Raw genomic sequence first — 57,194 nt, forward strand, 5'->3', positions numbered from 1 at the left:
TGGCCAACGGGGCGCTACTGAACGATGACGGGCACGGGTTCGCGATCGTCACCGACACCGACGTCGTGGTGGCGCACGACATGAACGCCGAACGCTTGATCGCCGAGTTCGCCCGGACCCGGGCGGCGCACCCGGACGGGCCCGCGTTGTTCCACAGCAGGCTGGGCACGCACGGCACGATCGGGACGGCGAACTGCCACCCGTTCCCGCTCGGTGGCGACCGGCGCACCGTGCTCGCCCACAACGGCATCCTCCCAGCCACCGTCCGCCCAGGACGACACGATCGGCGCTGTGACACCCGGATCGCGGCGGAGGACTTCCTCCCGCGCCGCCCGTTCGGGTCGTGGGACTCACGCCGGGGCCGGGACCGGCTGACCCGGTGGCTGACCCCACGCAACAAACTGGTCGTGCTCACCGTCGATCCCCGCTACCGCAAAGACGCCTACATCTTCAACGAGGACCAAGGGATCTGGGACGACGGGATCTGGTACTCCAACGACGCCTTCCTCTACACCTATCCCGAACCCGCGTGGACACTGTGGGCCGATACGGACCCGTGCCTGACCAGGTGCGGGACCTGCTGCGCGGCGGGCACCATCGACCCGGTCACCCGGATGTGCACGGCCTGCGGCACCTGCGACGACTGCGGAGAGCACTACGGGTCCTGTGTCTGCTGGGTCCCAGCCGACCTCACCGAGTTCGGGCACCGCTCATGAGCGGCGCCACGCGGACGTTGGTCCGACCGTCCGAGCACCCCTGGTTCCGCGCGCACCCGGTGGGGCACGAGAACATCCTGTGGCACTGGGAGCAGGCCACCAGGCGGGAACGCGTCCACGGCATCCGCTGGTACGCCGACGCCCACCGGATCGCCGGGGGCATCGCCCGGGGGGATGTCGCGCTCGGTGCGGGCATGATCGCCTTGTACTCGCCCCAGCAACAGTGGCTGACCAACCTGCTCACCGCCGCCCGCGTGATCCACACAGGACACGGCATCGGCGGACCGGCCTGCGGAACCCTCGCCACCTCCACCCAGCGCCAAACCGCCGACCGGTTGCTCGCGGGCGAACACCACACCCGAGTCCTGACCGGCCCGAAAGTCCGCGCGTTCGCCCACCTCATCGAACACGGCGGAGATCCCGACCCCGCCACACCGCTGGTCGTGGTCGACCGTCATGCCCTCTCGGTGGCCTGCGGGCAAGGGCTGTCCGCCGCCGCGTACAACACCTCCCCGCTGCGCGGCCGAACCCGGGTCGACGGGACGGTCGGCCAGCGGCATTACGACCATGTGGCCGCGCTCTACCAGCACGCCGCGCGCCTGATCACCCACACCGAGAACACCCCGGTCGCGGCCCACCAGGTGCAGGCGGTGACCTGGCTGGTCCGCCAACGCCTCAACCACACCACCACCAACACCGCCTCCCGCCAAGGGCAAGCCGCGGCCCGCGCCAACGCCGAACGCGACTGGGCACGGTTCCGCGAACAACACCTACCGCACATCACCGGCGGCGAACCCATCACCGGACACCTGCCATGACCCCACAACCCGACAACCCAACCGACAACAACCCGGCAGGCGAGTCCCCGGTGAGGTTCTACCGACTGCCCGCCCACTTGCTGGAAGCAGGCATGAGCACCGCCGACGGACAACACATCCTCACCGTCACCCAATTCCCCGACGGCACGGTCATCGCAGAGGTCCACACCCCACGCCCCGACCATCCGGACATCGACGCGCGCAACCGAGGCGAGACCGACCCGCGCGTCTACCAGCCAGACGAACCAGTCGAGCTAGGAGTCTTCGCAGACACCACAGTGGACGGCTCCCACCAGGCCGGCGGCGAATCACGGGGCCGCTGATCACAGACGGTTGGATCTCGGAAGCGTCCGCGAACCAGGTACGACGAGCTCCGCACTGTCGCGCTTCCACAGCGCGACATTCGATGTCCGCGTTCGACCCCCGCGCGACCGGTCGCGGTCGATGCCTTGCCGCATGGCATTGGTTCACAGATCTCCATCCTTTACCCCGTGGAAGGGGGGACTAACGCATGAGTTCGTTCGAGTTGCACCGCGCGCACATCGCCGGACTGGCCAACGCGGGCCTGCACACCGGGCTGATCAGCAGTCCGGCGGACATGATTCCGGTCGCTCGGATGCTCCTGCGCCAGCACCACCGCAGCACCGGCGCCACCGGTCCTTCCTGGGCAGGCGCGGTGGAGGTGGCCCAGCAGGTGTTCCACCCAGTCGCGATCCTGCGACTGCTCGACTGCTACGACCACCGCTCCCGACGCAGCGCGGACTGGCACACCACCGAAGCCCGCTCCTGGTCCCGTTCTCTGCGCGCCCGAGTGCTGGCCCGTCTCCCGGCCGAAACAGTGGCCACGATCCGGTACGGGAACACACACCTGCCCGCCTACGCGCTGCTTCCCGCCTACACCGACACCCCCTCGGGCATCACCTCCCTGCACCAGATCCCCACCACCAAGACGGAACCCACCCCCGGGCTGTCCTTGCCCGGCACCGGCTCACGCTGGGCCGAACTACCCGACCACCTCACACCACCACCCGCGAGTGGGGACCACGAGCGCTGATCCCTACCGAGCAACCGACCACTACGGACGGAAACACCATGACCCCTCAGTCCTTCCCCCACCACCCCCACCCAGCCCACACAACGGTCGGTGACGGGTGGGCCTTCGACGTCGATCTCCGCGCGGTAGTCCGGGTGTCGCGATCCGCCGCCACGTCCGAGACCGACGCCCGACGACTCGTGCGCGGTCTCCAAGCCGTCACCATCAACACCACCATTGACGGCGTCACGATCACCGAGATCTCCACCCTTCCCGGAGAGCGACTGTTTGAACTGGACGGACACGAAACCCCCGCACCCCACCACCCAGGCGCGGGCGCGTAGAGGATCGCGCTGCTCGACGCGACCATGCCGACAGCTTCCGCCAAGGAACCCTCCACGCCTCTTCAGCAACGACGACCACGACCTGGTCCACCTCACCGACCCACGAGGCCACCGGCTGCCGCACCGGTCCCACCACCACGGCGGCCTGCTCCAAGCGGCCGACTACGCCCGCCCACCTACGCGCGCGGCGGGTTCACTATGCGCCGTGGGTAAGCGGCAGGTCATGGGCGACCGCCGCACCTGGCAGGTCCTGGCCAAGAACACCGTTTCCGTCGATCTGGGCGGCGACACCCGAGCCTGGTCACGCGGCGGCAACGTCGGCTGACCATCGTCGGCTCCACCTCGCCGCCGTCGGTCGCCACACGGGCACCGCAAGAAACGCCCGGTGAGTTCCTGTCTCTCTCCACTGGATCGTGAGGAAGTTTGATCATGAATAACGATCGAGACGACAAGCACGACAGCGTGATCCGCGCGGCTGCCGAGTCCGTGAACGCGTGGCGCGCAGCCGTGGACGGAGCCTCGGGCGATGCCGAAGAAACCGCGGGCAACTCGATGGCCGATGTGATCGGCGCGTTGATCGACGCGCTGCGCGAGCACGACGACCGGTTCGTCACCGCAGACGGGGTGCGGATCGTGGACGGGCTACGGGTGTGGGACTACGACCTGGAGCCCGGCACCGTCGACCTCGCCGTCACCCGACCCGAACGCGCCCACTGGGATGGCTGGTTCCGTGTGCGCCGCGACAAGGGCGGGCACTCCCTCATGAACGGTGACCGTCTCAACGTGCGTGATCCCGTCACTGGCGCACCACCGCCTCCCATGCCCTGACATCACGAATCATGCGAGCCGATCAAGATCGTATGCCCGAAGGCCACCGGCACAACCAATCATGCCCCGGGCACGGCAATCGCGAACGTCGCCGGAAGGAATCCATCATGGGGCGATCACGCATTTACGGGCTGCTGCTCGACGCCGAGGAGGCATTCGGCATCCGCCAACTCGTCGCCCGCGTGGTCTATCACGACGATCAGGGCGAACTGCTCAACCCGCGCGACGACGGGACACCCGACGAGATCGCGCTGGCGGACTTCATGGTCTCCGCGTACGTCGACCGCGGCAACACGCACGCGTGGGGATTTCAGCATGGATACGCACCACATCGTGTCGAGTTGCGACGCGCGGAGGCGATGGTCCGAACACTGCGCAAGATCGACAAAGGACTGGCGGCCGTGACCGCCGAACAGGGCTACGCGAACGACTTCGCCACCTACGTCCTGCGCATCGCGGCCATAGTGCGGATACGCGCTTTCCATGTTCGCAACGACGAGCGACGACGCAGCCTCACCGGCGAGAAGTTCAGAAAAGTGCAACCGATCGACGTGCAGAACTGGGTTCGTGACCAAGAGGCGACTTACGCCAAACCCGCGTGACCCCAGGCCACGCTTCCCCACATCCAGTGTCATGTCGACCGCCGCAGCACCGTGCGGTGCGGGGCACGACATCGGAGGCTGGCGGAACACGCGACTCGGCCATACGCGGCGCCTCACCTGCCGCGGCCGAGCTGATCCGGCGGCTCTACGAAGCCTGCGAGGACAGCGAGTTCATCACCGACCAACACAACTGTCCGACAGCGTCGACGGAGACACGAGATGAGCGACAAGACGAACCCACACCACATGGCGGAGCCGGTCACATCGGTCCTGACACCCGATGACACCTGGTGCATGTGGATCGACTCCTACGGCATGCGCCGTTACTGGGCGACTCCCGTCAAGGAAACGGTCACGGCACGTGACGGTACCGACATCAGCCCCGACGAGGTCCTGACCTGGTCGGTCGACTTGATCGAGGACGAGACCGGCGAACAATTCACCGTAAACCACAACCTGATGCTCGCGACCATGCAGCGGATCGTGCACGAGCGCGACACCATCCCGCTCGCCCGCTCGATCGTCGACCAAATCGCCGCCGTGCTCAACGCCCAGGACCACGAGAGCGCCACCGACGAACTCTGCCAACTCGACGCCGTCGGCAACGACGCGATCGTCCAGATCGCCACGCTCGGCCAAGTCGTCTACGGCTGACCGCGGGCCGCCCAGCACACCCGCGCGGTCGTGGTCCTGGCCATTGGACATCTCCATGATCGCGGACCAGACCATGTGATGTGACAAGGTCACCCCGCTGGTCAAGCGGGAACAGCGAGTTACCACCGTCGCCCAGGTGGTCACCGGGACCGCCGCCTGCGCTTGCGAACCAACCAGGCGATGGTCATCAAAGCCATTGTCCACCGTGTGGCAGAGATGCCCTGCATCGCGGGCTTGCCGTTGTGGGTCTTAGTGAGTTGATTGTCCTCACGCTGGACGGTATTGAGACGGTGGTCGAGTATCTGGTATAGAGCTGTTTCGATGTTGGCCATCTGCTGCTGAGATGGATTTCTCCTGCTCAGCACCACCTGGAACAATACGAACGTCACGGCGGCGCCTACCAGGCCCGCGCCGACATTGGCGAAAGCGCTGGACAGGAACGCGGGTGTGGTCTGGTTGTCGATCCGGGCGAAGACGAATCCGATGATCCCGGCGACAATCCCGGCTCCGAACGTCACGGCCAGCAGCAGGGCGTTGGTCTCGGTCTCCTTCCTTGCGGCGATGGTGTGTCCTCGTTGCCAACTGGCGGCGGCGAACAGAAGCACAAAGACGAGTACGGCCAAGGCGTTCACGCCGACTTCGAGCCCTTCGCTCACCGAGATCGGTCTATCCTTGACAAATCTTGAATGCACATACCGTGCACCTGTGCCGTATTCCACTTCGGCCCATTTATTCGATCCGTCGATCTCCTCGCCGTCGACAATGCCGCGTAGCACCACTTGACGGTTACGGGTGAACGTCTCGCTCGATTCGCAACTGGTGGACGGGCAGGTCCGGACGTTCGCGGTCCCGGATAGGTAACCGACTGACCTCCCGTCGACAGAGGTGATCGAATCGGAGAACCCCTCGTAAATGGCCAGCGCGGAGATGACAGAGCCGATGACGAGCGCGATGCCCAGCGTCTTCCACGCCCGTGCCTTGAGGTTGGACACGAGCACTCCTCTCACTTGATCGGCAAGACCAGACCCGATGCTCCCATCGACCGCCGCGGCCAGAGGTCGTGGCGCCTTTCAGTCGGCATACACGGTGGCGGTGGAGTAGCACCCCGACTCGGTCGCGTGCTCCTTCCTCCTGCCGACCCGGGGGCGGTCATGGCGGCAACATCGCAGTACCGCCACTCCGCACGCGGGAGTCGACGCCTGGTGCCGCCTCGCTGACCGCACGGTCCTCGTGCGCGCCGCGCAACTACGTCCGGCGTTGGCGGCCGAGTACGCCGACCTGGTGCCGAGACCGGCACGGGTTTCGCAACGACTTGTCCACGACCTAGGACTCACCGCCGCCAAGCAGGTCCACAACCGCTTCACCGCTCCGGCGGGCACCCTGATGCATCTGTTCACGGATTGGAACACCCTTATGGATTCGCAAAAGCAACCACCCCGGCGGGTGGTGTCCGTTCCGGCGCCGCCGGATGAGCACGCACAGAAGATCGCCGACGAGGTGGCCCAGGCGTGGCACCGGGCCCACGGCTCCGAACGCATCGACGTTCCGCTGCCGGTGATTGCGGTGTTGGCGTTCATCGCCCCTGGCGGCGAGGAGGGTCTTGTGTTCGCCGAGGACCACCTGCTGGGCATCGACGCCGAGGAGTTCGCCGCGTTCGCCCGCACCCAGTGGGCGATCTTCGTGCGCCACCGGCCGGACCTGGTCAACGCCGCGTGGTCGTTGATCGGGCCCTGGCACGGCGCGAACCCGATCAGCGGTCCTGTGCTGGAGGCGGCCAAGGACGTCGCCGACGCCGCGGTCCGCGCCGGGCAGCTCCGCCTGACCGGCAACGGTCGCCGACGCGAGGTCGACATGTTCGGGATCGTGCTGATGACTTTGCGCTCGGACAAGGCCAGGACCGCACGCGGCCAGATCTACACCCCAGGCCCGCTCACCGACCTGATCGCCCGCATGGCGGGTGTTCCGAAGGAGGGCGAGTCGGTCCACGACCCGGCCGCGGGCACCGGTGGGTTCTTCCGCTCGATGGCCGAGGCGATGCGCGACCAAGGCCGCAACCCCGCGACGGCGAGCTGGTGGGCGGTCGACATCGACGATCTCGCCATCGCGGTCCTCGCCGTCAACGCCACCCTCTGGGAACTCGGCCCGACCGTGATCCTCGGGGTGGCCGATCCCCTCGCCAACCCCGACTGGGCAGACCGCGCGCTCGCCCAACGCAACGAGGCCGTCCGGATCTCCCGAACCACGCGGGCCGCCCAGCGGGCACTTCGCCTGCTCACCGCCCTGGACGTCCTGAACACCACACCCGACGACACCGACGGCATCAGGGCGGCCGAGGCGCCCGACGCCCAAAACCGGCAGCCCTGAACTCAGGCACCCGGCCCACCACGCCAGGCACCCGAACCGGGGGGCCACAGCCCGACTCGCAGAACGGAACATCACCCATGTCCACCCCGCACACCGCCATCTCCGACGAACTCCGCGCCCGGATGTTCCTGCTCCGCGCCACCGAACCACCCGCCGTCGCCGTGCACGCCTTCGTCGCCGCGCACGGCCCGATCGAGGCGGTCGCCCGCATCCGAGCCAGGGAAGCACCGCCCGGCGTCCTCGCCGAGATCCTCCGCCCCGACCCGCCCATAGACGCCGACCTGGACGCGATCGAGGCAGGCACGGCGACCTTGCTCACCCCGGAGTCCCCTGACTGGCCGACCGGGCTGCTCGGCGACATGTCCGGCCATGGCATCGGCGCCCCGCTCGGGCTCTGGGTCCGCGGAACCCCCAGCCTCCGCGAGACCACCACCGCGACCGTGACCATCATCGGCTCCCGCGCGGCCACTCCCTACGGCGAACACGTCGCCACCGAGCTCGCCTACGACCTCGCCCGCGCGGGCGTGACCATCATCAGCGGCGGCAACTACGGAATCGACGGCAGCGCACACCGAGGCGCGTTGGTCGCCCACGGAACCACCATCGCCGTCCTGGCCCACGGCACCGACCTCGTCTACCCGGCCGGCCAGTCCAACCTGTTCACCACAATCCTTGACACCGCCGGCCTCATGATCAGCGAGTACCCGTCCGGCACCACACCGACCCGTGCCCGCATGCTCGCCTGCGGACGGCTCCTCGCTGCCCTCGGCGCAGCCACCGTCGTGGTCGAGCGCAGCCCCCGGAACAACACCAACATCGTCGTCCACACCGCCAAAACACTGGGCAGGAGCGTCTACGGCATCCCCGGCCCCGTCACCTCCCCTCAGTCCGTCGGCGTGATCGAACTACTGCGCACCGGACAAGCCACCGCCATCAGCGACGCCACCCAAATCAACCACCAACGCGGAATCCAGTGAACCGCCTTCCCGACCTTGCCGTGCGCCACTCGCAACACCACGCGAAGCTAGCTCTACCAAGTCCTGAAAAGCTCACCTAAAATTGATGCCGGTCCATGGCCATATCCGCACATATAGATCTATGGAAGGCCATGTTTTTGGTGATCAGAAGTTATCCCCAACTTCAACATCGGCAGGGTTCCATTGTCCGCTTGTGATCGCTGTGCATTTCGCGACAAGGGAATCGAGAACGGTCTCAATCTTGTGGAAGTTGTACGCTACTTCGGTCATAGCCTCGGCCTTAAGCTTGAGGAATAGTCTCATATAGGTCCATTTATGTTCCAGCACCCCCTGGCGGATATCTGAGTTTCCCTTGGGGCTGACCCAGAGCACCTTCGCCGGAGGATAGCCACCGAAGTCAAGATCGAGGTAGCACTCAATTGACGCGGCGCGTTGATTGATGTCCGAGTCGTGGATTCCTTCGGGGCCTTGAGTCAAAAACGAGCGGAACTCCTCTAGTTCAGGCAGCATCATCCCGCACATGTTCGCTGGCAGTTCGAGATGGGACAGGCGCTGGTGCGCGTCAAGCCCTGCTGCGTCATTGTCGAACACGAAAAGAACCTTGTTGTGAACATCAATGTTCGCGAGCCCTTTTGCAAACTTCACCAGGTCTCCGGTGCCGGGGAAGGGGTGCTTCTTGCTCGGATCGATGAAGCGGAAGAAATCTTTGATATCTGGCCGTAGCAGCTTGAGCGCGTGCTCCAGGATACGGGCGTCCGAGCTACCCTCGGTCGCGATCAGGAATGTGTCGGTCCGCCGGGCACCAGGCTTGAAGTCCCGCTCTGTTGCCCATCCGGCTTGCACCAACGGTCCATATTGCCAGACGACAGGTGTATCTTGGTTCGCTTCGATCTCCGCCAAGAGTCGCAAGACGGAATAGGGGTGAAGGAAACTTACCAACACGCGGAAGAAGTCGCGCTCCGAGTAAGCGTGGATTTCGTCGGATCGATATGCGGGGACTCGCTCCAACTTTATTCCATTAAAGCGACCTTGTATCTGAGCTTCGCTCGCGTCGCCCGCGTCCGAGGCAACGGTGTCGTCGAGACTGTCGAGCGGGTTCGTGGCGGCAAACGCGACGAACTCAACAAAGTTCATCGGATCGGGAATTGGCTCTTCGTCACCGACTTGAAGGTGATGCCTCTCTTTCTGCCAGTTTTGCGCGACGGCCTCATATTCACGCCGGACGCGCTCTATTGTGAAGCCGAGGAGTTCGAGACGAAGCCGAGGAGTTCGAGACGGGGAACGACGTGTTTGAGCGGTCGTGTGAACGCCATCTCGGAGGGTGTGGGGTCCTCGTCCTCCTCCTCGTACCAGTTGTAGTTGAGTTGGTCGCTCTTGATCGCCTTTCGGTCTTGTTCCTGGAAGATCGATCCGTGATCGGTTCCGCGGTGGTTCTTGCTGTATGTGACCGACATGCCGGCCACGTCGAGCGTAATTTCTGTACCCAAGCTTCGCCTCCACCGTAACCTTGGCGCCCGTCGATGCCGTCATGTCGCACCTCACACTACCTATTTGATCTTGAGCCGCGAGGGCTTGAGGACCTCATCACCCCGCCTCCCTCCGAACCGTCCACGCCGTGATACTCCCCTGACCTGGCGGAATCACCGGCATCGTTGATGCCCACCGGTAGCTTCGACTTGTAGTCTTGCCGATCGTGCCAGTGGCTTGTGGATAATTTGAGCGTCGGGGGATGGATGTCGCGTCGAGCAGGTGGTCGGGCCCCGAAGAGCAAGAGCGCGCCCAGACAGGGCGCCAGCAAGCAGGGCCTCGGCCGGGCCGGCGATGTGGTGGAGTCCGATGAGCAGGTGTGGGCCGACAGTCGCGCTGGAGGCAACGCCAGTCGCGGGTTTCACTACCAGCATATGGTGGGCGCGTGGCTGTGCGGTCGCATGCTCACCGGCGGCCTCGTCGTTGACCGGGTCGTGCCTGAGGGTTTCGAGGACATGTCCTGCGAAGCCTTGGTCCCGATTCAGGTGCAGGTGAAGTCTCGACAGGAACGCGTCGGCGACTTCCGCCTCACCACCGTGGCGGCTTTCGTGATGAAGATGGTGCGCACGAGGATGAAGCGCCGCGCGTTGTCGGAGCTAATGGTCTTGGTTCTGGAGCGCCCCGTCGTGGGTGCCGAGACGGGTGCCTGGGACGAGACTCTTGCCGATCTGGCGGTGGACAACCCCGTGCGCACCGCAGTGGCGGCCGCTTTGAGCGATGCTGGCCATTCCGGTGACGAGGTCGGCAGCATCCTCGCTGCGGTTAGCGTCGTCGTGCTGCCCTGGCACGAGGCAGCCGAGCAGACCGCAGACATGGTTTTGACCAGGGTAGACGTGCCCCGGGCTGCGGCGGGCCCCATGGTGTCGGCGCTGCGGGACTCAGTCGCGACGTGCGCCGACGCCAACACCTCGCGCAACTACACCGAGCGGTCTGGCCTGACTCGCACCAGTGTGGAACGCATCGTCACCGAGATTGGCGCACTGGTGGATGTCGCTGCGCTGGAAGAAGCGCTGACGTCAGGGGCCTGCGAGCCGGTCGATTTCGGCACTCCCCTGCATACCGTGCGGTTCTACGAGGGCGTCGATGTCCAACCCGGCCACATCGTCGCCGGGTTGCCCACGCCGCGGCCGACCGTAACCGGCACGGTGGTGGGCGCGATCGAGGAAAATGGCGTTGCTCTCGTCAGTGGGCCGTCTGGCGTCGGCAAGTCCACTGTCATGTGGGCAACGGCCTATGTGACCCGGCATGTGCTCTGGTACCGCGTCCGCCGTCTCGATAACGCCGATGTCGAGCCGCTCGCCCGGCTGGTGCTGGCCGCTAAACCCACTGCCAGAACACCGGTGGGGCTGGTCGTTGACGCGGTCGGGCAATCCGGCGCACGCGCCTGGGACGCCCTGGTTCTGCGGTTGGAGGGCGTAGCCGGGGTCAAGCTGCTTGGCTCGGCGCGCAACGAGGAGTTACTTCCGCTCCGGACGCTGCCACGCTCGGTACTGATCCCCGTGGGTCTCGACGAGGAGGTCGCCCGACAGATCCACGAAGGCTTGCTGCAACGGGGAGCAACAGCGCTACCGCACTGGCAGGACGCCTACGACAAGGCTGGCGGCCTCACCCTTGAGTTCACCTACCTACTGACCCGAGGACAGCGTCTGTCCGACGTCGTCGCCGACCAGGTCCGGGCACGCATTCACGACAACCGGTCGGCGGAGCTGGCAATTGTCGCCGCCGTGGCCACAGCACACCAATGGGGTGCCATGGTGAGTCTGCGTGCGGTCCAGCGGATCGTGGGAGCCGACGATGGGCGATTTCGCCAAGCCCTCGCCCGCCTCGCCAACGAACACCTCGTCCATCAACAAGGCACGGTCCTGACCGGCATGCACCAACTCCGGTCGAGGGCGCTGTCGACTGCGGTCCACGACCAACCGCCCCCGACCCTCGCCGACACAGTGCGATCGCTGCTGCCCGCCCTCGACGACGCTGCCTTGGCGCCCTTCATCGTCGGAGCCCTCTCCGCGCACCCCGACCTCGACGACATCGTCGTCGATCACCTCATCGACCGCCTCCCCTCCTCCACCTCCCCGACGACGTGGGCGCGGGCAATACACACCCTGCGCATCATCGACTTCACAAGAACCGCCCAAACCTGGGCAGAGATCACCCGACGCCACGTCGCCCCAGCCTTCTACCAGGTCCTTCTGACGTTCGTCATCGCCGGCATCGAGCCGCTACGCAACACCCGCCCCGAGATCGTCGCCGCCATGGCCGAAATCGCGGAACTTCCTCCCCGCCAATCTGCCCTGCGAGACAGGGTGCTCGCCGGGCTCGACGACCAGACGGTGGCAGCCGCGATCGCGGCCAGCGCGTGCAAAGACGACGTAGTCCACCTGCTCGCCGCCCTCGTCGACACCCGCGCGGTCGACTGGGACACGGTCGCCGAGTCCCTGAGGTCAGCTCCAGGGCTCACCCAGGTCCTGCACGGCATTCCGATCCACGACGTCGCCGAAGTCCTCGCTACAGCCAAGACCACATCTGCGGCGGTCGCCGCCGCCCTCACTGACGCGGCTGGAGGACACGACCGGCTGGTCCACGACATCTACCGGGAAACCCCCTGGCTCATCGGACTGGGCCAATCGGACCAAGACGGCGCGGTCACCGTCAGCGCCCGTCTCCTGGCAGCAAGCCGCGAACTCCACGGCGACATCGGCAAGGCGGCCACCGCTCTCGGAGAGTTGCTCGCGTTCTGCTTCGTCGACTCCCAGCTCGTCGAAGTCTCCGCGGTCGGCCCTGGCGGCGCAGCTCTGCCCGAGGAAGAGATCCCTGCCGCACGGCGCATGGCCTCAGACCACTTCCACCCCCCTGCGGCGAAGTCGTGGAATCTCGTCACCATGCGGATCGCCCTACAGGCCGCAGGAACCTCCGAGCCCACCCTGCGTGTGCAACAAGTCCACGACCTGCTTCCGGACCTACGCAGCTACCTTGACCGCATCACTCGGATGCTCCTGACAGGCATCAGGATTCCCGAGGTTGTGCCTCAACGTGCGCGCCTGGCCGAGCAAGCTGATCACCTCATGGTGGCGTTCTTCTCCGACGATGCTGTCGCATTCGGTCCCGGCCAATCGGCGCCGAACGAGTCAGACGCTGTCCATTCCCTGGTCTCAGGGATCGTTCACAACTTGACCAGTCGACTCTTGGAGAGGCCGCCGTCATGGCGCTCACTCGCCTCCCATGTCGGCGACAACCTTCGACGGTACGTCGCGACGATCCGAGAAACCGAGCGCTGGTACCTCATCGGCGTCGAGGCGCCCCTGGAACTCGACAAGATTGACACTATGCTTGTCGACCTCTACGCCGTGCTCGCCGAGTTCGCCTGGGGCGACGGCCCAGCTGCTGCCAGGACACAAGGCCGCGGAAAGCCTGTCAACCCGCTGCACGCCGTCGCCGATGTTGCCAGACGGACAGCGGGGCAGCGTGCCCTGGCACGTAAGCGGTGCTTTCAAGCAGCGCTTCGTCGGCGCGACGTCCAGGCCTCGTTCGTCGACTGCTCACCAGAGGACATGAAAGGTTCCGATTGGCCGCCGACCCGCACAATGCTTGTCATCGACGTGCAAACCATTACCGACTGGACGCACGCCTGCAACACCATCGTCCAGTTGCTCCAAGAAGAAGAGATCAAGGCTACCGACCTTGGGCCTGAGCCTCTCGTCATTGCACGACTCGGAGACCAACATATTCCACTCACGATGCACAAGGTGCTCACCACAACATTGGCACCTCACTTCGACGATCCCGCCCACGATTGGGGGAAAGCCCTGGGGCAGCCCTTCGCGACGCCGCTGCCCGATCTCTTCATACGCCTCGTCAAGTCGATACATGCGGTATCAGTCTTGAGAACGCTTCACGCATGTCGCCCCGAAGAGCACGGCAACGAGACTGACATCCGGAGCCATGTTGAACTCCTAAGACGCACTCTCGTCGAACTGCGCTCATTCCCCGGCGATCGTGTTACTGTCGCAATCACAGAAAGCATTCAACCATTGCTTGTAGAGCTACAGTCTGAACTCGACGACTCGTCGGCCTCGCTCGCCTCGCAGACGCTCGCAGTCAAGATGGCAGATCCCACTAGCGAAATCAGCAACGAAGTCAATGGGCTTGAATTGCTCGCTCTCGCCTGGTCGATCTCGCCCGCAAATGCTGGCCAATGGTTGTCAACGGTCTATTCGGAGTAGTACCTATTGTAGGTGCGCCACTTAGAACGCGGATCTGCCGTTGGCTGCTTTTCCCGGAAGTGCGCTCTGATGCCACGAAGCGCGCATTGGTTCTGGCCCGGTCGGTGGGTTGGTGTACCTGGCGCGGAATTGCGGCAATGGTTAATTTGCTGGTCGTGTGGCACCTGCATATCCATCGTCTTTCCAGTGTAGCGACCCTATGCGAACGGTCTGGTTGAATGTTGGCGCGTGGATGATTTGGTTGGCCCCGATGTAGATGCCGACATGGTAGATTTTGGTGGCCGGGTCGCCGTAGAAGACGAGGTCGCCGGGCAGCAGTTGAGTGTCGGATGGAACCCGCGGCCCTGCTGGAACTGTGTGTGCGCGGTCCGTGGGAGCGCTATTCCAGCCGCAGCATACGCTGATTTGGTCAGTCCCGAGCAGTCAAATCCACCTTCCTCGGGGCCGTCGCCACCCCACACGTAGGGAAGACCGAGTTGTCCTTCGGCGTAGTTGATCGCGCGTAGTGCGGCAGTGCTAACGGTTGTGTCGCCGCCGGGTCCTTGGGTGCTGCGGTATTGTTCGGCTTGGGTGAGGACTTTCGAGACGTACCAGTCGGCGTGGTTGTAGGCGAAGATCGCGGCTCGGATGTCGCGGTTGTCGCGGGCTCCTGAGTCGCAGAGGTATGCGGCGGCTGTGTGGATGGCGTCGTGGGAGTTGTATCGGGATGGTGGTGTCGCACCTCCGGGTGGAATCGGGTGTCGTGCTGTGACGCTGTCGAAGGTGGTTTGCAGGAATTGCATGGGCCCGCCTGCTCCGGCGTAGTTTTCGCCGCTGGTGACACCGGGGGCGTTGAGGCGGCCGTGGTCGGATTCTATTTTTCCGATCGCGGCGAGCACGGTCCAGTCGAGTCCGGGGCAGGTGGTGGCCGCTGCCCGATACAGGGCGAGGTAGTTCTCGGGGATGTCGGTGAGGGCGTTGGTGCTGGGCGGGCTGTCGCTGCTGCCGAACAGCATCTGCGCGGCGCCGTCCGCGGCGCCTCCGATGAGGCTGACGAGCCCGAGGCAGGCGGTCAGCCCGATGGCGGCGGCTTTGATCACCGTGGGTTCCTTCTGTTGTCGAGCGGGTAGTTCGGCTGGTCGGGAGGCATCGGTGGTGGCGGGGGGAGAAGGCCGGTCGGTGTCCGCGTGGCGGGGTCGATGCCGGGGTGGGTGGGTGTGACGGTCGCGTTCGGCCAGACGCGGGTGAGGTCGACCAGGCCGACGCGGACTGGCGTGGGCGGGGTGAGCGGCAGCCACCGGTCGGCGCTGGGGTCGAGGGCTCGGTCTGGTGCGACGGTGTTGGTGGCGGTGGTGGCGACCGGGACGAGGTGGGGTTGGTCGAGTGCGTGGAGCGCGCGGGTGAGTGCGGTGCGGGCGCCGGTTTCGCGGCGGGTTGAGGGCAGCCAGACGAGGATGGGGGTGGTGATGCCGGTGGTGGTGGCGAGTCGTTCGTATCCGGTGAGCTTGTTGGCGAGCCTGGTGAGGGTTTCGGTGCCGAAGTCGAACTCCAGGAACCACTCGACGCCGCGGTTCCCGTTGTCGATGATCCGGCCGTAGGCGTCGGGGCGGACGACGTCGCCGAACAGGTGAGTGCAGCGTGTTTCGGACCACCAGGCGGTGACGGCGAGGTCGTGGTGGTGGCGGGCGCGGTGGACCAGTGCGGCGAAGATGCCGTTTATGCCGGTGGTGTGCGCTAGGCGCAAGGAGCGGGCACGGCCCATCTCCCGGTCCCGGCGGAAGTCCAACTCTTTGAGATCCAGGCCGGCTTCATGGGCGACGGCGAGGGCCCCGGCGGTGTCGAGTACGTAGTGCATGGGCGCGGCGCCGAAGGTGACGAACGGCTGGAAGCGGTCCACCAGTCGCCACCGGTAGAGCTGGAGCAGTCGCATGTTCGCCGCCCGGAGGGAGGGCCAGGCGAGTGCGGCGATGTGGTGGCTGGTCAGGACTTTGTGCTCGTAGAGCATCCGCGCCAGCCACAGGTCTCGGGGTTGCAGGTGGCGAGCGAGGGCCGCGTGGTGCTCGGCGCTGGCCGCGGCACGTGGAGTGACGCGTTGGGGCATGTGCCCTCGGAGTGTTTTCTGGCTGGGAGGGTTGGTGATCATGTGGTTTCTCCACAGGTCGGGTGATGGACGACGTGCCAGCCGGGCGCGGGGCAGGGACTATGAGGGCCGCTGTCGGTCAGGCGGCCCGGCGGGGGTCGGCGGCGGGTTGGACCGGGGGGCTCGCGGCTGGGTCTGGTGTGGATGGTTGGGTGTTGACGCGGGCGGCGTGGCGGATGCGTTTGGCGCGTCCGGGGATCGCGGGTGGGAGTTTCTCGGTTTTCGCGGTGAACGGTTGGGCTTCCTCGCCGTCGACGACGAGTCGGACGGCGGCGTGGAACTTGCCGAGGTGGGCGAGGTCGTGGTCGGTCACGCGGGGTTGGGTGTGGCGGGCGAGGCGTTTGGCGTCTTCGGGTGAGGCGGAGAAGATGATTTTGGTGCGGGCGTTGGTGGAGATGCCTTCTTCGAGTTCTTTGGTGAGTTGGGCGAGGTATTGGTGGGCGAGGGTGACGGAGAGCCGGTAGCCGCGGGCTTCGGCGAGCATGTCTTCGAGCGGGGTGGGCATGTTCAGGAAGTTGTGGCACTCGTCGACGTATAGGGCGCAGTCGCGGCGTGCGCGTTGGGGGATGCGGGCTCGGCCACTGGCGGCCTGCCAGGTGCGGGCTACGACGATGGACCCGATCAGCCGCGCGGTGTCCATGCCCAACGCGTCACGAGCGATGCGGACGAGGCAGATTCCGCCGTCGAGGACGGTGCTCATGTCCACTGTAGATCGTCCGCCTGCGATGGCCGAGCGGACGAAGGGGCGCAGGAGGAAGCCGCGGAGTTTGTTCATCAGTGGGGCGATGACGTGGGCGCGGTGGGAGTCGGACAGGTCGTCGTACCAGGACCAGAATCCGCGCAGCACGTCGTCGTGGACGTGGGTGAGGGCGCGATCGCGGAACGCGGTGGTGGTCAGGAGTTTGGGCAGGTCGGTCAGGGTCGGCAGGCCAGGTTGGGCGCGGAGGGTGAGCAGTCCGGCGCGGAAGATGTCGTCGGTGCGGGGTCCCCAGGCGGATTCGTAGACGCGGGCGAAGATGCCGACCAGGTTGTCCACGACCCGGTCGGTGTCGGGGCCTTCCAGGGGGTTGAGCACGGGTGGGCGGGCTTTGGAGTCGGCGTCGAACAGCACGACCTTCTCGCCGAGGTGTTCGGGGAGGCGGGTGAGGATGTCGGAGACCAGGTCGCCCTTGGGATCGACGACCACGACCCCGCGGCCTGCCTGGGCGTCGGCAAGGATCATCCGCGCCATCAACTCGCTTTTTCCTGAGCCGGTGGCGCCGAGGATGTGCAAGTGATGGCGGGCGTCGGCGACGCGCAGCCCGACTGGGCGTGGTTGGCCGGAGTCGGTGACCCCCAAGGGTTTGACGGTCTCGCCGGTGGCGGCGACCCCCGGTGGTGGCGGCACGGCTTTGGCTCCGGCGCGTTGGAGTCCGGGGGCGGCGTCGTCGGTGGGCAGGTGCGCGAGCGCGGCGAGTTCGGGGACGGACAGCAGGTCGCCCGCGCGGAGGCGCCGGTCGGTGAGCGCGTGGGCTGGGGAGCGTAGCCGGGCGCGGCGGTAGTGGTTGTGTTCGGAGTAGGCGGCGAACGCGCTGGCGATGGCGTGGGCGCGGCCGCGCAGGTGGTCTCGGACCGCGCCGCGGTCCTGGTCGGGGTCGATCACGGCCGCGACCGCGTACCGCAGGCGGGTCTCGTATTGCGGGCCGCGTTGTTTGGCCACGATCACCCGGTCCTGCGCGCCTGCTTCCAACTGGGTCTGGTGATCCAGGGCGGGTCGAGGAGTGCCGGTTCGGCGGCGGGGTGGGGTGTGCGGGGTGATCAGGTCGAGCAGCCGCCCGACCAGACGCGTGGATTTGCCCGCGCGGACGCGGCGGGCGGCGCGGCGGGCTTTGCGGACTCGTGCCCCGGTCACCGGGCGGGCCAGGATCTGCGCGACGGCGTGCTCGTGCGGGCCCAGGCCGACCGGGGCGCCGAGCAGGCCCCGGATCGGGTCGGCGGGAAAATCGCTGCGGATGGGCAGCGCCTCGCTGCGCGCCAGTCGCAGCTCGCCGCCGACGGACTCGACCAGCCGCTCACCGGCGGCGGTGGGCAGCAGCGCGGCGGCCGGGGTGGTGCGGGTGTGCGCGCCGGGCCACGCGGCCTCGACGGCGCGCTCGACCATGCCCGGTGGGATGGCCCCGGGCACCCAGAGTTGGACGCGGACGCCGTCGGCGCCGAAGACGTACTCCCACGCCAGGTGCGGCTGCCCGTGGACCCGCCGCGCCCACCGCGGCCGAAGCAGACCCACCAGGTTCGCCCACACCGCCGCGCCGCCGTCCGGGTCGACCACCGGCGGCGCGAGCACCGTCACCACCCGGGCACCGACCTGCAGCGCGGTATGGCGCCGCCGACCCCACCAGCGGTGTGCGGCGAACAGCGTTCCGGCGACCACGGCCAGGGTCGGTCCGACGACCGGGCCCCAGGCGATCACCGCGTCCCGAACGTGGCCCAGGACCGCGTGCAGCGACCCCCACGGATCACGCAGATAGTCGCCGACCGGCGACGCCACGGACCGAACCGCGGAACACCGATGCACGAAAACCTCCTGACGGGAGTCCGGCCACACGGGACCGGGAATGATCGGGACCGGTGTCGCCGCTCAGGCGGCGCGCCGGTCGCCCTCGCCCGCGACCGCCGCGTCGACGGCGGGCGGGGTGGGGACCAGCCGCACTCGCGGGCCGCGGTGGCGCGCGGCGTCGACCTCGGCCTGCCACTGGGAGAAGCGCCTGCCTCGTAGCGTGCGCAGGAAGTGCGGGATGCGGTTGGCGGGCACGCCCACCAGCCGCGGGCCCAGCACGGCGAGCAGGTCCGACGCTTCCTGAGACGCCCAACCGGCGTCGGCGATCGCCGCGTTCGTGGGGAACACGTCGGCCACCCGGTCGGTGGTGGTGTCGAGCGCGGTGTCCTGGGTGCCGCCGAAGCTGAACACCCACAGCAGGTTCGGCGGCGGGTCCGGTGCGACCAGACGGCGGAACCGGTCGACTTCCTTGGTGTAGCAGTAGAAGTTGACCTCCGGGCGGTCGCGGCAGATCCGCAGCCACGCCGTGAGGTAGGCGTCGGAGAAGAAGTCTCCGGAGTCGTGGATGCGCACCCAGGCTCCCGCGAACTTCCGCGCGCCGAGCTCGGCGAGCATGGCGGTCTCCCACCCGTCGAGGTCGTCGATCACGAACTTCAGGTTGGCGTGGTGTTTCGCCCGCACCGTGGGCCACAGGTAGGTGCCGTTGCGGGCGTAGCAGACGAGTCGGCAGACCCCGGCGGACGGGCAGGTGTTGTAGGTGCGGCCGTCGTCGAAACGCCCGGCCCACGCGGGCAACGTCCAGTTCCACGCCCCGATGGAGCGCATTTCGCGGTTCTGGGTCAGCAACCTCGCAGGGCGAGATCCTTCAGGTGAAGACATGGGGAACCCCTTCGATGAAAAGGAGTGGAGAAGACGGGTTTCAGGCCGCGATGTCGAGGTGAACGTGGCCGATCGAATCGTCGCCGAACTCGTCGCGGAAATACTCGGCGGAGTCCGTGGCGCCGAGGTCGATCACCGAGTCGTCGACGTCGGCGCCGTCCTCGTGGACGGCGTAACGGGCGAGTTCGGCCGGGTCGGTGGTGATCAGATAGTTCTCGACTGGCGAGGCGATGGCGTGGAACGCTGTTTGCTGGGTGCCGGAGCACAGCAGCCCTTGGCCTTTGTCCGCGGTGAGCAGGAATTGCCGAGCACCCGCGGAGAGGGTGAAGGCGTGGGCTATGGCGTCGATTTCCTGTGGTGCTTGGCGGAGCAGGATTTGGGTGGCGGCGTTGGCGATGACGGCTTTGCCCAGTTCGGTGCGCAGAACGTCGGCGGTGTCGTTGGTGGCGACGGTCAGCGCTCCCCAGTGTTTTCGGCTGGTTTTGGCCATGCGGAGCAGGAATCGGGCGCCTTCGGGTTCGCGCATGAGCAGCCAGGCTTCGTCGACGACGGCCATGCGGGGGCGGCGGATGGACGGGTTGGAGATCCTGCGCCAGATGGTGTCGAGGGTGAGCAGGGTGCCGATGGCCTTGGCTTCGTCGGGCAGGTCCCGCAGGGAGAAGACGATCAGGTGTCCGTCCGGTGTGGTGGTGGTCGGCCCGTTGAACAGGTGCCGCCAGGCTCCGTCGACGTAGGGGTGCAGACGGGCTGCCAGATCGCGTGCCGCGTGGTCGCCGCCGGTGGCCAGGACGTCACGCAGGTCGCGCAGCAGCGGCGCGGGCCGGGTCCAGGTGCGGGGGTCGGCGGTGATCCCCACGTGCTGGTAGGCGCCGGTGATGCCGCGGTCCAAAGCGGCGCGTTCGGCCGGGTCGAGTTCGGTGCCGAGCAGGACGGCGATGGCGGTGTGCAGGAACAGCGATCTGCGCACGAGGGCGTCTTTGGGGGCGGTGCGTCGCCCGTCGGGGAGTGTGTGGATGGGCAGGTCGAACGGGTTGACCCGGACGTTCGGCGCGCCGAGGCGGATGTAGGCGCCGCCGACGGAGTCGCAGAGTCTGCGGTATTCGTCCTCGGGGTCGACGACACACACCTCGACACCTCTATAGAGGGACCGCAACAGCTCCAGTTTGACCAGGTAGGACTTTCCGGAGCCGCTTCGGCCGAGAACGACGGCGTTGTGGTTGTCCTGGCCGAACCTGTCCCAGTGCACGAGGCTTTGGCTGCCGAGGTTGAGGCCGTAGAGGACGCCGCTGGGCTCCGACGCCGAGGCGGGGTCGGGGGCGGGCAGGTCGGCGGAGGTGAACGGGAACGCCGCGGCGAGGGCCGCGGTGTCGAACGTGCGGCGCATCGCGATCGGGTCCAGGCCCAGCGGCAGCGTCGCCGTCCAGCCCTGCAACGACCGGTAGGTGGTGTGCTTGGCGTCCATGAGCAGCGACGCGCACAGCGCCCGCACGGCGGCGACCTCGTCGGCCAGCGCCTGCTCGGAACTTGCGTGCACGGTGAGGTAGAGGCCGATGCGGAACAGTCGGCCCTCGCCGCGGGCGACGCGGGAGGACAGGTCGTAGGCGTCCTCGGTCGCGGCTTCCACCAGCGGGTTGTGCAGGCGGCCGTGCTCGGCGGTGTGCTGCCGCGAGCTCTCCAGCTTGGCGAGCTGCTTTTTGAGGCGGTTGGCGGCGGTGACCGGGTCGATCGGCTCGACGTGCAGCGAGACGTCCAACCGGCCGGGGTAGGTGAGCAGCGGGGTGAGCCAGCCGGGGTGGACATCGCGGGGGTAGCCGACGATGGCCAGCGACGACACCCAGTCGGTGCCGACCTCCACATGCCGGGCGCCGACGGTCAACGAGTCCGGCCCGAACGCCCCCGCCGACGGCTGCGTGCCGGTCCGGGTGCGGCGTTTGGTGCGGGTCATCGGGTTCGCCTCCGCTCGTCGTCGACGTCGTCGTCCTCGTCCCATCGGTGTTCACCCGGGTCGTCGGCCGAGTCGGGGCCGGGGTGGTACGGGTCGAAGTACGGTTCCCCGGTGGTGGTGACGATCTCGTCGGCGCCCGCCATCGCGGCCGAGGGCGGCAGCAGCGAGTCCGGGTTGCAACTCGCCGCGAGGACGGCGGTGGCCTGTCCGGCGTCCAGGGCGGTGACGGTGATCCCGGCGGGACCGAGCAGCTCGACGGCCTCGGCGAGCCGCCGCACCAGCCGCGTCTCGGCCGCTCGCCGCGCCCCGTCGAGGTGGACGGCGTCCCGCGTGGTCCGGCCGCGCAGCGACCTCCGCTTGGTCATGCTGCCGGAGCCGTCGGCGGGCGCGGCCCGCACGGGTTCGCGCAGGACGAGCAGGACTTGGCGGCGCAGCAGGTCGGTCTCGGCGGCGAGTCGGGCCAGGTAGTCGGCGTGCTCGGCCGCGGCCTGTTCCAGCGCCGGGTGCGGCAGCCCACCCGCCCGCTCGCGCAGCTCGGCGATCTGACCCGACAAGTCGAGCCGTTCGGTGCGGATGAGCACCTGCACCGGCCCGGACAACGAGTGCAGATAGCGGGCGAAGGAGGCCACCAGGCTTTCCTGCTCGGCGGGGGTTCGCAGGGCGAAGTTCACGGTGCCCGCCACCGCGACCAACGCCACCCCGTCCGAGCCGAGATCGATCACCCCGGTATCGCTGACCCCGGTCGCGGGCAGCCGCACCGCGGCCGGGGTCGGCAGCGGTGCAGCTGCCAGGCTCGCTCCGTTGGTGGTGGTGGCGTGGGCGGTCAACCACTTCGGTGCCGGTCGCACACCCTCCGGGGCGGAGACCTGGTGGCGGGGCGCCAGGCGCTGTCGGATCGCGGCGAGCGCCAGCCGGTCCAGTGAGATCCCGTCGCGCTGCCCGAGAGCCAGCACTGCCGCGACCACGCCGACCGGAACCGCCACGGCCAGGTACACCGGCGGCGGCAGGAACCCGCGGGTCACCGTCCAGCCCGCGTAGAGCACCAGGCCGGTCACGGCCAGGATGGTGAGTTGCCGCGCGGTCAGCGGACCGAGCACGCGGTCGGCCATCTCGACATCGGCCGGGATGCGAACAGGAGAAGTCATCGGCACGGCTCCCTAGGCGCTCGGCGGGGCGGTGGTGGGCGGAGGTCGGCGACGCCCGGGCGCCTGCGGCGAGGTGGGTTTTGGCGGCGGGGCGGGTTTAGGTGGGGTGGCCAGCCGGTTCACGTGCCCCTGCGGGGTGATCAGGCCGGGAGCCCGACGCGGGCTCGGCCACCGGCCGGGTGGGACGCGGTCGGGATCGCCGAGGTCGTCGGCCACTGTGCGCCGAGTGCGGGTGGGGTCGGCGTGGCGGACGGTGAGCGGCAGCATCCCCGGCTCGGGCCGGATCAGTGGGTGCCGGACCCGGCCTGGCCGAGCGGCGGCGTCGACCCGTCCACTGCGGGTGATCAGCCCGGCGGCGTTGGGCCGCATCGGCGCTCGGCCGGGCGGGACACGGTTCGGGTCGGCGAGTTCGTCGGCGAGGGCGTGCCGGGGCGGGGCCGGGTCGGCCTGGCGCAGGGTGAGTGGCAGCATGCCCGGCTCGGGCCGGATCAGCGGATGCTTCACCGGCACCGGCCTGGCGTGGCGGCGGGCTTGCCCGGCCGGGCCGAACAAATCCAATTGGCCGGGGTCCACCGCCTGCTGCGGCATGCCGCGGTTCGGGTCGTCCAGCTCGTCGGCCAGGTGCCCCACCGACGAGGCGCCGGTGGGGCGGCGCAGCCGCATCGGCAGCATCCCCGGCTCAGGGTTGATCCACTTCTCGGCCCGGCGGGCACGCACGTCCCACCACGGCGCCTGCCGACCCGACCCGGCGGCGGCCCCGCCGACGGGTGTCGGCGCCGGGGCAGGCCGGGATCGCCCCGCCGCGCGCCCCGCACGGCCCGCGCCCCCGCCCTTGAACAGGCCGAAGGTCTTGTAGGCGATGACGCCCTTGATGAGCGACCCGACCAGGGACCGGCCGCCGCCACCGCCCCGTGCCGCCCTGAGCAGCCAGAACGGGATCTTGAACAGGATGAAGATCAACGCCAACGCGACCAGCAGGTTCACCAACCCCGACCTGGTCGGGCCGAACACGGTGAACCCGTCCGGGGCGAGGAAGACGCGCATCGCGGTGATCAGGGTCAGCGACTGGCCGACCTGGATGGCCAGGCACGCTCCGAACGCCCGCCACCACCAGTTCGCGATGCCCTCGGTCTGGGGCAGCGCGTGGAACATCAACGCCAGCGGCGCCCCGGCGATCAAGATCACGGTCAGCGCGACCCGGACCACGTAGGTGATGAGCAGGACGACGAGCATCCCGGCCAGGAAGATCCCGATGAAGATGATCCAGATGCCGCCGTTGAGCGACCCCATCACCAGGTTGCGCAACGTGTCGCCCCCGGTGGCAGGGTCGACTCCGCCGCCCATGATGGAGCGGGCCAGGCCGTTGGCGATCTCGATCGCGCGGGTGGCGACCCACATCGACAAGGCACCGGCCAGGAACCCGGCCACCAGGCGCGGGGCGATCTCCTTGATGCCGTGGCGGGTCTGGACGGTCTCGTAGCCCATCACCAGGATTCCGGCGAGCAGGATCAGCACCGAATATGAGATCAGCAGGATCTGCCAGGACTGATCCCACAGCTCCCCGATCCGGGGCAGGTCCCGCGGCAGCGGGGTGGTCAGCAGCGTTCGGGACAGCAAATCCAGCAGCGGGTTGAGCGCGGACTCGACGATGCCCCGGAAGAACGCGTTGATCGCGTTGGTCACGCAGCCACCGGGGTTGGAGAACCCGCACTCGGCGTCCCCGTTGTCGCCCGCGCCGGGCTGCCCCGGTGCGGTGGGGCCGCCGGGCGCGGTGGTGGCGCCCGGCTGCGGGATACAGCCCATCCCGGTGCAGGGAGCCGCGGTCGGACTCGGCCCGGTCGGCGGCGGCACGCAGTCGACCGGCGGAAGCGGCCCACCGGTGACGCAGGTCGGCGGGCTGGTGGGCAGCGGCGGCAGCACCGGCCCGGAAGGCGACGCCCCTGGGGCGCCGCTGGGAAACAGGGTGCACAACGGGTCGGTCGAGCCGGGCGCGCAGGGTTGCACTGTCGGTAGTCCTGGCTGCGCCGCCGCGGCCAGTGCCACCTGTGCCGACCCGCCAGGAGGGGCGGTAGCACCGGCCGTGACCGCGCCGCCCAGGAGCGCGGCCAGGCCGACCACCAGCGCCCACACCGTCCGCCGACGTCGGCGAACACCACGCGGCGCGTCGGGCACGACCATCGACCGCTCGGTGTCGGTGTCAGCGCGGGCGCACGCGGGTGGGTCTGCGCGTGGGTCGGGGCGCATCAGGGCGCCCCGACAATGCCCTTGAGCACGGTGACGACCAGCGGCGCCACCGCCGCCAGCCCGTACCCGATCGCCGAGGCCTTGAACGCGGTCTTCGCCCGCTCGATCTCCCCGGGATCACCGGAGCCCATCACGTACCGGACCCCGCCGACGGACAGGAACACCGTGGCGATTCCCGCCAGAATCCCCATGATCCAGTTGCGGATGTTGGTCAACACCTCGTCGATCGAGCCCACCAGCGCCAGCACCTGAGGCTCGGCGTGTGCCGGGGATGCGGCCACGAGCAGCGCCGCCGCCACGGACACGGCGACGACCACGAGACGGCGCAGGCGCCGTACCGAGCGGAACCGGAAAGGAGTCCTGGCCGGACGGGTGGGCGTGGGGTGGTGGTGCCGCGGCGTCCGCGGGCGAGCGGGCGGGGACACCGGCGTGGTGGTCGCGGCCGGGCGTGGGTGGATGGTCAGGCGCATGGCGGCAGCTCCTGGCGAGTCGGCCTGGACGGGCTGGTGCGCGGGGACCGGGGCGGGGTTTCCGCGCACCGCAAAAGGCCGGAATCGGGACCGTTTTTCTGCACCGGGCGTGACGATTTCGTCGCTCGCCCCGAGGCGCCGTTGAGCCGTCGCCCGCTCACAGCCAGTGACACCCCGGGTGACTGGTCGGCGGCGGCTACGGTGGGGGTGAGGGCGATCGAGGCGAGGACGACGGACACGACGGTGTCCTCGGGATCGGTGTCGAGCGCCTCGCGGCGCAGGTGCGCGGCGAGGCGGTCCTCGGCCCGCTCCCGCGCGCTGTAGACGGTCTTGAGCTTGACCCGGTGGGCTCGCGCCCACTCGGCGACCGACATCCCCTCCAGCCGGGTGGCCCCGATCAGATCGGCCTCGATCCGCGTCAGGACCCCCTCCGCGACCGCGCGGGCGAGCACCAGATCCGGATGCCCCCACGGCGTTTGCGGCGGCGCCGAGCCGAACCCGTCCGGGACCGGTCGTGGCGCGTCCAGCGACTCCTCCAGTGCGGCCTGCCCGACCCGCCGGGCGGTCCACCGCAACCGGGCCATCACCCCCGGCGCCCGGACATCGACAGTCGCCAGCGCGTCCACGAACCCGGACAGCACCGCGGCGTGGACATCGGCGCGCTCACCCCGATACCGGGCGGCCAACCACCGGGCGGTGGCGGCCAGCGCGGGCAACGCCATCCCGACGCACGCGACCGTCCACGTCGCCCCGTCGGCGCGCGAACGGGACACCAGGTCCGCCCACACCGCGTCGCGGGTCGGGGGCGGGCACTGCTTTCGCAGCAGTCGGTCGCGCAACTCGTCCAGCGGGATGCGCCGGTCGGGCAGACCCCGGAACCGGCGACCGTCGACCGACAACGGATCAGGCCCGGCAACCAGCCAGCCGAACGTGTTCCGAGCACTGTCCAACGGCAACCAGTCATGCGTGTCACTGTCCCGATCAAAGCCGTGCACAGATGTGTTCGTCATGGCGAACTCCTCGCGTCGAGAAGATGTGAAACCGACGCCGCAAGGAAGCCATTCGGTCGATAAGAAAAGACCACGAAAAGAACAAGGGTGATCTTCTTGTCACGCCTACTCGCTACTAAAAAGATCAACCATGAACGATTCAGCAACGCAGGCACGCCGCACCGCCGAGAGGTCGAGGATGATCGGCTTTAGTAGCCGCTGAGCAGCGGATTTAAGTTCCTGTTAGTAGGTTCTTGGTGGTCTGCCCGCAGGTCGGCCAGCTCGCGGGCGAGATCCATCGGTCAGGTCCGCAAAAAATCTTGCCAGTGTCCCTGACGTCCGCGCCGAAGCGTGGCGCGGGAAGAGGTTGCCGCGTTGGATAACGCTGCCTCTGGGTGTTGTGAATGAGTTTGGGTGACTGGGAGCCCTGTCCTGAGTGTGCTGATAAGGGGTGGGGGAGAAAGTCGGGGCGGCGGTGCGGAAAAACGGCCCGGAATCCGGCCTTATGAGGTGTCCGAGCGCACGCCACCCGCCGCTCCCACCGCACTCAGGAGGCCAGGCCCATGACACCGACACCGCCCGAGTACCCCACCCCCGGCCCGCCCGGACCGCGCACTCAAGCCGCCGCCGTCACCCCGATGACACCTCGCTCAGGTCGACACCGTGCCCGGCACCGCAGCCACCGCCCCACCCGGCCGCCCCGTCTGGCGACGGTCTGGCCGTGCGGCGAGGGCGACCCGCGCGACGGCACCGCCGTGTTGTCGGGGTGGCTGCTCAACGCCATCGTCAAGATTGTCACCGGCTACAGCAAGCCCGGCGACCGCGTCCTGCTGCTCACCCCGCCACCGACCCCGGCAGGCCCGATCCGGTGGACCCGACTCGGCCGAGGGCGCGGCCCCTACGACGGACTGCACGAAGCCGCCTGGACCGTCGCCCGACTCGGCCGCGGCATCCGAACCCGAACCGCGTCGCCGCCGCGCACCGACGCCGACTTCCCCCTCGACCCCGACCCGGCCGCCGACCCCGCACGCACGGCCGGTCCGCGGCCGGAGTCCGCACCACGTCCCCCGACCGACAACAGCGCCCACCCCGCCCCCGCCCCGGACTCCCGCACCGAGTCGCCGCCGACCGGCACGTTCCCGGACCGCTTCGATTTGATCATCACCACCGTCGCCCCCGATCACCCGTGCTGGCCACGCGACACCGACTGGAACGACCTGCTGACCGCGCACGGCATCACCGCGATCATCACCCACAGTGACAACAGTGCGGGCAGGTTGGACGACCCGACGAGCCGCCTGACGAGCACACTGTGTGAACAGGGGGTGGGGTGGCTCGACCACGTGATCCTGCTCGAAACCCTGCCCGATCCCGACGACCGGACAGCGCCCACCGCGATCCGACACCGCCGCGTCCACCACGACCTCCTGCTCTTCACCCGCCCGCCCGGACCGTCCGAAGACGGCGCGGAACGCGGGGAGAACCACAATGGCTGACCGCGAGGACACTGGATGGCCGCTGTCGTGGTCGACAGAGGATGAGCACCCGCTCCCACCGTCGGTGTGGGTCACCGGGCAGACCGACCCGCACACCCAACTCGCCGACGGCGGCTACGTCCCCGCCACCATCTGGGACCGCCACCGCATCGCCCCGGCGGTGGCCGCCCACGCGATCACCCACTACACCCGACCCGGCGGGCTGGTCCTCGACCCGGACTGCGGAGCGGGCACCACCCTCGTCGAAGCACTCCGCGCGGGTCGCCACGCCGTGGGCGTCACCACCGACCGGCGGCACTGGGACACCGCCCGCGCCAACCTCACCGCCGCCAAACGCGGCGGGGCCGTCACCGACGGCATGGTCCTCGACCACTCCGCCCACCCCACCGACCGTGTCGGTCGCCGGGACGACCCTCTTATCGGACTCGCAGGGCGGGTCGACCTCGTCCTCGCCGCAACCCGAAGTCACGGCGAACGCCCGGACCGGCGCGGGCCGGGGTCGGCTCCCGACCGCACCGCTTTCTTCGCCCGCGTCGCCAGCCTGCTGCGCCCTGGCGGGCACCTCGTCCTGGCCTTGTCCCGTCCGCGGCGGCACGGCCGCCTGATCGACCTCGCCGACGCGGCGACCGCCGCCGCCCACGCCTGCGGGCTCGTCGCGGTCGACCGCTGCGTCGCGCTGCTCGCCGAACTCCGCGGCCACCGCCTCATCACCCACACCACCCTGAGCCAGCGCCGCGCCGCCGACCGACACCACCGCGGCACCGGCCACCCCATCTGCCTACGCGCCCACCAAGACCTGCTCGTTTTCCGGCCCGCCGTCGCCGTAAGCCGCCAGCGCCTACGCCCGCGAGCCACAGCCGCCGCTCCTTGGTTCACGGCGGGCCGGGCTTCCAGTCGCTTCCACCGCGGAGGAGACATGGCATCGGCCGCGGAGCGCGCCGCATGACACCACCACGCAACGCCGGACGCCGGAACCCGGAGAACCGGGCGGATTCAACGAGCACATCGACAACCGGACAAACGAACCCGGGTCGTTCGCACTGCCACGCCGGTTGGGTCGCACCATCCGGCACCCGACCCAGTCGCGCGCTGCGGCTGCTGTCTCTGGGTGCCGGAGTGCAGAGCACCACGGTGCTCCTGCTGGCCTGCGAAGGCGAGATCCCGCCCTTCGACGTGGCCCTGTTCGCTGACACCGGCTGGGAACCCCGTGCCGTCTACGCCAACCTCGACCGGCTGGCCGCGCACGCGGAGAAGAAAGGCATCCCGGTGCGCCGGGTCGCGTCCGGGAACATCCGCACCGACGCCCTCGACCCCCGCCACCGCTTCGTCTCCATGCCTCTGCACATCCTCCATCCGGACGGGACCCGAGGGCTTGGCCGCAGGCAATGCACTGCGGAGTACAAAATCGGGCCGCTGAAGAGGGCCGCGCGGGAGCTGTTGGGGTATCCGCACCCGCGGCGGGTGCCGCGCGGGGTCTACGCCGAGCAGGCGATCGGCATCAGCACCGACGAGATCGGACGCGCGAAGGACTCCGGGCTGCGGTTCCTGCGCAACGTCTTCCCGCTGATCGATCTCGGTTTCGACCGGGCCAGGTGCGTGGAGTTCCTCACCGAACGCGGATTCGGGGGCACGGTGAGAAGCGCCTGCGTCGGGTGCCCGTTCCACGGCAACGCCGAGTGGCGCTGGATCAGGGACAACGACCCCGAAGGCTGGGCGGAGGCTGTCGAGTTCGACCGTGCCATCCGCCACGGCTCCCCCCATGTCACCAGGCCAGGTGGGAAAGCGCGCGGGCAGTTCTTCCTGCACCGCTCCTGCGTCCCGCTCGATCAGGCCGCCCTGGACACCCCGGCGAGGACGAGACGACACCTGCGGTTGGTCGCGACCGACATCGCGCGTGTCGAGGACGGGGACCCGGACGGCTGCTCGCCCTGGTCGTGCCGCTCCGGTGACCCGGTCGTCGCCGGGGAGCGTGTGGCATGAGACTCCCGGATGATCACGGCCAATCCGGTGGTCGTGCGGCACTGCCTGGCCACTCACGCCACGTCACGCCGCGCCGGGCGCCGTGTCGCCGATGGTACCGGTCCGACACCGGCACGCGAGCCCACCACGGTCCGCTCGTCTTCCCACCCGCTGTCGCCATGCGCCACCCAGAGGGCCTGTGTCCGCCCCGCGCCCTCGACTGTCCAGCGGGGTCCTGCCGTTGCCCGCCCAGATCGACAGGAGTGCAGCCATGACTGACCGCGACCGAACCCAACCACTGGAGAACCACTCGCGTCCGGTCCCGGCGAACAGGGGCGTGTCCGGGTGGCAGCGCGTCAAGTGGGCCGTCGCCGAAGCGCTGTGCGCTACGGTCACCGACCGCGCCCGGCGGGCGATCGAGACCGATGGTGTGCACGGGTATCAGCGGGCGTTGGCGGCCAAGGCCAAGACCGTCGTCGCCGATCTCGTCCGCGACGGCTGGTGGCTCGGCGCCCCGCCCTACGGCTACCGGCTCGATCCGCTTGACGCGGGCAACGGTCTCCCGGTCCGGCGCCGGCTGCTCGTAGACGAGGAGCGCGCCGCGGTGGTGCCGCTGATTTTCACCTGGCACGTGCACTTCGGACACGGTGCCGCTGCGATCGCCACCCGTCTCGCGTCCGCCCCGGCCGTCTACCTGCCGCCGGTCGGCCACGCCACCGGCCGGGCATTGCCGTGGACCACAGCGCGGGTCGAGACCATCCTGGCCAACCCCGCTTACCTCGGCCACACCGTCCGAGGCCGCACCCACCACGGCCGTCACGTCCACCCGCAGTGGTGGATCTGGTCGGCCCGACCCAGCCACCCCGCCCTGGTGCGACCCGACCTGTTTTGGGCGGCCTACCGACGCGCCCACCCCGACGAATACAGCTGCGCGCCCGCCGACCATGGGCCGGACACCGTCACCGGGATCGCCGCATGAACAGGGAGAACATGACGCCTCTTCCGTTGTGGGACTCCGAGGGCGTCACGCTGTATTCCGGCGACGCCACCGACGTCCTTTCCGCCCTGCCGGACTCGTCCGTGCACTGCGTGGTGACCAGCCCGCCCTATTACGGTCTGCGCGACTACGGCACCGGCCGCTGGGTCGGTGGCGACCCGGCGTGCCCGCACCCGGCTGAGCACCGCGTCGCCCACCTCCGGCGAACCGAGCAGGGGGCGACCGGATCGGTGCGCGCGCGAGGCCGCTGTCGCTGCGGCGCCGTGCGGGAAGACCGTCAACACGGTTTGGAGGCCACCCCCGCCGACTACATCGACCGGCTGCGTGGCGTGTTCGCCCAGTTGCATCGTGTTCTGGTGGCGGACGGGACGGTGTGGCTGAATCTGGGCGACTCCTACAGCGCCGAACCCCCAGGTCGCACCCGCGACCCGATGGCCAACAGCACCCTGCGCGGCGCCGCCGCCGCGGCGACGTTGCGGGACTCGGTGCGCGACGCGGGCATCGACCGCACGACGGCGCTGCCCCGCAAGAACCTGCTCGGCATGCCCTGGCGGACCGCGTTCGCGCTGCAAGCCGACGGGTGGATCATCCGCAACGCTATCGTGTGGCACAAACCGAACGCCATGCCGGAATCGGTGACCGACAGAGTGTCCACCCGCTACGAAATGGTGTTCCTGCTCGTCAAGCAGCGGAAATACTACTTCGACCTGGACGCGATTCGTGAACCGTTGGCCCGGCCCGATGCGGTGGGCCAGCACATCGTGGTCGGCGGGGTCAACAAAGGACCGCACGCGGGAATCGGCGCCACGGCCCGTCGACGGGGAAACACCACGACCGGCAAATACGGCACCGGCCCCACTTCGCAGGGCTGGCGCGGACACGCCGTCGCGCCCACCGGTCACCAGCACAACGCGGCGCATCCCCGCGGAAAGAACCCCGGCGATGTCTGGTCGATATCCACCCGCCCACTGCGGGAAGCGCACTTCGCCGCTTTCCCGGTCGATATCCCACTGCGCTGCATCGCGGCAGGGTGCCCGCCGGACGGTGTCGTGCTCGATCCCTTCTCCGGTGCCGCCACCACCGGATTGGCCGCGCGCAGGCTCGGCCGCGCGTATGTCGGCATCGACCTGAACCCCGATTTCCACGACATCGGTCTGCGGCGTCTCGGCCTGAACACCGACGACGGTGACCTGAGGACCGCGGCATGACGCCCCCTACCCACCGCGTTCGACCACCGGTCTCCCCGACATCGGAAATCCCCGGCGTCGAGTTGTATTGCGGCGACGCCGTCGAGGTCATCGCCATGTTGCCACCGGAGTCGATCGACTGTGTGGTGACCTCCCCGCCCTACTGGCGGCTGCGCGACTACGGGATGCCCGACAACCCACGACAACTCGGCGCGGAACCCACCCCGCGGGCCTACGTCGCGAACCTGCGGCGCCTGTTCGCCGAGACCCGAAAAGTGCTGACCCCGCGCGCGACGGTGTGGCTCAATCTCGGCGACAGCTTCTCGGCCAACAGCGACGGCTACCATGTGACGCGACCCGGACGGCCGGGCCAGCCACGGTATCGGGCCGCTGTCGACCTGCCGCACAAGAACCTGCTCGGCATGCCCTGGCGGGTCGCTCACGCGCTGCAGGCCGACGGGTGGCTGTTGAAGTCGGCTGTGGTGTGGCACAAGCCGCGGACCACCCCGATGCCGGTGCGGGACCGGTTGACGTGCCGCTACGAGATGCTGTTCCTGTTCGCGCGGGCACCCGGTCACTACTTCGACCTCGACCCCATCCGCGAGCCCCATGTCGGCGGCCGTGCCCTGCCGCCCCGGCCCGCCCACCACGACGGGAACACGCCGGACACCGCCACCGGAAGCGGCCCGAGGACCGACACCGACGCGGGCCGGGATCACGATCCCGGCGACGTGTGGACCATCGACCCCTTCCGCGGCCCGGTCGGCCACCCCGCGGCCTTCCCGACGGAGTTGGCGTCGCGCTGCGTCGCCGCGGGAAGCCCGCCCGGCGGGCACGTGCTCGATCCTTTCTCCGGATCGGCCACCACCGGCGTCGCCGCGCTCACCCTGGGGCGCCGCTACACCGGCATCGACCTCAACCCCGACTATCACCGACCAGCCCGAGAACGCCTCGCCGAACACCACGCCGCCCTCGCAGGAGGAGCCCGATGAGCGCCCCCGACCCCGCGGTGGCGACCCTCATCCAGGGCGATGCCCGCGCGCTTCCGTTGGCCGACGACAGCGTCGACCTGGTGGTGACCTCGCCGCCCTATTTCAGGCTTCGGTCCTACCGGGACGGCGGACGCCACTATGCCGGGCAGCTCGGTGCCGAGGCGACACCCGACGAGTACCTCGACGCCCTGACGGCTTGCACCCGCGAGATGATCCGCGTCCTCACACCATCCGGATCGTTGTTCGTCAACCTCGGCGACAAGTACAGCGGAGCCGGACGCGGCGACCCCCGCGTGGCCCGACTTCCGGGCCGCACCCGGCGCCGCCACCGGGGTTCGGCCACCGCTCCCGCGAAGTCGTTGATCGGCATCCCGTGGCGGTACGCGCTGCGCTGCGTCGACGAACTCGGGCTGATCCTGCGCGCGGAAATCATCTGGTCGAAGCCCAACGGCATGCCCGAGTCCGTGCGCGACCGGGTCCGGCGCAGCCACGAGACCTGGTTCCACTTCACCCTCCAGCCCCGGTACTACAGCGCCGTCGACGAACTCCGCGAACCACACACCAGCGCGGCCCGAACCGGCCGCCGCGCCTCGTACCCGCCGGGCAGCAGTTCCTCCTACCACCTCGACCACGGACACCTCCGGCACACCGGGTCGGTCGCGGGAATGCCGCTGCACCCGCGCGGCAGGCTGCCCGGTTCGGTGTGGGAGATCGCCCCGCAGCCGCTGCGCGTGCCCGCCGACCTCGGCATCGACCACTTCGCCGCGTTCCCCCTGGAATGGCCGCGGCGGCTGATCCTGGGCTGGTCCCCGCACGCGGTATGCACCCGATGCGGCCAGGGCAGGCGCCGAATCCCGGTCGGCTCCAGCCTGGACCTGACCCGCCCGCAAACCCGCCGCGCGGTTGAACTCGCCGAGCAAGCCGGCCTGAGCCCACACCACCTGGACGCGCTGCGATCGGTCGGCCTGTCCGACACCCGCCGCGGCGCCACGACCCAGACCGGCGCGGGCAATAACACCGCCGACGTCATCCGCCTGGCCGACCACGCCCGCCGCGTGCTCGGCGGCTACGCCCGCGAGTTCTTCCTGCACCACCCCACCGACCACACCGACGCCTGCGACTGCCCCGACACCACCGCCCCCACCCGGCCCGCCGTGGTCCTCGACCCGTTCGGCGGCACCGGCACCACCGCCCTGGTCGCCTCCGTCCACGGCCGCCACGGCATCTCCATCGACGCCAGCGCCGACTACTGCCGCCTGGCGACCTGGCGCGTCCACGACCCTGGTCAACGAGCCCGCGCACTCGGTCACCGGCCGGGCAGGCCCGATTCGGCTCGGCACGATCACACGCAGGACCGACCGCGGACTGAACGGGGGCGAGCCGCATGATCGATTCGAGACACAGCGAGGCCGACGAGTCCGGGCCGGTGCCCGCTGGTGGCGCTGAGCCGGTGCGGCTGTTCGTCGGCGACGCGCGGGCGACACTGCGAATCCTGCCGAACCGCTCCGTGGACTGTGTCGTGACGTCGCCGCCGTACTGGGGTTTGCGCGACTACCGGATCGCGGGCCAGTACGGCGCGGAGTCCACAGTGGATGATTATGTGGACGTGCTGGCAGGGGTGTTCGACGAACTCGCCCGCGTGCTCACCAGCACGGGCACGGTGTGGTTGAACCTGGGGGACACCTACGGCGGGTCGTGGGGCAACTACATCGCCCCCGGATCGACCAGCCCGACCGCCACCGCTCGCGCGGGCATGAGCCAGGGAACCGGTCGGCCTCCGCAATCACGGACCCGCGCCAAGGACCTGCTCGGTGTCCCGTGGCGGGTCGCCCTCGCGCTGGCCGAGCGCCGGTGGTCGCTGCGGGAGGCGATCGTGTGGGCCAAGCCCAGCGCCCGCCCGGAGAGCGTGACCGACCGGCTCGCGCAGCGCTACGAGATGGTGTTCCTCCTGACACATGGCACCGCACATGCTCTGGATTCCCGTCTGGTCGACACAGTGGACACGGCAGGCGGCCGGGTGTGGACCATCCCGGCGCCACGGGCGCGACTGGGCCACATCGCCGCAGGACCGGTGGGATTGGCGCGGCGTTGCATCCGGCTGGGGTGCCCACCCGGCGGCCTGGTGCTTGACCCGTTCTCCGGCAGCGGCACCACCGGCGTCGCCGCCCTCCGATTGGGACGCAGGTTCGTGGGGATCGACCTCGACCCAGCCTGCCATGACATCGCCCGCCGCCGCCTCACCGACGTCGAGGTGCTGCCGTGACCGCCCGCGACCGGTCGGTGCTGACCTTCACCGACATCGGGAACCTCCCGGTCACCATCGACCTGCTCACCGCGGGCCGCGCGCTCGGTGTGAGCCGCACGACCGCGTACGCGATGGCCAGGGCGGGCACGTTCCCGTGCCGGGTGATCCGGGTCGGTGGCGCCTACCGGGTGCCGACCGCGGGGCTGCTGCGCCTGCTGGGGCTGCCCGCGCCCGCCGTCGACGACGCGGCCTGAAAACGGGAATCACGACGTGGTTGTGGGCGTCTTGTTCCACGCCTCGGGCGTGTCGCGGTCTCGGGCTTCCCCGAGTGGTGTCGGCAGCGCGAGCATCGCGGGCGTGAGTACCACACACAACAACAGAACAGGAGGTGATCGCGATGGCATCGGCGCCAGGTTCGGTGTCGCGTAGGTGTTCGTGCCGGGGAGAGGACGGTAAGGAGTTGGGGTCGGAGTGCCCGAAGCTCAAACGCAGCGGCCACGGCCAGTGGTTCTGGCGCGTCGAGCTTCCGGCCGACGCCGCTGGGAACCGTCGACCGCGCCGCCGGGCCGGGTTCGCCTCGGCCGCCGACGCGCAGAAGGAACTCGACCACGTTCGCGGGTTGCTGGCTGTCCCCAAGCCGGATGCCGCGGACGCGTTGCGCCGGGTGGGCGATGCGATCGCCGCGGCGATCGCGGACAAGCGCGCGTTGCCGGAGGTCGAGACGATCCGCCAACTGCTGCGGGCCGATCTCCCAGTCCTGGCGCACCCGACCTTGGAGGAGTGGCTGACCGGGTGGTTGCCGAGGAAGAAACGCCTTTCCCGCAACACCCGCCGCAGCTACGAGTCCCACATCCGCCTCTATTTGATCCCCTATCTGGGGACGGTGCGGATCAACGAGATCCGGGTGGCGCACGTGTCGGACATGTTCGACTCGATCGCCGAGCACAACGACGAGATCACCCTGGCCAGGGAAAGTGGAGACGCCGAGCGGATCGCGGCGGTCAAATACCAGCGTCCGGTCGGGCCTTCCTCGATGCAGCGCATCCGGGAAACGCTGCGCGCGGCGCTCAACGACGCCATTCGCGAGGAGCTGATCACCTTCAACGCGGCGAAGTGGGTCGAGATGCCGCCAGCCGTGCGGCCGAAGCCGGTCGTGTGGACCCCGGAGCGGATCGAGCGGTGGTACGAGACCGGTGAGATCCCTTCCCCGGTGATGGTCTGGACACCGGACCTCACCGGCTTGTTCCTGGACTCCATCCGCTGGCACCGGCTCTACGCCCTGTTCCACCTCATCGCCCATGTCGGGCTCCGGCGTGGTGAGGGCTGCGGCCTGCGGAAGGTCGACACCCACCTACGGGCGGGCACGATCGACGTGCTCAACCAGATCGTGCAGTACGGGTGGGAGACCGGGCAGGCGGCACCGAAGACCGACGAGTCCGCCGCCACCGTCGTCCTCGACCAGGGCACCGTGGCCGTGCTGGTCGAGCACCTGACCCGGCAGCGCGCCGACAAGCTCGCCGCGGGCGAGGACTGGATCGAGTCCGGTCTGGTGTTCACCGAGCCTGATGGCAGCCCGCTGCATCCGGCCGATGTGACCGAGCTTTTCCGGTTCCTCGTTCGCCAGGCTGGGCTGCCGCCCATCCGGCTGCACGACCTGCGCCACGGAGCCGCCACGAACATGCTCGCCGCCGGTGTCGACATGAAGCTTGTGCAAGCCACTCTGCGGCACGCCTCGATCACCACGACCAGCGACATGTACACCAGCGTCGTGACCACCGTCGCCCGTGAAGCCGCCGAGAAGACCCGGATGATCATCCCTCGGGCCTCGACGCGTCTTCTCGGGCTCCCCTCGGGCTCGCAGGAGACCACAATGGATAGTCCGCGACCGGAAGAAGAATCACGAGAAACAATAAATCCCCAGGTCAACATGGATGTTGATCTGGGGACTGATTGTGCGCCGCCAGGGACTCGAACCCCGAACCCGCTGGTTAAGAGCCAGCTGCTCTGCCAGTTGAGCTAGCGGCGCTCGTCGGGATCTCTCCCGCTGACGGGAGAAAAGTTAGCACAGGGTGTCCGTGGAGCAGAAATCAGGGGGGTCCGCCCGCCCAGTTTGCCGGTCCCACTCCATCGTGTCGGGGTGGTCAGGCAGACTGTCAGGAGAGGTCGGAGCTTGGGCAGAACGGCAGGTCGGTATGGCCAGGGGTGGGCGCGCGCGAGCGTGGGCGAGTGTTGTCGGCGTGGCGGTGTTGGCGGTGTCGGCGTGTACGACGGCCGAGTCGACGCCCGCGGTCGGGGGTGGGAGTTCGACGGCGGCGAGCAGTAGTGGCGCGGCGCCGGAGGCGGCTCCGTTGGCGTTGGCGTTGACGCCCGCGGACAAGGCCGGTGAGGTGGCGCCGGGGGAGCCGGTTGCGGTCGCGGCGACCGGGGGGAAGCTCACCGACGTCAAGGTCACCGGGCAGGACGGCAAGGTGGTGGCGGGCGCGTTATCCGCGGACGGCGCCTCTTGGCGGTCCACCGAGGCACTGGGGTACGGCAAGACGTACACGACAGCGGCGACGGGGCAAGACAGCGCCGGTAAGACTGTCAGTTCCACTTCGACGTTCACCACGGCCAAGGCGAAGCGGCAGACAGCGCTGTCGATGAACCCGCTGGACGGGCAGAAGGTCGGTGTCGGCCAGCCGTTCGCGTTCTACTTCGACGTGGCGATCGCGGACAAGGCGGCCGTGGAGAAGGCGATCAAGGTCACCGCGACGCCCGCGACCGAGGGGGCGTTCTACTGGTTCAGCGACAAGGAGGTGCACTGGCGGCCCAAGGAGCACTGGAAGCCGGGCACCACCGTGGTGGTCGACGCCGCCGTCTACGGCAAGCACTTCGGCAACGGCCTCTACGGGCGTGAGGACCGCAAGGCCACTGTCACCATCGGCGACGCCGTGGTCGCGGTCGCCGACGGCGCCACCCACCAGATGACCGTCACCGTGAACGGCACGGTGGCCCGCACGATCCCGATCTCGCTGGGCAAGAAGGCCCACGAGACCCCGGTCGGCACCTACGTTGTGATGAGCGAGCACACGAACTACACCATGGACTCGTCCACCTACGGTGTCCCGGCCGACTCGCCCGCCGGGTACCGGACGAAGGTCGCGGTGGCCAGCCGGATGTCGAACAGCGGCATCTTCTACCACTCCGCGCCGTGGTCGGTGAAGGACCAAGGCGCGCGCAACGTCAGCCACGGCTGCATCAACATGTCCACCGAGAACGCCACCTGGTTGCAGAGCATCTCCAGCAAGGGCGATGTGATCGTCGTGCAGAACTCCGGCGGCCCGGTGCTCGAACCGTGGGACGGCCTGAGCGTGTGGCAGATCCCGTGGGAGACCTGGAAGGCGGGCGGCAAGCGGTAGTTCGGGTCAGCGCATGGTGACGCGGATCTCCTCCCGGCCGACGCTCACCACGTCGCCGGGGTGGACCTGCCTGCCGCGCCTGGTCTCCGGCTCACCGTTGACGGCCACTTCGTCGGCTTCCAGCAGGTCCTTGGCGTGCGCGCCGTCCTCGGCCAGGCCTGCCAGCTTGAGCAGTTGGCCGAGCCTGATCATGTCGTCCCGGATTTCGATGTCGCGCACCCGCCCATCATCCCCCTGGCCACGTGGGCGCCCCCACCCGGACTCGGCGGGGACGCCCACGCGCGGCTACAGGGCGCCGGTGTGCTGCTCGATCCACGCCTTGTGCGCCACCACGTCGCTGTAGATCGACGGGGCCTGCGCGCACTGCGAGCCGCCACCGGAGCGGCTGGTGGCGCCGATCAGCTCCCACACCCCGCCGACGGCCTTGATCTCCGGCCCGCCCGAGTCGCCGTAGCAGGCCCCGGCGCTGCCACCGGGGTTGTTCGTGCAGATCTCGATCGAGCCGGTGATCCCGCCGCACCGGCTGTCGGCCACGATCGAGGTGTCCAGCTGTTGCAGGGTCACCGGGGCCCCGCAGCCGCCCGGGGTCGCGCAGGTCTGGCCCCAGCCGATGATCCGCGTCGGTGTTCCCGCTGCCCCCGACGCGGCCGAGATCCGCACCGGCGCCTGCGTGACACTGCTGCTGAGCTGCACCAACGCGATGTCGTACGCGGTGCGGTAGTTGGGGTGGATGATGATGCGCGACGCGCGCGCCACCGTGCCGCCGCTGGTCCGGTTGGTCGTCCCGATCCGCGCCAGGACACCGCTCGGCGACTTGCCCTGGACGCAGTGGGCCGCGGTGACGACCCAGTCGGATTTGATCAGCGAGCCGCCGCAGAAGTGGCCGCCCGAGGTGTTCTGCAGGGACACCATGAAGCTGTAGGTCTGGGTGGCGTTGCCGCCGCCCACGATCATCGGCGCCATCGGCCCGTCCTCAGGCGCCGCCGTCGCCGCGGACGGTGCCGCGACCGCCGTCGCCACGGCGGCCACCAAGCCCACAAGCAGGGTGCGAACCTTCATTCGGATCTCTCCTTCCGCACCGGGGCCCTCGACCCGGTACCGAACGAAACGTAAGCACCCCCCATCCCGCCGAACACCCGTCGATCGGCGTCCCCAATTGCCAACAGCCACTGCCAGTTGCCAGTCGGCTTTCACCAGCGTCACGCCGCGGTGACGCCTGGGCGGGAAGACTCGGGTCATCCGAACAAGTCGTTCAGAGAAATGGAGGAGACAATGAGATCTCGCGCGCTTTACTCGATTCTTTTCGCGGGCACGGTGGTCGTGGGCGGGTTGGCGACAGGGGGTGCCGCATCCGCCGCCGCCACCTGCGTGATCGGACCCGGGGTCACGCAAACCAGCACCACGGTGACCGGTTCCGGTGCGAACGACACGATCGATTGCACCAACTCGGACCCCGGCAAGACGATCTACGGCAACGGTGGCAATGACACCATCACCGGCACCGCTTTCCACGACGTCATCCACGGCAACGATGGCAACGACACGCTTACCGGAGGAATCGGAAACGACACGTTGAGCGGCGGTTTGGGCGAGGACACCCTCAACGGCAGCGCGGGCAACGACTCGCTGACCGGCCCTGGCACCGACTTCGCGGTCGACACCCTCAGCGGCGGCACCGGCACCGACAAGTGCGGTGCCATCGGCATCCCGCCGGACATCCGCAGCAGCTGCGAGTCGTAGAACCGCAGGCCCGCGCACCGGAGACGCGGGCGCGCATCCCCCATATTTCACTCTTTCTGGTGAAATATGGGGCGACGTGTATCGATGGGGATTCCACTGATTTCGATCGCGGGTAGCGTGGGTTGCGGCAAAGCGCGGCAGCGAGGATGCTGGACTTCCGAGATCACTCCGCGGGCGGCCCTCGGCGCACTCATCTGCCGCCGCTTCTCGATAGTGGAAGAAAATCGGTGGCGAACATGTCTCACGCACCTGCGATCCACCTCGAACCGATGTCGTCGCGATCGTGAGCAACCTGGTTTCGACGGCGACACCGCTCCGGCAGGCCGTTCCGCGCGGTGGCACGGGCCTGCGGGTCTCGTTGCTCGGCGGGTTCCGGTTGCTCGCCGACGACCGGGTCTTGCCGGTCTCCGGCGGCACCGAGCGCCTGCTGGCTTTCGTGGCCCTGCACCACCAGGCCGCCGGTCGGTTGCTCGTGGCGGGCACTTTGTGGTCGGAGGTCTCGGAGGTCCGCGCGTACGCGACGTTGCGCTCGGCGCTGTCCCGGATGGACCCGGTCAGCCGCGAGACGTTGCGGGTCATGCCGTCGAGTCTGCGGTTGGCTCAGGGCGTGGGAGTCGACCTGCGCGACGCCCAAGCGCTCGCCCACCGGTTGATCGCCGCCCGGGCGCCAGCCGAGGCCGATCTCAGCGCGGGCGCCGTGGCCAGCCTGTCCCTGGAACTGTTGCCCCTCTGGTATGACGACTGGGTGTTGCGCGAGGCGGAGGACTGGCGGCAACTGCGCCTGCATGCCTTGGAGGCCCTCGCCGACGGCCTCACCGCCGCAGGCCGGTTCGCCGATGCCACCGCCGCCGCGGGCGCCGCCGTCCGCGCCGACCCCTTACGTGAGACAGCCCACTCCGGCCTCATCCGAGTCCATTTGGCCGAGGGAAACCAGTCCGAAGCCCTCCGCGCCTTCGCCCGCTTCAGCCACCTCCTCCACACCGACCTAGGCCTGACCCCCACCCCTCGCTGCCAAGCCCTGGTAGCCGACCTCCTCACCCCCCACCCCTAGCCCCCACCCACCCCAGCGGCTCCCCAACCCACTCCCGCTTGCCCCACACCTGGGGCCAGGTGCGGCGGATGGGGGACCTGCCGCCCTGGAGGTCATGCGTGCTGGGAGGGGGACTTGGCTGATGGGGCCGGTGGTGCCAACACCACACATCGGGCACGGCTGGTTCAGCCACCGCTCGCACCGTGGGGGGTTTGGGGGGGGGGCCCCCCCCCCCCCCCCCCCCCCCCCCCCCCCCCCCCCTCCCCCCCCCCCCCCCCCCCCCGCCCGCCCCCCCCCCCCCCCCCCCCCCCCCCCCCGAGCCGGGGTCACCGGCCCGGGAGCGAGCCGTCGGGGGACGAATGCCCGTCGGGGGACGAATGGTTGTTGTCCCTGGCGGGCAGGACGGCGATCTCGAACTCGCCGTGCTGGCTGACGCCGGTCATGACGGCCTGCGCGACCGCGACCTCGCCGCGGCTGCGGCGCACCATCAGCGGGTCGGAGCGCAGGTCCTTCATCAGCGCCACGACCAAGCCGATCATGATCACCACGAACGGCAGCGCGGCCACGATGGTGATCGTCTGCAACCCCGAGAGGGCATCCTCCCCGCCGACGATGAGCATGACCGCGGCGACCGCGCCCGTCGCCACGCCCCAGAAAATGACCACCGCCCGGCCGGGGTTGCCCGTGCCCCGCTCCGACAGGCAGCCCATCACTATCGACGCGGCATCGGCGCCGGAGACGAAGAAGATCGCGACCAGCACCATCACGAGCACGCTGGCCACGGTCGCCATCGGAAAGGCGTCCAGCGTGGAGAAGAGCTGCGCCTCAAGCCCCCCTGCGCCCGCGATGTCCGCGCCCGCGGCGCCGCCGCTCTCGCCGAACTTCTTCTGCAGGTCGATGGCGGTGCCGCCGAAGATACAGAACCAGAGCACGCTGACCACGCTGGGCACCAGCAGCACGCCCGCGACGAACTGGCGGATCGTGCGCCCGCGCGAGATGCGCGCGATGAACATGCCGACGAACGGCGTCCAGGACAGCCACCAAGCCCAGTAGAAGATGGTCCAACCGCTGAGCCAGGTCGCGGTCTCGGCTCCCTCGGCTCCGGTCCGCGCCGACATCATCGCCAGGTCCTGGAAGTAGCTGCCGATCGAGGTCGGCACCAGGTTGAGGATGAACACGGTGGGGCCGACGATGAACAGGAACAACGCCAAGAGCACCGCGAGCACCATGTTGGTGTTCGACAGCCATTGGATGCCCTTCGAGACCCCGGAAACCGCCGAGAGCACGAACGCCAGCGTCAGCACCGTGATGATGACGACGAGCGCCGCGTTGCCGACCTTCCCGATGCCCGCGACGAGTTCCAGTCCACTGCGGATCTGCAGGGCGCCGAGGCCGAGCGAGGTCGCGGAGCCGAACAGGGTCGCGAAGATCGCGAACATGTCGATCGCCTTGCCGCCGGGACCGGACGCGTGCCTGCCGAGCAGCGGCGTGAAGGCCGCGGAGATGAGCTGGACCCGGCCCTTGCGGTACACGCCGTAGGCGATGGCCAGTCCGACGACCGCGTAGATGGCCCACGGGTGCAGGGTCCAGTGGAACATCGTGGTCGCCATCGCGGTCTGGGCGGCGTAATCGACGCCTCCTGACCCGGGCGGCGGCGTGACGAAGTGGGTGACCGCCTCGCTGACGCCGTAGAACATCAGGCCGATGCCCATGCCCGCGCTGAACATCATCGCGATCCAGGACACGGTGCGGAACTCGGGTTTCTCGCCGTCCCGTCCCAGCGGGATGGCGCCGAAGCGGCTCACGGCCAACCAGAGCACGAACACGACGAACGCGCTCGCGGCCAGCACGAACAGCCAACCGGTGCTTGTCATCACCCAGGTCAACGCCGCGTTGGCGGCTTTGCCCAGGGACGCGGAACCGACCAGGCCCCAAGCGACGAAAGCGAGTGAGACCGCGGCGCTCACACCGAAAACCACTCGGTCGACGACGCGTCGGCCTCGGCGCTTCTCCTGGCGAGGGTGGTCGATGGTGGCGCGGGGGGCGTCGTTGCCCACGGGTAAGTCGTGCGCGTCGGGTTTCGTTGTCATGCGAAATGTCCCTTCGGATGAGTCCAACTTCCCGGGGAGCATCCGACTGTAAACCCGCGTTGTTCATAGCGCAACGGTTGTTCCATGAGCAACACGGTTGGTACGGTGACCAGGCGATCCAGCGTCGGAGAAGGTCGGCGACCCCTGGTGGCGCGCCCGCCGCCCTGGGGGCTCTCGAATGGGCGCGCCTCTTTGACCGACGTACGACCACATTCGTTCGCATTCGAACTACCGAGGCAGGTTAAAACCGTGTGTCCGATGTAAACAATGCGATTGGGGACGGCGTATGACTTGTGGGCGACTGTCTACTCTGACAACGGAAAGGCCAGCGCTCGACAAAGCGGGCGATGGCCGCGAGAGAGGACAGTCGCCGCGACAACCTCGCAGTGGTCGGTCAGGCGGGTTGGCAGGTGGGGCACCAGTAGTTGTTGCGGGTGGCCAGGGGCTCGGACCTGACCGGGGCGCCGCAGATCAGGCAGGGCTGACCGGTGCGTCGGTAGACGTAGACCTCGCCGCCGTGACGGTCCTGGCGCGGGGGGCGGCCGGTGGCGGACGGCAGGTGCTCGTCGCGGACGGTGTCTATTCGGCCCCGGCGGACACCCAGGCGCATCAGGGCGACCAGGTCGGGCCACATCTGGTCCCACTGGGCGCGGTCCAGGGAACGGCCGGGAGTCAAGGGGTGCACGCCGTGGCGGAACAGCAATTCGGCGCGGTAGACGTTGCCGACGCCCGACAGCACCGACTGGTCGAGCAGGAGCACCGCGATCGGCGTGCGGGAGCGGGAGATGCGGTCCCAGGCCCGGTCCGGGTCGGCGTCGCGGCGCAATGGATCTGGGCCGAGGCGGGCGCGCAGGGCGCTTACCTCAGCGCCGGTAAGGACCTCGCAGGCTGTCGGACCGCGGAGATCGCCCCAGTGGGTGCGGCCCACTATCCGCATCCGGACAGCGCCTACCGGGGTCGCCGCCGGGAGCGGCGCATCATCGAACGTGCCGTAGAGGCCGAGGTGGATGTGCACGACCCTGTCCGGGTCGTAGACGTGGAACAGGTGCTTGCCGTGCGCTTCCGCGCGGCGCAGCACCTGACCATCCACAAGGGAGGCACCGGCGGCGAACCGGCCCTGGGGGCTGGACACCTCGACCGGGGCGCCCGCGAACCGGCGCTGGTGCAGCCGCGCCAGCCGGTGCAGGGTGTGGCCCTCCGGCATCAGGCGGTGGGCAGGGCGGGGGGCTCCCCGGTCCGCTCGAACTCGGTGAGCTGGCCGATCCGCCGGGCGTGGCGGGGGTTGCCGGAGAACGGGGTGGCCAGGAACGCGTCCACGATCGCGGTCGCCTCCTCGACGGAGTGCATCCGGGCGCCGACGCCGATCACCTGGGCGTCGTTGTGCTCGCGGCACAGCTTGGCGATCTCCACGCTCCACGCGAGCGCCGCGCGGCAGCCGGTCACCTTGTTCGCCGCGATCTGCTCGCCGTTGCCCGAGCCGCCGATCACCACGCCGAGGCTGCCCTCGTCGGCCACCACCCGCAGCGCGGTCTCCACGCAGAACGGCGGGTAGTCGTCCAGCGCGTCGTAGACGTGCGGGCCGACGTCCACGACGTCGTGGCCCTCGGCGGCGAGGTGGTCGGCGAGGTGGGCCTTCAACTCGAAGCCCGCGTGGTCGGAACCCAGGTAGACGCGCACGACGGGCAGTGTGCCATCCCCTCACCCGTTCGGCCCAAACGGGCGCGGCAGGCGTGGTCTGGGTAACACGGCGGTGTCGATCACCGACGGCGTCGGCATGGACGGCGAGCGATGACGGGCCCGGTGGCGGGCGTGGACGGCGTGCCGGGCGGCTGGGTGATCGCGGTCGTGCGGCCGGACGGCGCGGTGGACTGGCGGACCGCGGCGAACGCGGAATCGGTGCTGGCGCGGACCCGGGACTGCGTCGCGGTGGGCGTGGACATCCCGATGGGGCTGTCCGACCGGCACATCCGCGACTGCGACCGGGTGGCGCGGCTGCGGCTGGGCAACGCCCGCTCGTCGGTGTTCTTCGCGCCCGTGCGGGCCGTGCTCGACGCGACCAGCCACGCGCACGCGACCGCGATCAGCCGGGCGGTGACCGGCTCCGGGATCAGCGTCCAACTCTGGAGCATCCTGGACAAGATCAAAGACTGGGACGCCCACGACGGCGGCGAGCGGGTGGTCGAGGTGCACCCCGAGGTGAGTTTCCGCGCGCTGGCCCCGGACGTGGCGTTCACCTCCAAGAAGACCGCCCTCGGCCTCGGGCAGCGCATCGCCGCCCTGCTGCCCTTCGTCGACGCCGCCCGCGCGCTGACCACCGCGCCCGCCCGAGCGGGCGCCGACGACGCCCTGGACGCGCTCGTGGCCGCCTGGTCGGCGCGGCGCTGGTCGACGCGGCAGGCGGAAATCATCGGCGGCGAACCCGACCCGGTCACCAAACGCCCCATGCGGGTGATTGTTTGACTGGCGTATTCCCGCCGAAATACCGAGCACCCGGATGGCCGGAAACCGCGCTTTTTGACGAAATACTTTCGCCGCGAACTCCTGTGACACCACTCACCGGGCCATGGAAGCTGATTATCGTGTAGAACCGGGCGATGACGTGGATCGAACTCGACACCGGGGTGTTCGCCCGCCGCCACACCGAACTGGACCAGACCCTGGGCCTCGTCGTCGGCGACGACCAGTGCCTGGTCGTCGACACCGGCACCGACGAGCACCACGGCGCGCAGTGGGCGGCGGCGATCAGGGAGATCACCGCGCTACCCTGGACAGTGGTGATCACCCACGCGCACTGGGACCACTTCCTGGGCGCCACCGCATTCGGCGAGGCCCCGATCTGGGCGCACCCCGGCTGCCGCGCCGCGATGGAGTCGAGCGCGGCGGAACAGACCAAGGTCTGGGCGGAAAAGTACCGCGAATCAGGACGCGATGATCTCGCTGACCGGCTGTTGCGAGCCCGGGTCGTGCTTCCCGACCACGAAGTCACGGGGGCGACGGAAATAGACCTTGGAGGGCGGGTGGTGACACTTCTGCACCCTGGTCGCGGGCACACCGATCACGACGTGGTCGTGCATGTGCCGGACGCGGGAGTGGTGTTCGCGGGGGACACGGTTGAGCAGGGGGCGCCGCCGTCGATCGGGGCGGACAGTTTTCCGCTGGAATGGCCTGGGGCTTTGGACGTGCTGCTGGACCTGGGGCCGAGGACCGTGGTGCCTGGGCATGGGGAGCCGGTGGATGCTGGGTTTGTGCGGGGGCAGCGGGCGGAGTTGGCGACTGTGGCGAGCCTTTGGGATGGGGTGCGTAGCGGGAGTCTGACGGTTGAGGAGGCTGTGGCGCATTCTCCTTATCCGGAGGCTGCTACTCGGCCTGCGTTGGAGCGTGGGGTCTGAGGGGTTCTCTGGGCTGGGTTGGTGGGGTTGCTCGATGGGGTGGAGTGGTTTCTTTGGGGCCCCTACGAAGGAAGATCCCGTCGTGGGAAAGACGGGTGGGGAGCCTTCGGCCCCACGACCACGGCGAGTTTAGGGATCTTCCTTCACCCCCAAAGAAACCACTCCACCCCATCGAGCACTGGGCGAGCCTGGGTGCGGCCTGGTTTGGGGGCGGGTTCGCTGCTCTACCCCATCGAGCACCTGGCAGGGCCGGGTCCGGCTTCGTGGGTGGGGGCGGGTCGCTGGTCCACCCGCCGAGCACCTGGCAGGGCCCGGTGGCGGTTGGCGCCAGGGGGGCTTGGCGGAAAGGCGGGCTGGCGGGCCTGCCCACGCAAAGGTCACTCGACCACCCCAGCCACGTCCGCGACAGCTCTTGTTTTGCCGCCCCACAGCCCCACAACAAAGCCCCACCCACCCTGGGGGCTGACCCCGCTCCAGTCTATCGCCGCAGGTCAGCGCGGGGAAGGAGTGCGCCGCGCCTGTGGATAACTCGCCGGGGCGAGTGGGGCGACACGCCGGGGGGTGGGGATGTTTTGGCCCGGAAGGGTGACGTTTCGGGGGGTGTGTGAGGGTCAGCGTTGGATGGACTTGACTTCGGTGAACTCCTCCAGGCCGAAGCGGCCCAGTTCTCGGCCGTTGCCGGATTGTTTGTAGCCGCCGAAGGGGGCCAGGGGGTTGAAGGCGCCGCCGTTGATGTCGATTTGGCCGGTGCGTAGGCGTTTCGCCACGGAGAGGGCTCGGGCTGGGTCGGCTGCGAAGACGGCGCCTGAGAGGCCGTAGATGGTGGAGTTGGCGATTTCCACGGCTTCGTCCTCGTCGGTGTACGGGAGGATGGTGAGGACGGGGCCGAAGATTTCCTCTTGGGCTATGCGCATGTTGGGGCGAACGTTGGCGAAGATCGTGGGCGGGACGTATGCGCCGCGGTCGGGGAGAGAGTCAGTGGCGCCGCCGTGGGCGAGGGTGGCGCCTTCGGCGACGCCGACCTTGAGGTAGTCCAGGACGCGGTCGCGTTGGGACTGGGAGGACATGGGGCCTATGCGGGTGGCGGGGTCCAAGGGGTCGCCGACGGTGTACTTCGCGGCAGCGGCGGCGGCCAGTTCGACAGCCTGGTCGTGCAGGGCGGCGGGGACGAGCATGCGGGTCCACGCGGTGCAGGTTTGGCCGCCGTTGATGAAGGTGTTGGCCAAGCCGATCTTGACGGCGCGGGCCAGGTCGGCGTCGTCGAGGATCACGTTGGCCGACTTGCCGCCCAGCTCAAGGGCGACGCGCTTGACGGTCTCCGCCGCGACGGCCGAGACGCGTTTGCCGGCGTTGGTGGAGCCGGTGAAGGAGACCATGTCGATGCCGGGGTGCGCCGAGATGGCCTCGCCGACGACCGGGCCGGTGCCGTGCACCAGGTTCACCACGCCGTCGGGCACTCCCGCCTCGGCGAGGATCTCCAGGAACAGGTTCGCGTTGAGGGGGGCGACCTCGCTGGGCTTGAGCACCACCGTGTTGCCCGCCGCGAGCGCCGGGGCGACCTTGGCCACGATCTGGTGCAGCGGGTAGTTCCACGGGGTGATGGCGCCCACGACGCCGACCGGCTCCCGGACGACGAGGGAGTTGCCGATCTCCTCGGTGAACGAGAACCCGTTGTCGATCAGGTCCGCGATGGCGGCGGACGTGACCGCGGGGACGCTCGCCTGCACCTTGGTGGCGAAGGCCAGCGGAGCACCCATCTCGGCCGTGATCGTCGCCGCCAGCTCGTCGCGGCGGGCGGCGAGGCCCGCGGAGACGCGGCGCACGACCGCCGCCCGCTCGACCGGGTCGAGGGCCGACCAGGGGAGCCAGGCCCGCTGGGCGGCGGCCACGGCCGCGTCCACGTCGGCGGCGGTGCCCGCCGGGACGCTGGCGATGACCTCTTCGGTGGCGGGGTTGACCACCTCGATCCGGTCAGTCGCCGTGTCGATCAGCTCGCCGCCGATGACGTGGCCCGCGCGGGTGGTGACGGGAGCGGCCATTGATCCTCCAACAAGCGGGGTGGGGCAGCGGGAAACGGGGCCCGCGGGCCAGCGTGGCATACCTAACGCGCGGGACGCACGACCGGGAACGTCACACGCCGCGGGCGCCCGCTCCCCTGCTCAGGTGAAGTTCAGCTCGCCGGTGCGGCTGCGCTTGAGTTCGAAGAAGTCCGGGTAGCCCGCCAGCAGGCGCGCGCCGTCGAACACCTTGAGCGCGTCGTCGCCCTTGGGGATGGAGGTGAGGACCGGGCCGAAGAACGCGACCCCGTCGATGTGGATGGTCGGGGTGCCGACCTCGTCGCCGACCGGGTCCATGCCCTCGTGGTGGGACTTGCGCAGCGCGTCGTCGTACTCGGCGCTGGTGGCGGCCTCGATCAGCTCGGCCGGGAGGCCGACCTCGGCGAGCGCGGCCTTGACCACCTCGATGCGGTCGTCGCGCCCCTCGTTGTGGAAGCGGGTGCCCATCGCGGTGTAGAGATCGCGCAGCACCTCGTCGCCGTGCGCCTGCGCGGCGGCGATGAGGACCCGGACCGGCCCCCAGCCCGCCGCCAGCAGCTCGCGGTAGGACTCCGGGAGCTCGTCGCGGTTCTCGTTGAGCACCGACAGGCTCATCACCCGAAAGCGCAGATCGATGTCGCGGTGCTTCTCGACCTCGATGATCCACCGGGAGGCGATCCAGGCGAACGGGCAGATCGGGTCGAAGTAGAAGTCGACCTTGGTCCGGGTCGCGGGCACTTCTCGCACTGCGGTCATGGACTCTCTCCCAAAATTTTGATCTTCGGCTGAGGATTTGTCACGTCCTGCGCGGATCTTCACCCACTCGGCGGGCAGCCAGTCCCCCCGCGACGCTGCAACGTCATCCCCGCGGCAAAGCTTCCCGAGCCTCCTCGCCACCGGCGTTAGGTAGGTCGTGATTGGATGCGATTGTCAGTTCCGAAGTTGTCCTCCAGTTCCCCAGCCCTTTACCCACCGACGAGTCCGCCGAGGTGTTCCGTGGCCGCGCCCAACCTGACCCGAGACCAAGCCCAGCAGCGCGCCGCGCTGGTGGAGGTGGAGTCGTACTCCATCGAGCTGGACCTCACCGATGGCGTCGGCCAGCCCGGTGAGAGCACGTTCTCCTCCCGCACGACAGTGCGCTTCACCAGCCGGGAGGTAGGCGCGTCCACCTTCATCGACCTAGTCGCGAGCGCGGTGCTGACGGCCGAGCTGAACGGCGTCGCGCTGGACGTGTCCGCCTACACCCAGGAGGGCGGTCTCCCGCTCACCGACCTGGCCGAGCACAACGTCCTGACCGTGGTCGCGACCTGCGACTACATGAACACCGGCGAGGGCCTGCACCGCTTCGTCGACCCGGTGGACAAGAGCGTCTACCTGTACACGCAGTTCGAGACGGCCGACGCCAAGCGTATGTTCGCCTGCTTCGACCAGCCCGACCTCAAGGGCACCTACGCGATCACCGTGATCGCCCCGCGGAGCTGGAAGGTCATCTCCAACGCCGCCGTGGCGGCCGTGACCGACGTCCGCGGCGGCGTCGACGGCGCGGCCCGGCACGAGTTCGAGACCACCAAGCCCATGTCGACGTACCTGGTCGCGCTGGTCGCGGGCCCGTACGCGCAGTGGACCGACGAGTACGCCGACGAGCACGGCACGATCCCGCTGGGCATCTACTGCCGCGCGTCGCTGGCCGAGCACATGGACGCCGACCGGCTGTTCACCGAGACCAAGCAGGGCTTCGCGTTCTTCCACGACAACTTCGGCGTGGCCTACCCGTTCGGGAAGTACGACCAGTGCTTCGTGCCGGAGTTCAACGCGGGCGCCATGGAGAACGCGGGCTGCGTCACCTTCCTGGAGGACTACGTCTTCCGCAGCCGGGTGACCCGCTACGCCTACGAGCGACGCTGCGAGACGGTGCTGCACGAGATGGCGCACATGTGGTTCGGCGACCTGGTCACCATGCGCTGGTGGGACGACCTGTGGCTCAACGAGTCGTTCGCGACCTTCGCCAGCGTCCTGGCCCAGGCCACCGCCACCGAGTACGAGCACGCCTGGACCAGCTTCGCCAACATCGAGAAGTCCTGGGCGTACCGGCAGGACCAGCTGCCCTCGACGCACCCGGTGGCCGCCGACATCCCCGACGTGCAGGCGGTCGAGGTCAACTTCGACGGCATCACCTACGCCAAGGGCGCGAGCGTGCTCAAGCAGCTCGTGGCCTACGTCGGGCTGGACAACTTCCTGTCCGGCCTGCGGGTCTACTTCGGCAAGCACGCCTGGGGCAACGCGACCCTGGCCGACCTGCTCGGCGCGCTGGAGGAGGCGTCGGGCCGCGACCTGTCCTGGTGGAGCGCGCAGTGGCTGGAGACCACCGGCCTGAACTCGCTGCGCGCCCGGTTCGCCCTGGACGACGCGGGCCGGTTCAGCGAGTTCGCGGTGCTGCAGGGCGGCGCGAAGCCGGGCAAGGGCGAGCTGCGCACGCACCGGGTCGCGATCGGCGTCTACGACGACGCCGAGGGCAAGCTGGTCCGCACGCACCGCGTGGAGATCGACGTCGACGGCGAGCGCACCGAGGTGCCCGAGCTGGTCGGCGTGCCGGGCGGCAAGCTCGTGCTGGTCAACGACGACGACCTGACCTACTGCACGATGCGGCTCGACCCGGGCTCGCTGACCACGCTGATCGACCGGATCGGCGACATCACCGAGCCGCTGCCGCGCACCCTGTGCTGGTCAGCGGCCTGGGAGATGACCCGCGAGGCCGAGCTCAAGGCGCGCGACTTCGTCACCCTGGTCTGCCACGGCCTGGCCGCCGAGACCGAGGTCGGCGTCGTGCAGCGACTGCTGCTGCAGGCCCAGACCGCGCTCGGCTCGTACGCCGACCCGGGGTGGGCTCCGACCGGCTGGGGCGTCTTCACCGACCGCATCCTGGAGCTGGCCAGCGCCGCCGAACCGGGCTCGGACCACCAGCTCGCGTTCGTCAACTCGCTGTCCGGCTCGGTGCTGGACGAGGCGAAGCTGGCCACGCTGCGCGGCTGGCTCGACGGGTCGGCGCCGCTGCCGGGCCTGGTCGTCGACACCGACCTGCGCTGGCGGCTGCTGCACGCCCTGGTCGCGCACGGCGTCGCGGGCGAGGACGAGATCAACGCCGAGCTCAAGACCGACTCCACGGCCGCGGGCCACCGACAGGCCGAGCGGGCCCGCTCCCTGCGTCCCACCGAAGCCGACAAGGCCGAGGCGTGGCGGCGCGCGGTGCACGACGACGCGCTGCCCAACGCGGTGAACGAGGCCATCATCAACGGCTTCTCCCACCCCGCCCAGCGCGAGCTGCTCGCCCCGTACGCCGCCCGCTACTTCGCCGACGTGGCCGACGTGTGGGCGCGGCGCTCCAGCGAGCGCGCGCAGTCGGTCGCGCTTGGCCTGTTCCCGGCCTGGGCGGTCGCCCAGAGCACGGTGGCCGCCGCGGACGAGTGGCTGGCGGGCGAGCACCCGCCCGCGCTGCGCAGGCTGGTGTCGGAGGGCCGGGCGGGCATCGTCCGCGCCCTGGCGGCCCGGGAGTTCGACGGCTCCTGACCCCCGAAATGTGAAAGTGCCCCCGCCGGGTCGGCGGGGGCACTTTTCTTGAGCCCCTACTGAGGGCTACCGTCCAGTAGACAACGGTGATCGACGGCGCGTTCGGAGCAGCGGACCCGCTGCCGTTCGGCGAACCGGCCGTAGCCTGTTCGGATTAATTCACATCGGCGAACGGACTATCCCGGCGGGTTCAGCGCCGGTGCGCTTCGCCTGCCTGGTCGCTGAGCATCCGCAGCGCGCTGACGAGCCCGCCGATCAGGTCGCCCTCCTTGAACGAGGCGACCATGCTCATCACCGCGAGGTTGCAGCCGCGGTCGGGCAGGCGGCGCGCGGCCTCCGCGCCCGTCACGATCTCCACCTTGCGCTGGCCGGGCGACACCGCGATCAGCACCGACTCGGCCGAGGCCGCGCCGATGCCCGCGTGCAGCTCCTCCGCGCGGTCACGGGTGTCCTCGCCGAGGTCGCCGAGGTAGACGCTGAACCCGAGGCCGGTGGCCCGCGACGACAGCGTCAGGGCCTCGTCGAGCCTGGTCAGCTGGACCGTGGTGAACGGCAGCCCGGCGGGCGCTGGCGTCTTCTGCTTGGCCACCGAGATCCGGCCGCTGGCCGTGACCGCGGCGCCGTAGCCGTGCTCGGGATCCTCGACGGTCGGGTCGGCGTCGGCCCGAATCACCTCACCAGCCACCGCGGGCTCCTCCCTTGGCCGTGCGCCGGGGCGCCGGGTCGTCCTGCGCGGGAGCGACAGCGGCATGGCCAGCCCCCAGTCCGGCGGGATTCGCCGTCCACCAGACCGGCGGGTGCTCCCACTCCTGTCCGGGGCGGTAGCGCGGGCTCTTGGCGAACCTCTCACGCAGTGTCAGTAGGGCGATCACACCGTAGATGGCCAGCGGGATCGCCGCGAAGACGAGAATGGTCTCGACGGGCGTCACAGGCGATACGGTAACCGACGAGCCCACACCCACAGCGGCGGCTCCCACCGCGCGAAGCCCCTGGCAGCGACGTCGCGAGCCATGATCGCGCTTCGTGAGCGGTTGGTGCTCTCCTGGTAAGCCGCATCGGCCGACTGACGTCCGCGGTCGTAGCTCGTTGGGCCTATCACCAGGGGGCGAACGGCCTCAACTGCGCACGTCGGAGCCCTTCCAGCAGGTTGACGTCTTGTCGGTTACGCATCAGGGTCATAGCTTTCACCTGTACGGCCCTTGCGAAGTCGACCTTCCGCTCATTTGATGCGCAACCGCCCTCAGGAGGCCACTCCATGTACACCATTGCTTCCCTCGACGCGGCAATGATCATCACCCATATGGACGACCAGACGCAAGGCCGGTGTGAGTTTCGGCGCGCCTGCGTCACCCCTGGGGCGTGGACTATCACCCAAGGGACCCGAGTCACGGGACACGATCGTGGCACGCGAGTCACTGTCAGCACCACCGCCACCCTGACTAACCGGGGGACGAGGGTGACGGCGCAGGAACGGGGAACCCGAGTGACGGCGGACGAGCGCGGCACCCGCGTCACCAGGGGAACCCGAGTGACCGCCGAAGACCGCGGAACCCGGGTCACGGCCGACTCGCGAGGCACCCGAGTGACCAGGGGAACCCGGGTCACGGCCGAGGACCGCGGAACCCGCGTCACCCGCGGCACCAGGGTCACCGCAGAAGAACGGGGCACCAGGGTCACCCGGGGAACGCGGGTGACCGCCCAGTGCGGCACCCGAGTGACCAGGGGAACCCGCGTCACCGCCGAGGACCGCGGCACCCGGGTCACGGCGGACGAGCGCGGCACCCGCGTGACTCGCGGAACGCGCGTCACCGCCCAGGAACGCGGAACCCGGGTCACCCGAGGAACGCGCGTCACCGCCGACGAGCGCGGCACCAGGGTCACGCGGGGAACTCGGGTCACCGCCCAGGAGCGGGGAACCCGCGTCACTCGCGGAACGCGCGTCACCGCGGCCGAGCGCGGCACCCGCGTGACCCGTGGAACCCGGGTCACTTCCCAGTGCGGCACCCGCGTCACCGCTCAGGACCGGGGCACCCGGGTCACCCGGGGAACCAGGGTCACCGCCCAGCAGCGGGGCACCCGCGTCACCGCCGACCAACGCGGCACCCGCGTGACCCGAGGAACGCGAGTCACCTCGCGGCACGACGGCCGAGGCACGCGCGTCACCGCGAGCGAGCGCGGCACCCGCGTGACTCGCGGAACGCGAGTGACCGCCGAGCACCGCGGCACCCGGGTCACCCGCGACAACCGAGTCATCTCGCGCGAGCGCGGCACCCGCGTCACCGCCCAGGACCGCGGCACCCGGGTCACCTGTGGAACCCGCGTCACCGCTCAGCACCGCGGCACCCGGGTCACCGCCCACGAGCGCGGCACCCGCGTCACTCGCGGGACCAGGGTCACCCGGGGCACTCGCGTCACCTGCGCCTAGGCCGCTGGTTCGCCGAGGTACGGAAGCCATAACGGGTCAGCGTCGACCACTCCCGCCAGCAGCCGCCAGTGCGGCCCGCGAGGCGCGGTGGGCACGACCCGCAGCCGCCAGCCCAGCTCGGAGAGCAGTTTGTCCGCCTTGCGGTGGTTGCACTTGGCGCAGCACGCGACGCAGTTCTGCCAGGTGTGCTGGCCGCCCCGGCTGCGTGGGACCACGTGGTCGATAGTCTCCGCCCGACCCCCGCAGTACGCGCAGCGGTAGCGGTCGCGGTGCATCAGCCCGGCCCTCGTCAGCGGCACGCGGCCCCGGTACGGGACCCGCACGTAGCTGCTGAGCCGGATCACCGACGGAATCACCACGCTCGACGTCGCCGAGTGCACGACCATCCCGGCGGGATCGCCGTGGACGACCTCAGCCTTCCCGCACACCACCAGCACGACGGCGCGGCGCAGCGAGAGCGCGGTCAGCGGCTCGAAGGTGGTGTTGAGCAGCAGCACCCTGCGTCTGCCCCAGGACGACACCGGGGGCGGCGGCTTGGGCGCGGGAGCGCAGCTCGGCGCGGCTCGGGCGGGCGCGGCAGTCGGGCCCGGTTCCGGGCACAGCGCTGTCCGCGGCGCGGGCCCCATGGGCGCGCCGAAGCGGGTCGGTTGTCGGTCTGGCACTCGACCACCTCCACCAGTGCTGCTTAAGTCGACCACAACTGAGGCCCTGAGTGCACGTGTGATCTGTGACGTGTCCCGGATCACCCCGCTAATTCAGGGTGAACTTGTCCCGTCCGGCCCAACCTCGACCCGGTCGGGGGGCGTGGCTATCGTCGGCGCCGATGACTCCGACACTTCCCTTCACGATGGAACCGCCCGCCTGCATCACCGAGGACGGATCGTGGTGCGCGGAGGTGTGGCGGCTCACGAACAACGAGTGGCTGGCCGCCTCGGCGGGCTGGCTCGTGGCCAAGCCGCTCAAGATCCTGCTCATCGTCGTGGTCGCGGTCGCGATCCGGCTGCTGGCGCGCAGGCTGATCGAGCGCCTGACCGCGGGCAACGGCGCGGCGGACGCCGCGGGCGAGGACGGCGGCAGAAAGCCGACGCTGCTGAGACCGTTCAAGGAGCGCGCGCCGCAGGCGCTGGGCTCCATCCTGTCCGAGCGGCGCACGCAGCGGGCGAAGACCATCGGGTCGGTGCTCAAGTCGATGGTGACATTCATCGTCTACGGCCTGGCGTTCATCCTGGTCCTGGGCGAGCTGGGGCTGAACCTGGGGCCGATCATCGCCTCGGCGGGCATCGTCGGCGTGGCGCTGGGCTTCGGGGCGCAGAACCTGGTGAAGGACTTCCTGTCCGGCATCTTCATGATGCTGGAGGACCAGTACGGGGTCGGCGACGTGGTCGACGTCGGCGAGGCCAGCGGCACCATCGAGGCCGTCGGGCTGCGGGTCACCACGCTGCGCGACGTCAACGGCACCGTCTGGTACGTGCGCAACGGCGAGATCCTGCGGGTCGGGAACTCCAGCCAGGGCTTCGCGGTGGCCGTGGTCGACCTGCCGGTCGGCTACAGCGTCGACGTCGACGCGGTCACCGAGCTGCTGGACCGGGTGGCCACCGAGGTCACCGGCGAGGAGCCGTTCGCCAGCGACGTGATCGAGCCGCCGGAGATCCTGGGCGTGGAGAAGGTGACCCCGGAGAGCATCACAGTCCGGATGACGGTCAAGGTCCGCCCCGGCAGGCAGTGGGCGGTGCAGCGGGCGCTGCGCGCGCGGGCGATGGGCGCGATCGAGGAGGCGGGCATCCAGCCGCCGATGGGCCGACTGTTCCCCCCGTCCCCCGCCTAACGGGACGTAAGCGAGGATGGAGACGTGGCCACTCCCGAGAACTTCTACGACGCCGTCGGCGGCGAGGAGACGTTCCGCCGGATCGTCTCCCGGTTCTACGCCGAGGTAGCCAAGGACGACGTGCTCCTGCCGCTCTACCCCGAGCCCGACCTCGGGCCAGCCGAGGAGCGGCTGCGGCTGTTCCTCATGCAGTACTGGGGCGGCCCGCACACCTACTCCGACCAGCGTGGACACCCGCGCCTGCGGATGCGCCACCAACCGTTCACTATCGGCCCGCTGCAACGCGACGCGTGGCTGCGCTGCATGCGGATCGCGGTGGACGAAGCGGGGCTGTCCGAAAAGCACCGCGCCCAGCTGTGGCAGTACCTGGAGATGGCGGCGAACGGAATGCTCAACAGCTGGATCTGA

Annotated in this window: 51 protein-coding genes, 1 tRNA gene and 3 pseudogenes; 31 read left to right on the forward strand and 24 right to left on the reverse strand. The window is 69.3% G+C overall.

Translation table 11 applies throughout. From position 1 onward, the window contains the following. From ACZ6SD_RS20255 to ACZ6SD_RS20290, 8 genes are all read left to right on the forward strand, one after another. Positions 1–716: hypothetical protein (locus tag ACZ6SD_RS20255; RefSeq protein ID WP_465318502.1), on the forward strand; the 716-nt coding region annotated here is incomplete at its 5' end. Beyond that, complete coding sequence (locus tag ACZ6SD_RS20260; protein WP_465318503.1) at positions 713–1,534, forward strand: DUF7178 family protein; 822 nt, start codon at positions 713–715, stop codon at positions 1,532–1,534. The genes ACZ6SD_RS20255 and ACZ6SD_RS20260, both read left to right, overlap by 4 nt. Further along, the gene (locus ACZ6SD_RS20265; protein WP_465318504.1) at positions 1,531–1,857 is read left to right on the forward strand and encodes a hypothetical protein; all 327 of its coding nucleotides are present in this window, start codon (positions 1,531–1,533) and stop codon (positions 1,855–1,857) included. Before ACZ6SD_RS20260 ends, ACZ6SD_RS20265 begins: the two co-directional genes overlap by 4 nt. Before the next feature lie 188 nt (positions 1,858–2,045). Then, the gene (locus ACZ6SD_RS20270; RefSeq protein WP_465318506.1) at positions 2,046–2,588 is read left to right on the forward strand and encodes a hypothetical protein; all 543 of its coding nucleotides are present in this window, start codon (positions 2,046–2,048) and stop codon (positions 2,586–2,588) included. A 38-nt stretch (positions 2,589–2,626) separates the two neighbouring features. After that, a complete protein-coding gene (locus tag ACZ6SD_RS20275) occupies positions 2,627–2,911 on the forward strand; it encodes a hypothetical protein (protein ID WP_465318507.1) in 285 nt (94 codons plus the stop codon). Positions 2,912–3,340: 429 nt separating this feature from the next. After that, a complete protein-coding gene (locus ACZ6SD_RS20280; protein WP_465318508.1) occupies positions 3,341–3,739 on the forward strand; it encodes a hypothetical protein in 399 nt (132 codons plus the stop codon). A gap of 32 nt (positions 3,740–3,771) precedes the next feature. Next, positions 3,772–4,341, forward strand: a complete 570-nt coding sequence (locus ACZ6SD_RS20285; RefSeq protein ID WP_465318509.1) for a hypothetical protein — start codon at positions 3,772–3,774, stop codon at positions 4,339–4,341. A gap of 219 nt (positions 4,342–4,560) precedes the next feature. Next, on the forward strand, positions 4,561–4,995 hold the full coding sequence (locus ACZ6SD_RS20290) for a hypothetical protein (protein ID WP_465318510.1): 435 nt from the start codon (positions 4,561–4,563) through the stop codon (positions 4,993–4,995). A 140-nt stretch (positions 4,996–5,135) separates the two neighbouring features. On the opposite strand, the gene ACZ6SD_RS20295 is transcribed toward ACZ6SD_RS20290, so the two are convergent. Next, entirely contained in the window at positions 5,136–5,987 is an 852-nt protein-coding gene (locus tag ACZ6SD_RS20295; RefSeq protein ID WP_465318511.1) for an SH3 domain-containing protein, read from the reverse strand. Between the two features lie 238 nt (positions 5,988–6,225). On the opposite strand from ACZ6SD_RS20295, the gene ACZ6SD_RS20300 reads away from it, so the two are divergent. Then, on the forward strand, positions 6,226–7,359 hold the full coding sequence (locus ACZ6SD_RS20300) for an N-6 DNA methylase (RefSeq protein ID WP_465318512.1): 1,134 nt from the start codon (positions 6,226–6,228) through the stop codon (positions 7,357–7,359). Positions 7,360–7,436: 77 nt separating this feature from the next. Beyond that, positions 7,437–8,336, forward strand: a complete 900-nt coding sequence (locus ACZ6SD_RS20305; RefSeq protein ID WP_465318513.1) for a DNA-processing protein DprA — start codon at positions 7,437–7,439, stop codon at positions 8,334–8,336. 144 nt (positions 8,337–8,480) lie between these two features. Here the strand turns inward: ACZ6SD_RS20305 and ACZ6SD_RS20310 are convergent, their stop codons facing one another. Together ACZ6SD_RS20310 and ACZ6SD_RS20315 are read right to left on the reverse strand one after the other, a co-directional pair. After that, positions 8,481–9,569 carry a HEPN/Toprim-associated domain-containing protein gene (locus tag ACZ6SD_RS20310; RefSeq protein WP_465318566.1) on the reverse strand — a complete coding sequence of 363 codons (1,089 nt, stop codon included), beginning with the start codon at positions 9,567–9,569 and terminating at the stop codon, positions 8,481–8,483. Next, the gene (locus tag ACZ6SD_RS20315) at positions 9,566–9,823 is read right to left on the reverse strand and encodes a HEPN/Toprim-associated domain-containing protein (protein WP_465318567.1); all 258 of its coding nucleotides are present in this window, start codon (positions 9,821–9,823) and stop codon (positions 9,566–9,568) included. Before ACZ6SD_RS20315 ends, ACZ6SD_RS20310 begins: the two co-directional genes overlap by 4 nt. 246 nt (positions 9,824–10,069) lie before the next feature. On the opposite strand from ACZ6SD_RS20315, the gene ACZ6SD_RS20320 reads away from it, so the two are divergent. Continuing rightward, a complete protein-coding gene (locus tag ACZ6SD_RS20320; RefSeq protein ID WP_465318514.1) occupies positions 10,070–14,086 on the forward strand; it encodes a hypothetical protein in 4,017 nt (1,338 codons plus the stop codon). A gap of 141 nt (positions 14,087–14,227) precedes the next feature. On the opposite strand, the pseudogene ACZ6SD_RS20325 reads toward ACZ6SD_RS20320, so the two are convergent. The 9 genes and pseudogenes from ACZ6SD_RS20325 to ACZ6SD_RS20365 form a co-directional block, all read right to left on the reverse strand. Next, positions 14,228–15,165 (reverse strand): annotated as a pseudogene (locus ACZ6SD_RS20325) (C40 family peptidase). Continuing rightward, positions 15,162–16,208, reverse strand: coding sequence for a replication-relaxation family protein (locus tag ACZ6SD_RS20330; protein WP_465318515.1), 1,047 nt, complete (start codon positions 16,206–16,208; stop codon positions 15,162–15,164). The pseudogene ACZ6SD_RS20325 and the gene ACZ6SD_RS20330 overlap by 4 nt, the downstream one beginning before the upstream one ends. A 76-nt stretch (positions 16,209–16,284) precedes the next feature. After that, positions 16,285–18,732 carry a type IV secretion system DNA-binding domain-containing protein gene (locus ACZ6SD_RS20335; protein ID WP_465318516.1) on the reverse strand — a complete coding sequence of 816 codons (2,448 nt, stop codon included), beginning with the start codon at positions 18,730–18,732 and terminating at the stop codon, positions 16,285–16,287. A gap of 90 nt (positions 18,733–18,822) precedes the next feature. Further along, on the reverse strand, positions 18,823–19,620 hold the full coding sequence (locus tag ACZ6SD_RS20340; RefSeq protein ID WP_465318517.1) for a GP88 family protein: 798 nt from the start codon (positions 19,618–19,620) through the stop codon (positions 18,823–18,825). 40 nt (positions 19,621–19,660) lie between these two features. Beyond that, positions 19,661–21,565, reverse strand: coding sequence for a VirB4 family type IV secretion system protein (locus ACZ6SD_RS20345; RefSeq protein WP_465318518.1), 1,905 nt, complete (start codon positions 21,563–21,565; stop codon positions 19,661–19,663). Next, the gene (locus ACZ6SD_RS20350) at positions 21,562–22,710 is read right to left on the reverse strand and encodes a PrgI family protein (RefSeq protein WP_465318519.1); all 1,149 of its coding nucleotides are present in this window, start codon (positions 22,708–22,710) and stop codon (positions 21,562–21,564) included. Before ACZ6SD_RS20350 ends, ACZ6SD_RS20345 begins: the two co-directional genes overlap by 4 nt. Positions 22,711–22,722: 12 nt before the next feature. Continuing rightward, positions 22,723–24,954 (reverse strand): hypothetical protein, encoded by a 2,232-nt coding sequence (locus tag ACZ6SD_RS20355; RefSeq protein WP_465318520.1) that lies wholly within the window; start codon positions 24,952–24,954, stop codon positions 22,723–22,725. Beyond that, positions 24,954–25,424 carry a pilin gene (locus tag ACZ6SD_RS20360; RefSeq protein WP_465318521.1) on the reverse strand — a complete coding sequence of 157 codons (471 nt, stop codon included), beginning with the start codon at positions 25,422–25,424 and terminating at the stop codon, positions 24,954–24,956. Before ACZ6SD_RS20360 ends, ACZ6SD_RS20355 begins: the two co-directional genes overlap by 1 nt. Beyond that, entirely contained in the window at positions 25,415–26,434 is a 1,020-nt protein-coding gene (locus tag ACZ6SD_RS20365) for a hypothetical protein (RefSeq protein ID WP_465318522.1), read from the reverse strand. Before ACZ6SD_RS20365 ends, ACZ6SD_RS20360 begins: the two co-directional genes overlap by 10 nt. Positions 26,435–26,976: 542 nt before the next feature. On the opposite strand from ACZ6SD_RS20365, the gene ACZ6SD_RS20370 reads away from it, so the two are divergent. From ACZ6SD_RS20370 to ACZ6SD_RS20415, 10 genes and pseudogenes are all read left to right on the forward strand, one after another. Then, a complete protein-coding gene (locus tag ACZ6SD_RS20370) occupies positions 26,977–27,909 on the forward strand; it encodes a hypothetical protein (RefSeq protein WP_465318523.1) in 933 nt (310 codons plus the stop codon). Beyond that, on the forward strand, positions 27,902–28,855 hold the full coding sequence (locus tag ACZ6SD_RS20375) for a DNA methyltransferase (protein ID WP_465318524.1): 954 nt from the start codon (positions 27,902–27,904) through the stop codon (positions 28,853–28,855). The genes ACZ6SD_RS20370 and ACZ6SD_RS20375 overlap by 8 nt, the downstream gene beginning before the upstream one ends. A gap of 170 nt (positions 28,856–29,025) precedes the next feature. After that, positions 29,026–29,889 (forward strand): hypothetical protein, encoded by an 864-nt coding sequence (locus ACZ6SD_RS20380; RefSeq protein WP_465318525.1) that lies wholly within the window; start codon positions 29,026–29,028, stop codon positions 29,887–29,889. Positions 29,890–30,139: 250 nt separating this feature from the next. Next, the gene (locus ACZ6SD_RS20385; protein ID WP_465318526.1) at positions 30,140–30,847 is read left to right on the forward strand and encodes a recombinase family protein; all 708 of its coding nucleotides are present in this window, start codon (positions 30,140–30,142) and stop codon (positions 30,845–30,847) included. Then, positions 30,844–32,073 carry a DNA-methyltransferase gene (locus ACZ6SD_RS20390; RefSeq protein ID WP_465318527.1) on the forward strand — a complete coding sequence of 410 codons (1,230 nt, stop codon included), beginning with the start codon at positions 30,844–30,846 and terminating at the stop codon, positions 32,071–32,073. The genes ACZ6SD_RS20385 and ACZ6SD_RS20390 overlap by 4 nt, the downstream gene beginning before the upstream one ends. Next, positions 32,070–33,044, forward strand: coding sequence for a DNA-methyltransferase (locus tag ACZ6SD_RS20395; RefSeq protein WP_465318528.1), 975 nt, complete (start codon positions 32,070–32,072; stop codon positions 33,042–33,044). The genes ACZ6SD_RS20390 and ACZ6SD_RS20395 overlap by 4 nt, the downstream gene beginning before the upstream one ends. Beyond that, positions 33,041–34,432: a DNA-methyltransferase gene (locus tag ACZ6SD_RS20400; protein ID WP_465318529.1), complete on the forward strand. Its 1,392-nt coding sequence runs from the start codon at positions 33,041–33,043 to the stop codon at positions 34,430–34,432. Before ACZ6SD_RS20395 ends, ACZ6SD_RS20400 begins: the two co-directional genes overlap by 4 nt. Continuing rightward, positions 34,429–35,307 carry a DNA-methyltransferase gene (locus ACZ6SD_RS20405; protein WP_465318530.1) on the forward strand — a complete coding sequence of 293 codons (879 nt, stop codon included), beginning with the start codon at positions 34,429–34,431 and terminating at the stop codon, positions 35,305–35,307. The genes ACZ6SD_RS20400 and ACZ6SD_RS20405 overlap by 4 nt, the downstream gene beginning before the upstream one ends. Beyond that, entirely contained in the window at positions 35,304–35,543 is a 240-nt protein-coding gene (locus ACZ6SD_RS20410; RefSeq protein WP_465318531.1) for a helix-turn-helix domain-containing protein, read from the forward strand. Before ACZ6SD_RS20405 ends, ACZ6SD_RS20410 begins: the two co-directional genes overlap by 4 nt. Before the next feature lie 143 nt (positions 35,544–35,686). Then, positions 35,687–36,151, forward strand: a pseudogene (locus ACZ6SD_RS20415) (hypothetical protein); the annotation flags it as partial. A gap of 8 nt (positions 36,152–36,159) precedes the next feature. Here ACZ6SD_RS20415 and ACZ6SD_RS20420 read toward each other — a convergent pair. Then, on the reverse strand, positions 36,160–36,525 hold the full coding sequence (locus ACZ6SD_RS20420; protein ID WP_465318532.1) for a hypothetical protein: 366 nt from the start codon (positions 36,523–36,525) through the stop codon (positions 36,160–36,162). Here ACZ6SD_RS20420 and ACZ6SD_RS20425 point away from each other — a divergent pair. After that, positions 36,503–36,997: pseudogene (locus tag ACZ6SD_RS20425) on the forward strand (tyrosine-type recombinase/integrase); the annotation flags it as partial. The gene ACZ6SD_RS20420 and the pseudogene ACZ6SD_RS20425 sit on opposite strands and share 23 nt — an antisense overlap. Before the next feature lie 245 nt (positions 36,998–37,242). On the opposite strand, the gene ACZ6SD_RS20430 reads toward ACZ6SD_RS20425, so the two are convergent. Continuing rightward, positions 37,243–37,315, reverse strand: a tRNA-Lys gene (locus ACZ6SD_RS20430). 166 nt (positions 37,316–37,481) lie between these two features. Here ACZ6SD_RS20430 and ACZ6SD_RS20435 point away from each other — a divergent pair. Continuing rightward, the gene (locus ACZ6SD_RS20435) at positions 37,482–38,687 is read left to right on the forward strand and encodes a L,D-transpeptidase (protein WP_465318534.1); all 1,206 of its coding nucleotides are present in this window, start codon (positions 37,482–37,484) and stop codon (positions 38,685–38,687) included. Between the two features lie 6 nt (positions 38,688–38,693). Here ACZ6SD_RS20435 and ACZ6SD_RS20440 read toward each other — a convergent pair whose 3' ends face one another. Next, entirely contained in the window at positions 38,694–38,906 is a 213-nt protein-coding gene (locus tag ACZ6SD_RS20440; RefSeq protein WP_465318535.1) for an RNA-binding S4 domain-containing protein, read from the reverse strand. A 66-nt stretch (positions 38,907–38,972) separates the two neighbouring features. Continuing rightward, complete coding sequence (locus tag ACZ6SD_RS20445; protein ID WP_465318536.1) at positions 38,973–39,746, reverse strand: S1 family peptidase; 774 nt, start codon at positions 39,744–39,746, stop codon at positions 38,973–38,975. A 261-nt stretch (positions 39,747–40,007) separates the two neighbouring features. On the opposite strand from ACZ6SD_RS20445, the gene ACZ6SD_RS20450 reads away from it, so the two are divergent. After that, positions 40,008–40,427, forward strand: coding sequence for a calcium-binding protein (locus tag ACZ6SD_RS20450; protein WP_465318537.1), 420 nt, complete (start codon positions 40,008–40,010; stop codon positions 40,425–40,427). 283 nt (positions 40,428–40,710) lie between these two features. After that, entirely contained in the window at positions 40,711–41,478 is a 768-nt protein-coding gene (locus ACZ6SD_RS20455; RefSeq protein ID WP_465318538.1) for an AfsR/SARP family transcriptional regulator, read from the forward strand. Between the two features lie 305 nt (positions 41,479–41,783). Here ACZ6SD_RS20455 and ACZ6SD_RS20460 read toward each other — a convergent pair whose 3' ends face one another. The 3 genes from ACZ6SD_RS20460 to ACZ6SD_RS20470 form a co-directional block, all read right to left on the reverse strand. Continuing rightward, on the reverse strand, positions 41,784–43,547 hold the full coding sequence (locus ACZ6SD_RS20460) for a BCCT family transporter (protein ID WP_465318539.1): 1,764 nt from the start codon (positions 43,545–43,547) through the stop codon (positions 41,784–41,786). 394 nt (positions 43,548–43,941) lie between these two features. Continuing rightward, positions 43,942–44,751, reverse strand: a complete 810-nt coding sequence (locus ACZ6SD_RS20465; protein ID WP_465318540.1) for an Fpg/Nei family DNA glycosylase — start codon at positions 44,749–44,751, stop codon at positions 43,942–43,944. Further along, positions 44,751–45,224 carry a ribose-5-phosphate isomerase gene (locus tag ACZ6SD_RS20470; RefSeq protein WP_465318541.1) on the reverse strand — a complete coding sequence of 158 codons (474 nt, stop codon included), beginning with the start codon at positions 45,222–45,224 and terminating at the stop codon, positions 44,751–44,753. The genes ACZ6SD_RS20465 and ACZ6SD_RS20470 overlap by 1 nt, the downstream gene beginning before the upstream one ends. Positions 45,225–45,335: 111 nt before the next feature. Between ACZ6SD_RS20470 and ACZ6SD_RS20475 the strand changes: the two genes are divergently transcribed. Both ACZ6SD_RS20475 and ACZ6SD_RS20480 read left to right on the forward strand, forming a co-directional pair. Then, the gene (locus ACZ6SD_RS20475) at positions 45,336–46,007 is read left to right on the forward strand and encodes a DUF429 domain-containing protein (protein WP_465318542.1); all 672 of its coding nucleotides are present in this window, start codon (positions 45,336–45,338) and stop codon (positions 46,005–46,007) included. Positions 46,008–46,141: 134 nt separating this feature from the next. Further along, positions 46,142–46,936 carry an MBL fold metallo-hydrolase gene (locus tag ACZ6SD_RS20480; RefSeq protein WP_465318543.1) on the forward strand — a complete coding sequence of 265 codons (795 nt, stop codon included), beginning with the start codon at positions 46,142–46,144 and terminating at the stop codon, positions 46,934–46,936. A gap of 611 nt (positions 46,937–47,547) precedes the next feature. On the opposite strand, the gene ACZ6SD_RS20485 is transcribed toward ACZ6SD_RS20480, so the two are convergent. Both ACZ6SD_RS20485 and ACZ6SD_RS20490 read right to left on the reverse strand, forming a co-directional pair. Further along, positions 47,548–48,975: an aldehyde dehydrogenase family protein gene (locus ACZ6SD_RS20485; RefSeq protein WP_465318544.1), complete on the reverse strand. Its 1,428-nt coding sequence runs from the start codon at positions 48,973–48,975 to the stop codon at positions 47,548–47,550. Positions 48,976–49,095: 120 nt separating this feature from the next. After that, positions 49,096–49,728: a DsbA family oxidoreductase gene (locus tag ACZ6SD_RS20490; protein ID WP_465318545.1), complete on the reverse strand. Its 633-nt coding sequence runs from the start codon at positions 49,726–49,728 to the stop codon at positions 49,096–49,098. 240 nt (positions 49,729–49,968) lie between these two features. On the opposite strand from ACZ6SD_RS20490, the gene pepN reads away from it, so the two are divergent. Beyond that, positions 49,969–52,536, forward strand: coding sequence for an aminopeptidase N (pepN, locus tag ACZ6SD_RS20495; protein WP_465318546.1), 2,568 nt, complete (start codon positions 49,969–49,971; stop codon positions 52,534–52,536). Positions 52,537–52,726: 190 nt separating this feature from the next. Here pepN and ACZ6SD_RS20500 read toward each other — a convergent pair whose 3' ends face one another. Both ACZ6SD_RS20500 and ctaJ read right to left on the reverse strand, forming a co-directional pair. Next, positions 52,727–53,221 carry a DUF5130 family protein gene (locus ACZ6SD_RS20500; RefSeq protein ID WP_465318547.1) on the reverse strand — a complete coding sequence of 165 codons (495 nt, stop codon included), beginning with the start codon at positions 53,219–53,221 and terminating at the stop codon, positions 52,727–52,729. Continuing rightward, positions 53,211–53,465: an aa3-type cytochrome oxidase subunit CtaJ gene (gene ctaJ / locus ACZ6SD_RS20505; protein ID WP_465318548.1), complete on the reverse strand. Its 255-nt coding sequence runs from the start codon at positions 53,463–53,465 to the stop codon at positions 53,211–53,213. The genes ACZ6SD_RS20500 and ctaJ overlap by 11 nt, the downstream gene beginning before the upstream one ends. A gap of 554 nt (positions 53,466–54,019) precedes the next feature. On the opposite strand from ctaJ, the gene ACZ6SD_RS20510 reads away from it, so the two are divergent. Further along, a complete protein-coding gene (locus ACZ6SD_RS20510; RefSeq protein WP_465318549.1) occupies positions 54,020–54,961 on the forward strand; it encodes a hypothetical protein in 942 nt (313 codons plus the stop codon). On the opposite strand, the gene ACZ6SD_RS20515 is transcribed toward ACZ6SD_RS20510, so the two are convergent. After that, positions 54,958–55,623: an HNH endonuclease gene (locus ACZ6SD_RS20515; protein ID WP_465318550.1), complete on the reverse strand. Its 666-nt coding sequence runs from the start codon at positions 55,621–55,623 to the stop codon at positions 54,958–54,960. The two genes, ACZ6SD_RS20510 and ACZ6SD_RS20515, sit on opposite strands and share 4 nt — an antisense overlap. Positions 55,624–55,784: 161 nt before the next feature. On the opposite strand from ACZ6SD_RS20515, the gene ACZ6SD_RS20520 reads away from it, so the two are divergent. Then, a complete protein-coding gene (locus ACZ6SD_RS20520; RefSeq protein WP_465318551.1) occupies positions 55,785–56,786 on the forward strand; it encodes a mechanosensitive ion channel family protein in 1,002 nt (333 codons plus the stop codon). A gap of 24 nt (positions 56,787–56,810) precedes the next feature. Then, positions 56,811–57,194: a globin gene (locus tag ACZ6SD_RS20525; protein ID WP_465318552.1), complete on the forward strand. Its 384-nt coding sequence runs from the start codon at positions 56,811–56,813 to the stop codon at positions 57,192–57,194.

The sequence above is a fragment of the Actinokineospora sp. NPDC051303 genome (genome assembly GCF_055586285.1).

Bases quoted from the DNA above. Each gene is read 5' to 3' on its own strand.
- ACZ6SD_RS20260 (WP_465318503.1), top strand. From the start codon at position 713: ATGAGCGGCGCCACGCGGACGTTGGTCCGACCGTCCGAGCACCCCTGG.
- ACZ6SD_RS20265 (WP_465318504.1), top strand. From the start codon at position 1,531: ATGACCCCACAACCCGACAACCCAACCGACAACAACCCGGCAGGCGAG.
- ACZ6SD_RS20270 (WP_465318506.1), top strand. From the start codon at position 2,046: ATGAGTTCGTTCGAGTTGCACCGCGCGCACATCGCCGGACTGGCCAAC.
- ACZ6SD_RS20275 (WP_465318507.1), top strand. From the start codon at position 2,627: ATGACCCCTCAGTCCTTCCCCCACCACCCCCACCCAGCCCACACAACG.
- ACZ6SD_RS20280 (WP_465318508.1), top strand. From the start codon at position 3,341: ATGAATAACGATCGAGACGACAAGCACGACAGCGTGATCCGCGCGGCT.
- ACZ6SD_RS20285 (WP_465318509.1), top strand. From the start codon at position 3,772: ATGCCCGAAGGCCACCGGCACAACCAATCATGCCCCGGGCACGGCAAT.
- ACZ6SD_RS20290 (WP_465318510.1), top strand. From the start codon at position 4,561: ATGAGCGACAAGACGAACCCACACCACATGGCGGAGCCGGTCACATCG.
- ACZ6SD_RS20305 (WP_465318513.1), top strand. From the start codon at position 7,437: ATGTCCACCCCGCACACCGCCATCTCCGACGAACTCCGCGCCCGGATG.
- ACZ6SD_RS20320 (WP_465318514.1), top strand. From the start codon at position 10,070: ATGTCGCGTCGAGCAGGTGGTCGGGCCCCGAAGAGCAAGAGCGCGCCC.
- ACZ6SD_RS20330 (WP_465318515.1), bottom strand. From the start codon at position 16,208: ATGATCACCAACCCTCCCAGCCAGAAAACACTCCGAGGGCACATGCCC.
- ACZ6SD_RS20340 (WP_465318517.1), bottom strand. From the start codon at position 19,620: ATGTCTTCACCTGAAGGATCTCGCCCTGCGAGGTTGCTGACCCAGAAC.
- ACZ6SD_RS20345 (WP_465318518.1), bottom strand. From the start codon at position 21,565: ATGACCCGCACCAAACGCCGCACCCGGACCGGCACGCAGCCGTCGGCG.
- ACZ6SD_RS20350 (WP_465318519.1), bottom strand. From the start codon at position 22,710: ATGACTTCTCCTGTTCGCATCCCGGCCGATGTCGAGATGGCCGACCGC.
- ACZ6SD_RS20355 (WP_465318520.1), bottom strand. From the start codon at position 24,954: ATGCGCCCCGACCCACGCGCAGACCCACCCGCGTGCGCCCGCGCTGAC.
- ACZ6SD_RS20360 (WP_465318521.1), bottom strand. From the start codon at position 25,424: ATGCGCCTGACCATCCACCCACGCCCGGCCGCGACCACCACGCCGGTG.
- ACZ6SD_RS20365 (WP_465318522.1), bottom strand. From the start codon at position 26,434: ATGACGAACACATCTGTGCACGGCTTTGATCGGGACAGTGACACGCAT.
- ACZ6SD_RS20370 (WP_465318523.1), top strand. From the start codon at position 26,977: ATGACACCGACACCGCCCGAGTACCCCACCCCCGGCCCGCCCGGACCG.
- ACZ6SD_RS20375 (WP_465318524.1), top strand. From the start codon at position 27,902: ATGGCTGACCGCGAGGACACTGGATGGCCGCTGTCGTGGTCGACAGAG.
- ACZ6SD_RS20385 (WP_465318526.1), top strand. From the start codon at position 30,140: ATGACTGACCGCGACCGAACCCAACCACTGGAGAACCACTCGCGTCCG.
- ACZ6SD_RS20390 (WP_465318527.1), top strand. From the start codon at position 30,844: ATGAACAGGGAGAACATGACGCCTCTTCCGTTGTGGGACTCCGAGGGC.
- ACZ6SD_RS20395 (WP_465318528.1), top strand. From the start codon at position 32,070: ATGACGCCCCCTACCCACCGCGTTCGACCACCGGTCTCCCCGACATCG.
- ACZ6SD_RS20400 (WP_465318529.1), top strand. From the start codon at position 33,041: ATGAGCGCCCCCGACCCCGCGGTGGCGACCCTCATCCAGGGCGATGCC.
- ACZ6SD_RS20405 (WP_465318530.1), top strand. From the start codon at position 34,429: ATGATCGATTCGAGACACAGCGAGGCCGACGAGTCCGGGCCGGTGCCC.
- ACZ6SD_RS20435 (WP_465318534.1), top strand. From the start codon at position 37,482: ATGGCCAGGGGTGGGCGCGCGCGAGCGTGGGCGAGTGTTGTCGGCGTG.
- ACZ6SD_RS20445 (WP_465318536.1), bottom strand. From the start codon at position 39,746: ATGAAGGTTCGCACCCTGCTTGTGGGCTTGGTGGCCGCCGTGGCGACG.
- ACZ6SD_RS20460 (WP_465318539.1), bottom strand. From the start codon at position 43,547: ATGACAACGAAACCCGACGCGCACGACTTACCCGTGGGCAACGACGCC.
- ACZ6SD_RS20465 (WP_465318540.1), bottom strand. From the start codon at position 44,751: ATGCCGGAGGGCCACACCCTGCACCGGCTGGCGCGGCTGCACCAGCGC.
- ACZ6SD_RS20475 (WP_465318542.1), top strand. From the start codon at position 45,336: ATGACGGGCCCGGTGGCGGGCGTGGACGGCGTGCCGGGCGGCTGGGTG.
- ACZ6SD_RS20480 (WP_465318543.1), top strand. From the start codon at position 46,142: ATGACGTGGATCGAACTCGACACCGGGGTGTTCGCCCGCCGCCACACC.
- ACZ6SD_RS20485 (WP_465318544.1), bottom strand. From the start codon at position 48,975: ATGGCCGCTCCCGTCACCACCCGCGCGGGCCACGTCATCGGCGGCGAG.
- ACZ6SD_RS20490 (WP_465318545.1), bottom strand. From the start codon at position 49,728: ATGACCGCAGTGCGAGAAGTGCCCGCGACCCGGACCAAGGTCGACTTC.
- ACZ6SD_RS20520 (WP_465318551.1), top strand. From the start codon at position 55,785: ATGACTCCGACACTTCCCTTCACGATGGAACCGCCCGCCTGCATCACC.